This window comes from Bacillus sp. RSS_NA_20, from assembly GCF_020165915.1.
Taxonomy (GTDB): Bacteria; Bacillota; Bacilli; order Bacillales; family Bacillaceae; genus Bacillus; species Bacillus altitudinis.
Window position 1 is genome coordinate 1 of sequence record NZ_JAIUKW010000003.1, and the last position, 56805, is coordinate 56805.

Sequence of the window (56805 nt, forward strand, 5' to 3'; positions counted from 1 at the left end):
TGTATTCGTTTTGCCACGCATTAACATCGAGAAAATAAGTCGGACGCTGGTCGGGTTGTATGCCGCGCTTCAAGGCGCCGATGTAATGGACCGTTAGATATTCGTTTAAAAGAGCCGCTGCCGTCGTAGTTTTGCCTGTTCCTGATTTCGCGCTATATAAATACAGCGATTTAATGCGGTCGGCTTCGGTGTCAAATTGGCGTTCGAATGTCTTCGCATAAGTATCGACCGCCTTATAAGCTCCGGGTTGATCGGCACGCGCCGGCGAGTTGGTCAGCGTCACTAGCCGATAGTCTTCCGCCAATCCAGCCGCGCCCGACCGACCGCCTCCGCCGTCTAATCCGTGCAAGCCGAGGTATAGTTCGCAGTGTTTCGTACAGTTATCGCCGCCGGCTTGGGCACATTTGCTTGCGAGTAGGCATCGTGATTCATTCGTCATTCATAGTCGCCTCCTTTCGGTTTAGTTTTCTACGATGTTGAGAACGTGAGCCTTTCCGTTAATTTTCTCAACGAAAATATAAACGACACAATTAGTACCTTCGACTACCCGTAACGTCCCTTCCGTATAATCTAAATACGGTTCGATGGTTTTATGGTCGAAAATCATTCGCCCTCACCCGCTCTCGAATCGTCAATGATTACGTAGCCACCACCGGAGCCTTGTAGTGCGCTAATTCTTATAGTTGATACTGGTTTTGCGCCCGGTATATGACTGTCATCAACGACTTCAAGAACGTAGGCATTACGATAATTAACAACGTCACCCACACGAACATCTGTCGGCTGCGGCACGTTTAAGTACTCCGATGGCACTTCGAGTCCTAGCGCACGTCTTAGCGCAATAGCCTTACCGATGTGTGCGTTGAAGCAGTCGTTCGGGGCGCACTTGGAGATTCCTCTTTCTCGAATACATCCACGCACAATCAATTTCCGTAATGCGACAACGGTTCTTTTTTCTGCATTAACGATAAATTCGGTCGTTGTTCCATAATCGCCTACGAGTAGTCCTCTAACATCTTTCTTCGCCTTCTCTACGACATCATCCCGCTTCTGCTGATCGGACTTCGGCGCCTCAATTTCCGCATCAAAACGACCTTGATCGTAGCCTAGTTTATATGAACGTGTTCTTAGCGCCTTCATTGCGTCCTCTACTAGCGCAACTAATTCGTCATAGCTCAATTCGTCTAGGTTCGGTGCTGGCGTTTGTTCACCGATGATGACTTCGTACTCGTGGTGCCAAATTATCGGCTCTGTACCTACCATTACCCCACTAATACCGACGCTATTTACGGTAAATACATCACCGTTTTCATACGATGACCATGCGTATTCAGCACGTGTAATCAAGATCCGCTCTCCGACTTTGGCGTTTCGAATTTCCGTCTTATATTGCGTCATACTAAAACAACTCCCCGTAGTTTATTTGCGACTGCGCAGCCGCCTTCTGATCGTCTTCTTCCGACTGTTTAGCCGTCTTTTGCTTTACGAGTAACGGCGGTAGGTGCCGATCACGCATATACGAAAACATAAAGCCGAAGTTGCAGCCGGGCCATTGTGCCGTCGGTTTCTTATGAGCGAAACACGCGTCGATAAAGTCCCGTACAATAGCCGACCCATGCTCGGCGATCATCGTCTTTAGGTTCCGCGCTTCCATGCCGCGATTATTGGCAACGTACTTAATGCCGTAGACTTCGAGGTGGCGTTCGTGTAGATAGACGATGAAGTCGCGTGCCGTCCATTTTTCTATAGGCTTAGTATCCGAAGCCATTCGCCTCCGCCTCCTCACGTCTGACGTTTACAAAATCAATCTCGATGCCGAGCATATCAAGCGTGCGTCTAATCGCATCCATTTCCGTATAAAGTTTAATTTCGTCAATACAGCCGGGAACATATCGTCTTTTAGCGACCAGTTTTTCGTAATGATCCCGCACCTTTTGCTCCGGCGACTTTGCGATTTCGTATCCGTTGATTAACGCAGCCGCTAATGAAACGCGACTTAAATCGTTCAATACCGCGCAGTGTCCGACATACTCGCCGCGGTAACTCAAAATATATTCGTCGTCCCTACCGAGTCCTCTTAAATACGTTATAGCTTCCGCCTGCTCTTTCGTGATTTCCGGCTTCATTTTAGCGCCTCCTTCGCAGTTTTAATGAAAAATTCGTTCATGTGTCTCGTTGATAAAAACGTACTCATCTTACGTTCTTTTATTTCCGTAAGAGCATCCCTCAATCGCTCATTCTCCGCAATAAGCGCCGCCATTGCCTGTCGTAATTCTGCGATTTCTTGATCCTTCGTTTTAGTCACGATTTAACCGCCTCCCAGCCGTTTTATTTGTCGTGAGTATTAGCGCCCTCGATCGTCAGTGCCGCCGCTAATTCCGTACGAAATTCCCGTACCATTTGCGCAATCTCGGCTAAAGATGCCGCATCTGATGTTTTGATCCGTCGGTTCATTACGTCCAAGACGGCGCGATCAACCGTAGCGTGATACGAAACTTCTCGCCAGCGCTCGACCGGCGTCGGGTCGGCGTCAGGGTTTTCGGCTAGTTTCTTCGCCCAGCCAGGCGATTTGGTCGGGTCGGTGAAATAACGTTCATTTACGATGATGTTGTGGACGTCGGATGTAAGGCGGTAGTCGGGTGAGATCGGAATGTTAATCGTCATGATTATCGGACTCCTTTTCGTTTATTGATTTCCGTGACTGTTCCGTCTTTGTAGAAAATGCGCGCGTCAGGCGTTGTCCATCCGTATTCATCCGCCAAAAACTGTGCGTATTCTTCGATATTGCGGAATTTAATCTTTCCGCTGAATTTACGGAAGAAGTCTTTTTCCATCGAGGTTCCGTATGAATTTCGTAAGCTCCGTAGCCATCACGCCAAACTTTCTCCGCGTCTCCTAACCTGTCATAAACCGAAACCTCGTATCCGTTCTCATTGAATTCTGATAGCTTGATTTCATCTCCGGAATACCAACGATCTCCGCAACAGCCGCAGTCAACCCCGTCCGTTACTCCGTTAAAGTAAACGCCTAGACTTTCCGCAATAGAATCGGCTTCAGCTAAGTTCTCCGCTTCGATAAATAATCGGTGGCACACCTTATCGTTTACTTCGAAATGACCGCCGCTGTTATTCTGTGTGTATTCATAAAACGTCATATTACCGCCTTCTTTCCGTTTTATTTAAAACCGTAGCAATTCGTTCGCTTACGCTCACTCTTTGCAAATATCCTTTTATCGCGATAGATATATCTTTAAATAAGTGTCTGCGCGAAAGGTTTTAATTGAGCGCTATTATTTAATTGAGTATAGATAATGAATATAGTAAATGAGTATAGTTCGTCTGTCGTTTGAGCAAGGGACGGCTTCACCTCATGAACCCCTACCTTCATCGAATGAGGAGGGTATTGGCAGCAATACGTAGAGATTCGATAGCTGACCGCTCTCCTTACTTTTCCGTTCCCTAATATCGATCAAGCCGACGTCTTTCAGTTTTGTCAGCGCCTTCCGAACCGTATTTTCCGAGCATAAGCATTCCGCCGCCAAAGTTTTAACGGAAGGAAACGACTGCTTACTATGATTATCCGCGTGCATCGAAAGCATCGTGTATACGAGTTTCTGCGCGCTCTTATCGAGGATCTTACCGTCAGCCAGTACGCTACTTGCGACTTGAGTAAATTTATGTTCACGTAGATCTAAAACGCCTACCTGTTCGATCACATTCGATCACCTCCGTTGCACGTTAATGTCTCCGACTAATTTACGAATCATTTTCGCTTTCATAAGTACAGTCGCATGTGACTGATCAAAATCGGGACATTCGAAACAAAAAAAATAACCCGACCTAATGGCCGAGTCATCTTCTTTTAAGTTTCCGTTGTTTATTCAGTTTTTTTCTTACGGCATTGATTGCGGAATATTTATCGTGCTGTTCCGTTAATGATCTCCCCGAGAGATGTGTATATCTCATAACCATACGTAAATCGCTGTGTCCTAGTAACATCTGAAGGTGTCTTATATCTCCTCCGGCCTCTAAGTACATTGTTGCGGCTGTGTGGCGGAAAAGGTGCGGGTGTACACGTTTCTTTATACCGACTTCCTTTGCGTATTCTACTAACCTTTTTCTAAAATGATCACGTGTTAACGGCTCTCCGTAGTTTGCAAGGAATAAATAGTCAGAATCAAAATCGGCTTTATTCTCGGTAATTAATTCGTTTAAAAGTTTCGCTGTACCAAACTCGATCGGAACTGTGCGTGCTTTCCTATTTTTAGCTATAGGAGCCGGTATGTACAACGAACACCCCTTAAAGTCGAAGTTTTCTGTACGTAAACCTAACGCTTCAGAAATACGCATCATCCCGTCCAATAATACGTTCATCAGCACGTAATCCCTAAAATCAGCGTAATCACGTTGGTTTGGAGCCGCAAATAATATTCGGAGTTCTTCCTCATCTAATATAATGATCTCTTCTTCCGGCTCATTAACGTTCTTTATACCGTACATAGGATTCGTCTCAATTAACCCTTCATCATGGAGCGTTTTAAAGAACACTCGCAAGGTTTTAAGTCGGGTATTAATAGTAGACGGCGCCAACCCTTTTGTCATATGTCGTTCTTTCTTAAATGCGTGGTCCTCGAATTTCACCCACTCATCCTTCATGTAAACGATATATCTACGAATGACATCTCTGTTTATTTCATTGATTGACCGCGCTATTTTGTGACGATCGAGGTATTCGATGAAGAATCCGTAGTTATTTTCGTATTGCTCTATCGTACCCTCAGCTCGCCCCTCAGATTTCTTTATCGCGCGAAATTGAATAAATAATACATCGAGATTACTTGACGTTTTACGTAACGTCCGTTCTTTTTTAACGCGCTTGCCCGATCTATTTGCGGACATAGTATCGCCTCCAAATCGATTAAGTCATCGAAATGAAAACCGCTACCTCGTCGACTATACGACCGCTACCCTGCGCCCTAGAACGCCTAAGTCATCGTCTAAGTCAACGCAATAAAAAACGGCTAGAAACGTTGATATAACGCCTCTAACCGCCGTGGATGATTCCGACTGGGCTCGAACCAGCGACCTCTACCCTGTCAAGGTAGCGCTCTCCCAGCTGAGCTACGGAATCGGGTTATGTATCAGTTCTGGGCTTTCTGTTACTGACAGTCTCTATTATATAACCATCATCGTCAGTCGTCAATGGTTTTGTTCAAAAAAGGCACAAAGCCGGTATCCATACCGGCTTTTTACTGACTTTTATGATTGGTTCACAAGAACTGGCTTTAGTTGATCTAGTGCTTGTTTGAAGTCCCTTTTGAGGTCTTCTCCGTTTTCTACGCCCACACTTAATCGAAGTAAACCATCCGTGATGCCTCTTTTTTCTCTTTCTTCTTTTGGCATAGCGGCATGGGACATTTTGGCCGGATAGGAAAGAATGGATTCGACTGCTCCGAGGCTGACGGCGAATACAGGTAATGTGACGCCATCGACCAATTCTTTGACAGCCGCTTGGTTTTCTAGTTCAAATGAAAGAACAGCACCTGCACCGCTCGCCTGTTTCCGCTGAATGTCTGCCCCTGGGTGATCATCTAATCCCGGGTAATATACTTTTTTGACCGCAGGATGTTCTTTGAGGAATGAAGCCAGTTCTAATGCGGTTTGACTGGCTTTTTCTAATCTGACTTGAAGGGTCTTTAATCCTCTCAGCACAAGCCAGCAATCCTGTACGCCAAGTACCGCCCCGAAGGAGTTTTGCAGCGAATAAAGTTCGTCTCCTAGCTTCTCATCTTTCACCACGGCTAAGCCTGACAGTACATCACTGTGGCCGCTTAAAAATTTCGTTGCGCTGTGCAGCACAACGTCAACACCTAGGTCCAGCGGACGCTGAAGCGCAGGCGTTAAAAACGTATTATCTAAGAAAGTCAGACAGTCATGTTCTTTCGCAATCTGTACGACACCTTCAATATCTGTAATACCGAGTGTAGGATTTGACGGTGTTTCCATGTAAATGACTTTTGTATTTGATTGAATGCCTTGTTTCACTTCATTCAAATTGGTCATGTCCACAAAGGTATGCTCAATCCCAAATCTTGAAAGAACTTGGGTGATCATTCGGAAAGTCCCGCCGTACACATCTCTTGTGACAAGGACATGATCTCCTTTTGATAATAGAAGAAAAGCGGTTGAAATGGCTGCCATACCTGACGCAAAGGCAAGCCCTCTCGTTCCTCCTTCTAGCGCTGCAATGGTATCCTCTAATGCCTGACGTGTAGGGGTGCCTGATCGGGAGTAGTCATATTGACCAAAGTCATCGAAGCTGCTTTGGTGAAACGTCGATGCATGTTGAATCGGCACACTGACTGCACCTGTGGAACGGTCTGTTTTAAACGCATTATGAACGAGTTGTGTTTCTAGTGTCCAATCATGTGTGGTCATTTCGTGTGTACCTCCTCTTTCACATTTGATAGTGCCTGTTTTAAGTCTGCTTTTAGGTCCTCCACATGCTCAATCCCAACAGAGAAACGGAGAAGCTTATTACACACACCGTTTGCGATGCGAATCTCTTCTGGAATATCCATGTGCGTTTGCGTTGCAGGATACGTAATGAAGCTTTCGACTCCGCCAAGGCTTTCAGCAAAACAAATCGTTTTCAGCTGCTTCAAAAATGGATTGACCCAGTCCTCTTTGGCTACTCGGAATGACAGCATGCCTCCCTTTCCTGGGTAAAGCACATCTTGAATTTCAGGCTGCTGCTTTAGAAAGTCAGCTAATTCCTTCGCATTTGCTTCGTGCTGACGCATTCTCAGCGCCAATGTTTTCATTCCTCTCATTAAAAGCCATGAGTCAAATGGAGATAAAACCGCTCCGATGGCGTTTTGATGCTGGAACATGTCTTCCGATAGCTGCTCCCCTTTTGTGACGACAAGTCCGGCAAGAACATCGTTATGTCCGCCTAAATATTTGGTTGCACTATGAATGACAATGTCCGCTCCGAGTGTAATCGGTTTTTGCAAGACGGGCGTATAAAAGGTGTTATCCACAATGACCAATGCACCATACTCTTTAGCGATTTTCGCAACCTTTTGAATATCCGCTTCCTGCATGAGTGGGTTTGTTGGCGTTTCAATAAAGACGGCTTTTGTATTTGGCGTCATTTTAGAGCGTAAACAGTCTTCATCTGAAAAATCATCATAAACAAAGCGCAGTCCGTACTTTTTCCATTCGTTTTCAAATAGACGGTATGTACCACCATATAAATCTGATGAAACAATGAGTTCATCCCCGCTCTCAAACAGCGCCATGATCGTTTGGATAGCAGCCATTCCCGAACTGAAGGCAAAACCGGCCGTTCCTTCTTCGAGTGAAGCAATCGCATCTTCTACAAGCTGCCTTGTTGGGTTTTTCGTCCGAATATAATCAAATCCTGTTGATTCCCCAATGCCTCTATGTCTGTAAGCTGTTGAAAGATAAACGGGAGGACTGACAGTACCAGTCACCTCTTCGCTGCGGTTTCCAATTTGCGCCAACTTCGTTTCCACATGTTCTGTCATTTGACACCATCCTAAGTAAAAATCTAATTTCAAAACAGAAAAACCCCTTCTTCATAAGAAGAAGGGGTTTAATCGCTTCCTCTTATCTTCCAAGCAAAAAAGCTGCTTGCTGGATTTAGCACCTTGGTACATCACATGAAGTGATGCATACCGGTTGCTGAGGTTTCAAAGGGCCAGTCCCTCCACCTCTCACGATAAGAATGTGTTGTCTGTCTGTTCTAATTCTTAATACTGTAACGCATTAAACCTCATTTTTCAAGGGGAAATGTAACGATTAATTAAAATTTTCTGTATTTTGCACTAGATTGGATGTCAGCCAATTTGATTGCATGTTAGCATATAGGAACAACGCTGTTTTTCGTGTTACAATGAATGGAAACGTTTCACTTATGATGAATTTGGTTAGCTGGAGGAATGGATTATGGTGAAGAAAACAGGCATCATTCAAGAAGAAACCTTACAGTCAAAAGAACTTGGGGCAGATATGACCATTTTGATTTATTTGCCAGTCAATTACTCCCCCCTTTATACATATCATGTCATCATTGCACAAGATGGTCATGATTATTTCCGCTTAGGTAAAATAGGCAGACAAGCGGAAGAATTAATGCAAAACAAAGAAATGGAACGCTCGATTATCATTGGTGTCCCTTATGAAAATGTGACTGAAAGGCGAAATACGTATCATCCAGACGGACCAAAGTTCGAGGCGTATAAACGCTTTTTGGCAAATGAACTCGTTCCGTATATTGATGAACACTATCCAACGTATCAAGTTGGATCAGGTCGTACATTTATTGGTGATTCATTAGGTGCTACGATCTCACTTATGACAGCCATTGATTATCCTTCGTTATTTGGCGGACTGATTTTGCAGTCTCCTTACGTGGATGAGTCGGTTCTGCAAGCAGTCAAACAGTCATCATCCCTTGCTCATTATGCCATTATCCATCAAATCGGGTTAGAAGAAACAGCTGTGAAAACGACAGATGGGCAAGTGCTTGACTTTATTCAGCCGAACGAAGAATTAAAGGTCCTTTTGGAGAAGTCCGGTGCGGATTATTTATTTGAGACATTCGAAGGCGATCATAAATGGACGTTTTGGCAGCCGCTCATTTCACCTTCGTTAAAAAGAATGCTCCCATATTCGTTAATCAACTGAATTTTGTTATAATAAAAAATAATAAATACTTTCTTAATCAGGAGGGAACATGATGAAATACGGAGTTGTTTTATTTCCATCAAAAAAATTGCAAGACATTGCGAACTCTTATCGGAAACGTTATGATCCGAACTATGCACTCATACCACCTCATTTAACATTAAGAACACCTTTTGAATTAACGGATCTAGAAGCAGCTGAGGTCGTCTCCACCTTGCGAGAGTACGCAAAAAATGCTTCTCCTATTACGTTACGTATTAAAAAATTCAGTTCATTCGCTCCTGTAAACAACGTGATTTATATGAAAGTAGAACCGAACGAAGAATTAATGACTCTCAATGAGAAGTTGTACACTGATCCGCTTGCTGGTACACCTGAATATGCATTTGTCCCGCATGTGACAGTGGCTCAAAAGTTATCAGACGATGAGCATTCAGACGTTCTAGGCACATTGAAGCTGAGAAAAATTGACCACGAGGAAACGGTTGACCGCTTCCATCTTTTATATCAATTAGAGAACGGTTCTTGGACCGTTTATGAAACATTTATCTTAGGAGAAGAGGGTTAAAGACATTTGAATACAGTCATCGTAAAAGAACAAACACAACGAGAAGATGCTTATTATGTTCGAAAAGAAGTTTTCGTAAAAGAACAAGAAGTCCCGTTAGAGATTGAAATTGATGAACTTGAGGACGAAGCCATTCACTTTGTCATTTATAATGATGACAACAAACCACAAGCTGCTGCTAGACTGCGCATAATTGAAGGTCATAAGGCAAAGCTTGAACGAATTTGTGTATTAAAAGAGGCGCGCTCTTTCGGTCTTGGCCACCAGCTTTTAGAAGCACTTGAGTCTGAAGCGATGGCAAACGGAGCGAAAGAAGCTGTCATGCATGCACAAGTCCAAGCTCTTCCTTTCTACGAAAAGAAAGGCTACAAAGCCGTTTCAGAACCGTTTGAAGAAGCAGGAATTACACATGTCAAAATGACAAAAACACTATCCGTTTAACGACAATAAAAAGCCAGGGCATCATGGATGCCCTGGCTTTTTATTGATTCCATCTCGTTCGCTCAGGAAGAAAGCGCAGTCATTTAGACGTAAGTATTGATATGAACGCCCTTACCTTCTTCCATAAACATATCTCGTACAAAGCGTTCCCGCTTTTTTTGCTGTACTTTCGTTTCCGCTTCTGTCACTAAGTCCTCTTTTTTCTCCAGCTCTCTGTATACCTTGTCATGAAAGGTGCGGGTGACCTTCGTCACTTTCGCATAGTCTTCTTTATCCTGAGGAGCAGGACGATTGATATATTGAAAATACAGATCCGGCTGAATCGGGGCTATATATCCCATCAAGAACGCCTCCTTTGCTTCTCTTCTACTCTACTATTCCCTAATTATGACTGTTTGAAACACGCCTCATTTGATATGATTAGATGTGTTTCTTTTTAACATTGATTGACTATTGGAGGACTAGCTTTGAAATGCGCACGACGACATGATCGAACGATCTCATTACATACATATTCGAGAGAACACTATCAATTCCTCCATGATGAGGGGAAAAAAGGGCATTTATCTTGCCCATATTGCGGAGAATCCGTCTTTTTCAGATTAAATATACATGAAGAACCTGCCTTTATCCATAAGCAAATATCTCAGCAAGAGATTTGCGAAAAAAGAGAACAACAAGAGGAAAAGAAACCGGCTGAACGAGAGGAAGAGGCATCCTACAAAGAACTTGGCGGCTTTCGCTTTCCAACCGGCAAACAGATCATCTCACAAACAGAAGAATCGGATGACTGGCAGGAACCACGATCCATTCAATTTGGCGAAACCTTTCATTTAGAAAAGAATGAAGAAGTGCATACCATTGACCTCTTTCCACACATCACCTTTAGCGCACCGCAGCTTCAAGCTGTCACACACAAAGACGGTCCGATGCTTGTGCTAGCTGGCGCCGGCAGCGGGAAAACAAGGGTACTGACAGCAAGAGCTGCTTATCTGATGTCGCACCATCAAATCCCTGCTCACCATATCCTGCTCGTGACCTTCACCACAAAAGCAAGCAGTGAAATGAAAGAAAGATTGCGTATGCAGTATCAGCTTCATCCATCACAGGCGAGCCAAGTTGTGACAGGCACATTCCACAGTCTATTTTATAAAATGCTGCTTCACGATGATCGGGGCAAATGGAACGGACAGCATTTGATTAAATTCGACTGGCAAAAAGAGCAGTATATTCGAAAAGCGATCATGCATGAAGGACTTGATGAAAAAGACTATCCAACCGATCAAGTGCTGCAATCAATCGGCTATTGGAAAAATGCTTTTTTACCAAACGAACTTCCTGAGCTGAAAGATGAAAAGGAAAAGCAAATGTGGACAATCTATCAGTCATACGAACAGCAAAAGCGTGAAAATCAACAATTTGACTTTGATGACATGGCGATTGCCTGCTTACACATGCTGAATAAGCAGCCTGAATTGCTCAAACAATATCAAGAACGATTCAAGTATATTTTAGTAGATGAATTTCAAGATATTAATCCCGTACAATATCAATTAATCCAGCTTTTAGCTGGAGAATCCGAGCAGCTATTTTGTGTAGGCGATGATGATCAAGCCATCTATGCATTTAGAGGAAGCAATCCTGCTTTTATTCTTGACTTCAAACAGGACTATCCTTCGGCCGAGATCGTCCATTTACATGCAAATTACCGCTCTCATCATACGATTGTCGCAAGTGCTGACGCCATTATTAAGAAGAACCAGCATCGTTACGAGAAAACGTTAAAAGCCGTACGCGTGGAGAAAATTCCGCCGACTCTTTTTTATCCATATGACGAGGAAGAGGAAGCGACCATGATCGTAGCAGATATTCAGGAGAAAATTAAAAACGGTGCAAAACCGAATGACTTTTGCGTGCTGTTTAGAACGAATACAGGAGGCCGCGCGATTTATGAACGTCTTCATCAATCGGCGATTCCGTATCAAACCGATGCTGGCGTAAAAGCCTTTTATAGCAGAAGAATTGTTCGGGTGCTGCTCGCTTTTCTTTCGCTCAGTCAGGATGCAGATGATGTCGCCGCAATGAAGCTGCTGCTGCCCGTTTTCTTTTTAAAGCAGCAAACACTGAATACCATGAAGGCACTGACCATTACGGAAGATTGTTCTATGGTAGAGGCACTTGGAAAGCTAACAGACATTCAGCCGTTTCAGCGCAAAAAACTACAATCGATCGTTCCCCTGTTTCGAACGTTAAAATCGTTAAAGCCATCTGAAGCTGTAGCGTTTATTGAACAAAGGATGGGACTTGGTGATTATTTAAAAAAACGCGTGAATGATACGAATGTGCTTGAAAAAGGAACAGATGATGTACGAGATGTGAAAACAGCGGCGAAACGTTTTGAAACGATTGAAGCCTTCCTCGCTCATGCCGAACATATGAAATCTGCTGAAAAGGAAAAATCAGATGAACCAGGCGTTCAGCTCATGACGATCCACCGTGCGAAGGGACTAGAATTCCAAACAGTGTACATCACGAGCGTGGTTGATGGGGCGCTCCCTCATGACTTTGCACTTGATGAGCTGAGAAGCGGTGATGAAGAAGCCATCGAAGAGGAGCGGCGCTTATTATACGTTGCCATGACGAGAGCAGAACAATCCCTTTATCTATCCGTTCCATCATATAGAAGAGGAAAAACGGCTCACCGCTCCCGCTTTTTGTACCCTCTTTTAAAGAAAAATCGTGAATTATTCACACAAAAACAACAGGCCCCCCTTTAAATGGAGAGCCTGTTGTTTATTTTTTGTTGTTCATCATTTTAGCGATTGTATTAAAATCAAGCTTTTCTTTTCCACTTGTAATCGATTGAACGATTTTGTCTTCCATTTCTTTAGGTACACGTTTGTTTGCAAGCTGCGCCACTTTTTTAATGACACCTCGAACGGTATTCTCATCTTTAAAGTTCGCGTTTTGCAAAGAACCTGCAAGCTTAAAGACATCATTCATATTTACACCTGTTTTATTTTCCACACTTTTAAAGAACTTATTATCCATTCCTTTGCCTCCTCTTTGTGGAGTAATCACCTTACTATATGAAAATAGGCGAGATATGTGCCTATCCTGCTGCCTTGTTAGCAAAGAGAAAGGAAAGCAAAAGGCTTCCCTATTGCTTCCCTCACCTTCTTACTGTTTAGTTAAAGAAAGAAGCACCAACGATGATTAGAAGGATGAAAAGCACGACGACAAGAACAAAAGTTGAACCATAACCGCCGCCGTAGCCGCCACCATAACCTCCGCAATAACCGCCACCGTAACCGTAACAACTCATATTTAAGCACCTCCTCTTCTCCCTTACAAAATATGAAAAATACATGAAATGGTTTGGACGATCACATAAAAAAGTGCGGAATTTTTATTTCTGCTGTTTAAAGACGTAATCTGCCTCTCCATGACGGATCATGAATGCTTCTGTTTCTTTCGCAAAAGTATCCATTTTCTCGCCAAATACTTTTAAGTGCTCTTCAAGATCCTTCGCTTTATTCGCTAGATCCATTTCAGCTTTTTCGTGCGCTTGCTCTTTCCCATCATGGGGTTTAGTGAACAAGGAACCGATTAATTGTTCGAATGCATCCATTCTGGTCACCCCTTCTCTCTTACATATGCATCACCCAAAAAAAGGGCAACAAAAAAACCGGATAAATCCGGCTTTTGTTTTTCCCTATTGAGGTTTCTTTTTCTTCCCGCAGCCGCAGCCCGTCTTCTTGATTTTCTTCGTATATACAGATTGTTGATTTGACTGCGCTGGATACCCTTGAAGCATATGTGACGGTGTTTCAGTTGGTTTCATCGCAACCCTTCCTTTCCTATTCCATGTTAGTATATGCATTTTCTTTAAGCGTGTCTGATCAGAATGCCTGTTTATTTCACAAGCTTCGACACGACTGCTTCAATCAAGCCTGCTGCGGCGGCAATCGCTAATAGTAAATTAAGCCACATGCTGATGACAGGAAAAAATATGTATATCGCAAGTAAAGCAGCAGTGCACCACATACCCGTACACCAATAACAACTTAACAGCTCTCCTATCCAAGATCGCAGTCCCTTCCCCTTAATGACGATATAGGTCTCGACTTCACCTTGTTCGTTTACCTCTTCTTGCTCTTCATGAAATAGACGGCGAAAGGGGGCTGTAATCGTATCAAACACGATCAATCTCGTCAGCCTAAAGGATGCGAGGGCAAATATAGCAAATGACAAAGCGCCGCTCATGGAACCTCCACCTCCTTCATTCTTCTTTTTCCGTCCTTTCTTTATATATGCAAAAAGAAAGACCGCCATGATGAATCGAGTGGAAATAAAATTGGGTTGTACTTTTTCATGCTTTCCGATTCCACCTTGAGCCTCTGCTGCATTAAATAATGTATAGATAAGAAAGGAGTGAAAGTATTGTCTATTGAAGAAAGTGCTGATTTATTATACACACAACTGTTAAACGAATTAATCAGCAATTATGATGATTTCATCGAGATCAAGGATTCCGAAAATGTCACGATTCATAAAACAGATGTAACAGCCGCACTCTCCCTTCAAGCGACCGTAACGACAATCATTACTCTTTTAATTCAAATTCTTGTACCAGATGATGAATTGGCTGCAGACATCACAGAACAGCTTTTAGCTGCACAACAAGTGACAGTTCAAAAGAAAACAGTGATTCAAATCATCAATTGTTATAACGTCACGATTACATTATCTGATGCATCCATTATGAACTCCGTACAAATTCTCACTCAAACACTGAATGTACTTTTAGTTGAAGCCGGCATTCTTTGACCCTTTCTTTTTCTAACATCACGTATGAAAGAGGTGAAATAATCGTGGCTGAAGAGAACGAAAAAAAGGAGTTTCAAATCAACACTGATGTTGATCCATTAACAAGCCTTCTTGTGAGTGATATTTTAAACAAAAATAATGTCACAGATGATCAGAAAGCAAACCTTTCAGAAGATCAAAGAAGGATGATTTTGAAGCTGGTTCAGGATTTACAAAAGAAAGCAGATGATTTCGTACAGCAGCAGCAGGAGAAAAAGCGTCAGGCAGAGGCAGCAAAACATGCAGAAGAGGTCGAGCCTGAACCACAAGTGCGCCCTAAACGAAATTCACTTCGAGATCGTATCCAGCAGCGCCGTCAAGCGCAGCAAAATAACGATTAAATAAAAATGGGTTGCCTGCTAGGATAAATGCCCGAGACAAAACCAATCATTCCAGCATTTAATAAAGTAAACGGAAGGAGGAAAAGAAATGGATTCTAAACCATACTCTTGGGTCGCTCTAGATCGTAACTGTACACACCACGGCGATTACCATCATAACTACGAAAGAAAAGCAGTCTGTGACGGCAACTATTATGATGATGAAGATGTTTTACAAGACTTTGATCAAGTGAGTGTGACAAAGCAGACATCTGAGGAAGTCATTATCGTTAGAGATTCTTGTGACATTAACGTCTCTTCTGTTGATGCACAGGTTGCAGCATCTATCCAAGCAGCTGTTCAAACAGCGATCATCACCATTACAAACATCTCAATCGCTGATGGTGACCTAGCTGACCGCGTCACGCAAGATCTCTTACAAGCAGCTAGCCATAAACAAACAAATCGCCAGAAACTTGTTATCGAAAACTCTAGAAACGTTACAGTCTCTACAATCGATGCGGACATCTCTATTGCCATCCAAACGCTTACACAGACACTTGTTGCGACGATCGTTGCAATTGGTATCCTCTAATGTACAAAAGCAGAGCGAAAAGCTCTGCTTTTCCTTTTTCTAAAAATACAACAAAGATAAATAGTCATTTACCCACACCAACTAGAGGGCGCATACATATGTTGTTAAGGACTAAAGTCAAATACCTTATTAAAGGAGCTGAAATCCATGAGCTGCGGAAAACACCATGGCCGACATGATGAAAACTGTGTATGCGATGCGGTTGATAAGATTTTAGCAGAGCAGGAAGCTGTAGAAGATAAATGTCCTACGAGCTGCTACAGTAATTTATTAAGCCCGACAGTTTCTGGAAAAGATACGATTCCGTTTTTACTTTTTGATAAAAAGGGCGGATTGTTCTCTACTTTCGGAAACATTGGAGGATTTGTTGACGATTGCCAATGCTTCGAATCCATTTTCTTCCGGGTTGAAAAATTGCATGACTGCTGTGCCACATTATCTGTATTAAGACCTGTTGATGTACACGGACATACGCTAAGCGTTTGTCACCCTTGCGATCCTGACTTCTTTGGTTTAGAAAAAGCGGACTTTTGTATCGAAGTTGATTTGAACTGTTTCTGCGCGATCCAATGTTTAAATCCAGAACTTGTCGACAGAGTCATGCCAACAAAAGATAAAAAGCATCATCACCACGGCTAAACCAATCGCCCGCTCATCTATCTTGTCATAAGTCAAAGCATCCCCTTCCTCACGAATGACAACCAATCATGCGGAGCAGTCAGCAAAAGGCGGCCGCTTCCGCATTGATTGACATTAGATGCATCAACCGGCGAGACACATAATAAAGCTTATAGATGATGATGACAGTGCTCAAACACTCAAACAAATTTCCTTGTATAGGAGGGTTGAATATGAGCCGCAAACATTCATGGAACTGTGTAGCAGAGGCTGTTGAAAACATAAACGACTTACAAAATGCCGTTGAAGAGGATTGCCCGACCAGCTGTTACAGCAATCTCCTTTCTCCATCACATTCATTAGGTGACACTGTCCCATTTGTTCTATTTACCTCAAAATCAAAACCATTCGTCGCATTCGGAAACGTCGGAGAAGTAGATGCTGGCCCTTGCTTCAGCACTGCATTTTTCAGAGTCGAACACATCTCTGATCACTGCGCAACACTCAGCCTGCTTATTGCATTTGACAAAGATCGTCATATTTTAGATTTTACAGATAAAGATTCCGTATGTGATGTGTTCCGTTTAGAAAAATCAAAATATTGCATTGAAGTAGACCTTGACTGCTTCTGCGCAATCGAGTGCTTAAATCCAAGACTCATCAACCGTAGCTGCTAACAAAAAAAGTCCCGTTATGGGACTTTTTTTATGTTCATTAAAAACCAAGTGGATGAATAGAAGAAATATCACCAATTGCTAATTCCACTGGATTACCGCCGCCTGCCGTGCGGATGACCACCATATTGTCTTTTCTCTCCATGATGATTCCTCTGTATGTTTTTCCATCGGCTTCAATGAGGCACAGCGCTCTCGGCATATTATGCGGCAGACTTGTAAGAAAATCGACTTTCTCCTCGATATTCATTTGGCTTAACGGCTTCTTCACTCGTTTTCTTCTTGGTTCTTCTTTTGTTTCATGAAATACGCCTTCTGGCTGTTTTTCTTGTTCTTGTACTGGCTCTCGATTTTGTGAATCATCTTTTTCTTGATTGATCTCCTGCTCTTGCTGTAGTGCAGGCGGCTCTTCTTTTTTCTGCTTTACTTCCTGTGATACAGGTTCTTGCACGCTCTCGTCGATTGCATCCTCTTTGGCGCTTTTATTGGTTTCTGAAGGTTTTTCTGACTTCTTTCGCTTTCTCACAATATTTTGCATGGCCGGCGCTGATTCATCATAGCTCGGCTGAACAATATACATAAGCGGCTTTTGATTCTCATCACCTTTATTTGACATACTGATCCCTCCCGAATGATTCATTCCTTATATATATGAGAGGACACCCCAAATCAGAAGAAAAATAAAAAACAGCATACCAGTGATTGGTATGCTGCAAATCAATTATTCGTTTAGCGGGCAATGATATGGAAGCCAGAATCAACATGAAGATTCTCACCTGTCATGCCGCGCGATAAATCACTGAATAAGAATAGTGCTGTATCGCCAACTTCTTCAGGAGTCGTTGTACGGCGAAGCGGTGCACGCTCTTCAATATCCTTCAGGATCGTATTAAAGCCGCTGATTCCTTTTGCAGATAACGTACGAATTGGTCCAGCAGAAATGCTGTTCACACGGATGCCTTCCGCTCCAAGATCAGCTGCTAAGTATTTCACACTTGCTTCAAGGGCTGCTTTTGCTACACCCATGACATTGTAGTTAGAGACAACGCGCTCTCCGCCTAGGTAAGTAAGTGTGACAATGCTTCCGCCTTCTGTCATGAGCGGACGTGCTGCTTTTGCTACAGCTGTTAGTGAATAGGCACTAATGTTGTGCGCTAAAAGGAAACCTTCACGGTTCGTGTTCAAATATTCACCGACAAGCTCTTCTTTGTTCGCAAATGCAATCGCATGTGCAACACCATGGATGACTTGTACTTTTTCTTTAATCGCTGCAAAACATTTTTCGATTTCTTCATCACTTGTCACATCACAAGGAAGAATAATGGAATCATCACGCTCTAGCGTGCTTGCTAGCTCTTTCACTGATTCTGCCAGACGATCTCCAACATAAGTAAAAATCAAACGAGCTCCTGCTTCGTGAAGTGAACGAGCGATTCCCCAAGCGATGCTTCGTTTATTGGCAACACCCATCACCACAATATTACGGCCTTCTAAAGAAAAGTTCATATGTATTAAAGCCTCCTATTTTTTCAAGACATAGTATTAGTACCTGATCATAATCTTATCACAAATCATGAGATATTGACAATTTCCGTTGAAAGAAAGTTTTTATTTCAGAAAAAAGACTGCCCTCACAAGTGAAGACAGTCTTCTTTTTATGCTTTGACTCTGTTTTGCTGATAAGCAAAGTGGTTAGTCGGTCCGTGCCCAGCACCAATATTCAGAGGAAATTTGATCGCCTCATGGACAAAGGTTTCTGCCGTTTCAAAGGCTTCCTTCATGGAACGACCTTTTGCTATTTCTGCCGTTAATGCCGCTGCAAATGTACAGCCTGTTCCGTGTGTATGTGGTGTATCAATATGTTCGTTCGTGAGTTCAAAAAAGCTTTTTCCATCGTACAAAAGGTCTGTAATGAGGCCGTCTGAAGGACTATGACCTCCTTTGATCACAACATAGGACGTGCCAAGCTCATAAAGTCGTTCTGCTGCTCTATGGCGATCGTCTTTTGTCTGAATGCGCATGCCTATCAGCACTTCTGCCTCAGGGAGATTCGGTGTGACTGCATAACTGACAGGCAGTAACTGTGTTTTCATAGCAGAGACCGCATCTTCATTTAATAAAGAAGCGCCGCCTTTGGCAATCATGACTGGATCGACAATTAGTTTCAAGTCATATTGCTTCGTCTTTTCAGCAACGACACTGATCATGTCGGCACTCCACAGCATCCCTGTTTTAGCGGCATCTGGCAACAAGTCTTCTGCTACTGCATCAATTTGACTTTCGAGCGCCTCGATAGACAGAGGATAAATACCGTGAACGCCAAGTGTGTTTTGCGCTGTAATGGCCGTAATGGCGGACATTCCGTACACACCAAGCTCCTGAAAGGTTTTCAAGTCTGCTTGAATACCTGCTCCACCACCAGAATCAGTACCTGCGATGGTTAATGCTTTTTTAATCGTCATGTCATCTCACCCTCTCATTAGCCAATCCATTGATGATAAATCGTTCTCGCTTTCGCAATATCATTTGTCCCATGTACAAGCGCTCTGCCATCTTTGAATAAAACAAGCTTGTACTCATCCTTCTGACACGAAAGCAAATAAGGATTTTCCAACACATCCATTCCTGCTTTCTTTAGCTGACGGGCTACTTCATGCAGCGCAGGGGGTGCCCCTAGTGCACTGCGAATTTGTACGGTATTTCGTCCACATAATACATCTGCTTTTGCTCTTTGATCATATGAGAGAAATGGATATGTCTTAAGACCGCAGCTTGGACATTGTTTCTTTTTTAAAGACGTAATGGATCGAATATCAGATCGCTCGTTTGTCCATAGATCAAACGATCTTAATACCGGTGTGATGTGGTGTCCTGTTAAAAGCTTCAGTGCATCCGCCACTTGATAGGCCGCAACCTGCTGCACTACTGGACTAATAATTCCTGCTGTATCACATGTCATGCCTTGTGCAGGCAAATGCTCAAGCAGGCAGTGTAAACATGGTGTTTCACCAGGAATCACTGTGAATTGAATACCATAGCTTGCTACACAGGCCCCGTAAAGGAACGGAATTTGATGTTTGACGGCCGCATCGTTCGCAATCATTCTCACCTCAAAATTATCCGCTGCATCCACGATGATGGATGCCCCGCTGACGTACTCATCAATATTTTGAGCGGTCACGTCAATGACGATGCCTCTCACATGAACGTCACTGTTCACCTGCTTGAGTCTTTTCTCAGCAGCCACAGCCTTTGGCAGCCGATCAAGAACATCTTGTTCTGTGTAAAGCTGCTGACGCTGCAGGTTGCTCCATTCAATATAATCTCTATCCAAAATGGTGACAGATCCTACGCCGGCACGGACGAGCATTTCAGCACTCGCTGTTCCAAGTGCCCCAGCCCCAATAATGACGGCATTTGAGGCATTTAGCCGTTTTTGTCCTTCTGTACCGATCGGCCTAAAAAGCTCTTGGCGTGAATAACGTGTGCTCAAAATGCTGGCATTCCTTCTTGCGGACTGCTGGCTGTTCCATAGTTTTTGAGTGGAATACGGCCTGCCTCGAAACCGAGTCTTCCAGATTCAATCGCCAGCTTCATCGCTTTAGCCATTTTCACAGGGTCCTTTGCGCCAGACACGGCTGTATTCAGTAATACAGCATCAGCGCCCAATTCCATCGCATAAGCAGCATCCTTCGGAGAACCAACACCCGCATCAATAATAACTGGCACCTTTGCCTGTTCGATAATAAACGATAGATTCAGAGGGTTTAAAAGCCCTTGACCTGAACCGATTGGAGAAGCACCTGGCATTATGGCATGGACACCAAGTTCTTCTAATTTCCTTGCCAGCACCACATCATCTGACGTATATGGCAGCACGATAAAGCCTTCTTCTAATAGCATTTCAGATGCTTTTAACGTTTCGACTGGATCTGGCAGAAGAGACCTTGAGCAGCCAATGACTTCTACTTTGATCATGTCACACAGTCCAGAAGCTTTCGCTAAACGGGCAATCCGCACCGCTTCTTCCGCTGTACTTGCCCCGGCAGTATTTGGCAGCAATGTATAGGCTGATAAATCGAGCTGCTCTAAAAAATTGGGCTGTGATGGTTCAAATATGTTCATTCTTCGCACAGCAAAGGTCAAAATTTCAGCTTCTGATACGTTGACCGCCTCTTTTTGAACTTCAAATGATGGATACTTTCCTGTCCCTAGTAATAGTCTTGATGTAAATGTTTTTCCGCCAATGCGCAGCATGGTGTCATCCTCCTCCTACAAAGTGAACGATTTCAATCGTGTCATTTGGTTGAATTTTTACCTGTTGAAAGGCTTCTTTATCTATAATTTCTTGGTTCTTTTCAACGATCACCACTCGGTTTTCAAGTTGATAGGCTGATAGCAGATCAAAAACCGTGCCATTTTCCTTATCGAAATCAACCATTCTTCCATTCAATTGAATTTTCATACGAATAATGCCTCCTTTCGCCCAATCCGAAACGCATGAAGCCATTCCTTGTGAACAGACTCGCCCGCTATTAAGCCGCGAATGATTTCCCCCGTAATTGGCGCAAGTAAAATGCCATTTCGGTAATGTCCCGTTGCAAAAAGAATACGCTCGTCTTCTGGATGTTTTCCGATATAGGGGTGCCGGTCGCTTGTCGCTGGCCGAAGACCTGCCCAGCATTGATCAATCGGCATCTTTCGGATAGAAGGCATGAGCTGAGATGCTTTGTGAATAACTGCTTCAATACCGCCAAGTGTCGGAATGGCCTGCCAGTCATTCGGCTTCATCGTTGCACCAATCACTAGCTTACCGCTATCCCTTTGAACGATATAACAATGATCATGATAGATGGTGTGTGCAAGCGCTGGACCGTTATTCCAAACAGACACGCATTCTCCTTTTACGGGATAGAGAGAATGTGATAAACCCAGTTCTTCTAAAAAACGGCCTGACCATACACCACTTGCTACAGTCAGATGATCACATGTGAAGATGCCTTTAGCTGTACTGACTGTCAATGTTTCTTTTCCCCTCTTCACATCGATAACAGGGGTAAACTCCTTCACATCCGCTCCGTGCCGAACAGCCGCCTGCCAAAAAGCCCTGCATACCGCATATGGCTCGACATGTACATCATCTGCTATCAAGCCTGCTCCTACGATGTCATCTGCTATTTGAGGCATACGTTCTTTTACGCTGCTTGCTTCAAGCCATTCAAATGTGGGCAAATGCTGCATCCGGCAAAGCGCACGCTTTTCTTGTTCTGTAAAAGCCACCTTCATAATTCCGCCCACTGATGTCCGAATATCAATGCCCGATTCATGCTGAAGGTCGACTGTTAATTTTTCATATAAAGCCTGACTTTGTCTGCCTACTTGAAAGAAAATATCCTCATCACCTTCTCCTTCAGCATGTGCACCCAGCATGCCAGCAGCCGCACTCGTCGTTTGCTTCCCGATCTCATTTGCCTCAAATAAGACAATCTGCTTTCCTGCTTTTGCAAGGTGATAAGCGATCGACATCCCTATGATTCCACCACCAATGATTGCAACATCATAATGCTTGTTCATAAGGATTCTCCTTTCGCTTTTTAGAAAATATTTGCGCCATTTTGCGCGGCTGAGGATGAGCAAAAATCCCCGACATGACGGCTATTCCCTTTAAATCAACATGCATCAATTCTGGCAGTCGTTCTGGTGTGATTCCACCAATGACAACGACTGGAATGGACAGCGAAGAAGTCATGTCTTCCACAATCTTTATGCCTCTCGCCTGAAGTCCGGGTTTGCATGCGGTATCATACACATGCCCAAACATGACATACTCTGCCCCGTTCTTCTCTGCTGCTTTGGCTTCTTCTATCGAATGAACCGATACCCCCGCATGGAGGTGAGGAAATTTTTGTCTTAATTCCTTTGGCGAAAAGCTGTGTCCTGGAAGATGAACCCGGTGAATATTGGTCAGCAGCGCAACGTCAACTCGGTCATTTATAATCAGCTTTTCTTTCGGAACACCTTCTGCTAGTAGTTGTTTCACGAGGTGAACCAGCTCACCTGCTGCCTTCGATCGTTCACGAATATGAATAAAGTCTACTTCAGACGCAATGTCTTTTATTTGCTTGATGAGCTCCCTGACAGGAAGCGTATCATTTGTCACTGCGTGGAGTTCCATTTGCACCAACCCCATCTAAGCATGCTGTCTGCCACATTTCTTTTTCATACGCCATCTCCCAGAAATGGTATTCGTAATAGCTTGAAATCACGAAATTTTCTTTCATATTAGCCCGCACATGTTCTGGCGCTTTTTCTGCAAGTTCATCAAAACGGTTCACCTGTTCAAAAACAAGCTCTTTAAACCAATCCCCACCATATGTCAAAATCCATTCTTGATAAATCGGATGGTCAGGTGTTGTTTGTTTCAGTTTTTCTCCTACCTCATAATAAAGCCAGTAGCACGGCAATAATGCGGCTAAAATTTCTTCAAAACGACCGCTTTTCACAGATCGGTACATATGCGAGGTATATGCATAAGCAGTTGGAGAAGGTTTAAAGTTTGCCAGCGCTTCATCAGAGATCTGGAGCAGTTCTGTGAACTTTCTATGCAGTGATAGCTCTGCTTCATACGTACCCTGCGCATGATATGCCATTCTGCCTGTCGTATGTAAGTCCTCACTAATGGCGGCTCCATATGACTGTACTTTTGCAAAATGAGTTAAATAGTACGAATCCTGCATCACATAATAAGTGAAACGATCGAGTGAAAGTGTGCCATCACCAATCCCTTTTACAAAAGGGTGTGTAAAGCTCCCATTCCACCATCTAGCTGCTGCTTCTTTACATTCGTTCGAAAATGTCATGTTCCTCTCCTCCTGTTTTTCCATATAAAAAAACCACTTTCCGCGTGGAAAGTGGTTTGGAATTTGTAAAAAGCATAGTCAAACACCGCACCACTTCCCTACGCAGGTATGAACCTGTTCAGGTAATGAGGGTCTAAAAGTCTACACTTTTATCTCAGCCCTTTTAAAGGACTCCCCTAGTGGATCAAACATATATTGTTGTACCTCTATCTTAATCAGGATTTGTTCATCGGTCAAGGGTTCATTGCAACTCTAATTGGGCTCTAAGTCCTGCCACATACTCCCGGGAGCCAGACACAAGCACGCGGTCACCGCTTCTAAGCGTCGTATCCCCATGCGGTACTAAGCTGTCAATTCCTCTAAAAATACGGACAAACACCAAATCGCCGGTAAAAGGAAATTCCCTCAGCATGACATTATGATACCGATGATTGTTCATTTGAATTTGATACAAAGAAGAATCCTCATTTGTTAACAAGCGAATCGCATCAGGTGCTTCAATCAATGCCCTCAGCACCGTTTTAGATGATAAGAAATTAGAAAAGGTATCGATCCCTGCTTCCTTTAAAGTCAGCTCGGCTTCCGCTTTGTTAACACTTGCAATGACTTGTTTAGACCCTTCTTCTTTTGCAAATAAAGCAATTTCCTTATTTTTCGTTTCACTGCCTGTAGCCACAACGAGCACATCCTCTTGCCCGATGCCAGCCTGCCTGAGCGTATCATCGTCATATTGTTCAATCGCTTCAACTTCAAAGATGGAGTCAGCAAGCAAGGCTTCTTTATTTTCCTGAAAGACGTGTAAAATACGGATGTCATATTCATCCTGATGTAAATCAAGCGTCACAGGTAACGTCAGCTGATTCGCTCCAATAAACGTCACACGCTTTTTATGATTGGTTTCACGTTCTTGTTTAAATAACGCCTTAAACCAAACAGGCGTTAAAACACTCGTGAGCACAGCGACTAGAATAAGGGCTCCTGACATTTTATGATCAATGACACCAAGCCGCTCACCAATCGTTGCAGCAGCAATGACAAGGGATAACGTCGAGGTTAATAAAAAACCAGAACCAATGACCTTTTTCATGTCATACCATTTTTTTAAATAAAGAATCGGAACGAGTTTACTAAGCAATAATGCAATAAACAGTAGCGGAATCATGATCATGATGGTTGGATCTTTAAAGAGTGACCATATATTCAGGTCCACACCGACCATCACAAAAAAGATCGGAATTAAAAATCCATAGCCAAATGAGTCCAGCTGCTGTACGAGTTCTTTATTAGGCGAAAGAAGAGACACAAGCACACCTGCTAAAAAAGCCCCCAGAATATTTTCAGCACCGAGTGATTCAGATAAGGCAACTAAGACTATAATGAGAGTAAAGATGGCTCTTGTCCCAATTTGCACCGTTCCTTTTGACATGGACTGAAAAATGGACTTTGTCTTAAATACCCGGCCAAATAAATAAAGAAGAATACCTGCCGCAAATAATAATAAGAGCAACCACATGTTCCCTGTTCCATCGCCATAAATGGAGGAAAACACAGCAAGTAAAATCATTGTCACCAAATCAGCAATGACGGCTACAAGCAAAATGATTTGACCAATATTCGTTTGCATCAACTTTTCCTCTTTTAAGGTAGGAACTACCACACCCAATGAGATGGTGGAAATAATAAGCGTCATTAAAAAGGCATTTTGAATAAATCCTGCAAGGACAAACGCATAAGACAGGATAAAGGACATACAAAATACGCCAACAAAAATAATGGTCGCTGTTTTAAATGTATTCGGTTCTTTTAATCCATTTGGTAGTTCTCGCGCTTTCTTCTTTGATTCAAAAGAAGAAAAATCTATTTCAAGTCCACTTAAAAACATAAGAAAAATAAAACCTAGCATGGATAACGTATCTAGCCATGCGTCGTGTTCAACAACTAGTTGAAGACCGCTTTTTCCAATGATGAGCCCCATGATGATTTCAGCGACAACGACCGGGATGGTCAGCTTAAATCGGTGCAATAAAATGGGGGTGAAAAAGGCTACAATAATAACGACAACGAGTGATGAAACAGATGTATGCTCCATTGGCTAAAGCCTCCTAACATTCATGTTTAATTTTTAAGTTTTACGTTAAAGCATTGATTCTAACAATTGCCCAAATGAAATGAAAGCCATTCGTTATATTTTCTAAAATTCAAACTTCTTTATATCCGATCAATGGATGAAAAAATCAGGAGGAACCTTTATGAAATTCGATATCATCGGCGATATCCACGGCTGCTACGAAGAGCTGCTTACCCTCATACACAAACTAGGATACGAACTCAAACACGGACTACCTGTCCACCCTGATAAGAGAACACTGGCCCTTGTTGGTGATTTAACAGACCGCGGCCCTCGATCAGTTGCCGTGATGCAATTTGTCATACACGCCTATTCTAAGGGCGCCATCCGCTATGTGCCTGGCAACCATTGTTTTAAGCTGTATCGCTATTTGAAAGGAAATCCCGTAAAATTACTGCATGGCATTGAAACAACGGTAAACGAAATCAAAAACCTGCCGCATGATGAACAAACCATTTTATCACGTGAATTTAAACATTTATTTGAAAAGGCACCGCTTTATGATGTACTGATTCCTAATGAACTGATCATTGCACACGCAGCGATGAAGGAAAAGGATATTGGCAAAAAACCGAACAAACAGATGAGGTCTTATCTATTATTTGGAGCAGTCACCGGAGAAACATGGCCAGACGGTCGACCTGTCAGGAAGGACTGGGCAAAGGAATATCACGGAAAACCATGGATTGTGTACGGGCATACACCCGTAAAAGAACCAAGATTTATCGGTAGAACGGTTAACATTGATACAGGCTGCGTCTTTGGCCACAAGCTCTCTGCCCTTAGATATCCAGAGCTTGAGACAGTATCTGTTCCTTCATCTATGCCATATGATGATTCAAGATTTCAGCATTTCACGCAATAAAAAACCCGGTCCACCATGACAGGTGACCGGGTTTACTTGTTTACTGAAGCAATAATGTCATATCATCCGGCAAAGGAGCCGAAAAGGTCATGGACTCCCCTGTTATCGGATGCGGAAAAACAAGGGTTTCACTATGAAGTGCCTGCCTGCCTATTCTCTCGCTTGTTCCACCATATAGCGTATCTCCAACAAGCGGATGACCAAGGAATTGCATGTGAACACGAATTTGATGAGTTCTTCCCGTTTCAAGGGTAAGGGACACATCAGACATATCTAAATGAGTATGTACCGCCCGCACCGTATAATGTGTTACGGCTTCCTGACCAGACTCATCTACCATTCGTTCAATAATGCTGTCCCCTTTTCGAGCAATTTTTGCTCTAATCGTTCCTTCCTTTTGCGTGATCATGCCATGTGTCATGGCTCTATACGTTCGCTTGACTTCCCCTTTTTTCTGCGCCTTTGATAAAAGGCTGTGTGCAAAGCGATGTTTAGCGACTAACATGACACCAGAAGTATCACGATCAAGACGGTTCACCAAGTGGACAGTCAGCCGAACGGACTGCTCAGCATAATGGTGAAGCAGTCCATTTGCAATACTATGCTCAGGGTGCTCTCGAGAAGGAATCGATGGGATATACGGCTTTTTATTCAGCACAAGCACGTGCTCGTCCTCAAATAAAATATCAAGTGGAATGGCCGAAGGTTTTAGCCCTTCACTCACTTTTTCCTCGGGAAATACAATGGTGAGCCTGTCTCCCTCGCGCAGCTCATATCTCACGGTCACATGCTCTCCATTAATCAGAAGGTCACCGCCATCAAATTTAATATCTGTCAGCATTCTTTTTGAAATGCCAAGATCGATTAAGTAGTCCTTCAGCAGCCTGCCTTCTTCTTTGGCTGATATGGTTTTGTTAATCTTAAAGTATTCCAGCGAGAACAACCTCTTTCTTATTCTCCTTTGCCGATAAAGGAATCTTGCACCCTTTTCCAAAACGGAAATGGTCTAAATCGGGCAAACCGGACATTCTCGTCTGCCACTCGGCATTGAATGGATTTCACATCTTTATGCAGCAGCGACAAATGATCTATCGTCACCTGAAAATCCACATCATTAATCGGTTTGATCACACACGTATGGTGGTCCGGCAAAATGAGCGGCGAACCGACCGTTCTAAACACTCTGTTGTTGATTGAAGCCATTTCTGCCAGCTGGATCGCCCTAATGGATGGGTGAATAATAGCCCCGCCAAGTGCCTTATTATAGGCTGTACTGCCAGATGGTGTAGACAAACAAAGACCGTCTCCTCTGAATGTTTCAAAAAGCTGACCTCTAATCTCAACATCTGCCACAAGTGTACCTTCCATACTTTTAATCGTACATTCATTCATTGCTAAATATTTTTCTTCCCTGCCCCCATCGTTGTACCTGACGATGACTTCAAGGATCGGATATTCCACAATATGATAAGGCGTTTTGGCAATGGCTAACACAAGCTTTTCAATTTCACTCGGGACCCAGTCTGCATAAAAACCAAGATGGCCTGTATGTACGCCGACAAAAGCGGTTTCGTTCAGACGGTTGCTATACCGGTGAAAAGCGTATAAAAGGGTTCCGTCTCCGCCAACTGTAATGACGAGATCGGGTTCCTCTTCATTTAATTCCATTCCAAAATCCAATAAGTAGGTCTGTATTTTATTTTTGAGTGTGTCAGATACAGAATTCCCTTTCGAAGAAACTGCAAATTTCATGAATTCTTCTCCTTTTCCACCTTGCTGCGACGAGAGAGCAGCATCATATTTGATCAAGCTTAGGCTCAGCTATCGTTTTTCTTTTTCCGGGAAAATGCCACTTGTGCTTCTTGAATTTCCCCTCTGATTTCAGACATCTCATCATCAAGAAGAGATGCTGCCTCAGAAGCTCTTTGAAGGCGCTGCTTGACCTTCTCCGGGATATTCCCGCTATATTTATAATTCAGAGAATGCTCGATGGTCGCCCAAAAATTCATGGCTAATGTACGGATTTGGATTTCGACGAGGAGCTGCTTCTCTCCATTGATCGTTTGCAGCGGATATAACACAACAAGGTGGTACGAGCGGTATCCGCTTTCTTTATGTTCTGCAATATAGTCGCGTTTATCTACAACCACGAAATCTTTTCGTGACTGAAGCATTTTCTTGACGACTTGTATATCTTCTACAAATTGGCACATAATGCGAAGCCCTGCAATATCCTGCATCGTTTCAATCTCATGCATCGGGATGTTTTTACGCTTTGCCTTTTCCAATATGCTGGCAACGGGTTTCACTCGGCCAGTGACAAATTCTACTGGTGAATGGTCATCCTCAAATTCATACAGTTTTCGGATGCCTTTTAGTTTCACTTTTAATTCTTCGACTGCTTGCTTATATGGTGCGAGGAATTGATCCCATTGTTTTTTGTCCATGAAACTTCCCCCAATTCCAAATACCTAATTATTTCAGAGGAATGTGCTCTTCACTTTCTCTTCCATATCTCCGTAATTGGCATTGTCTTTAATATTGTCGATTAAATAGTTTAATTCCTGATGAAGTTGAATGAGTTCTAGCGTTTGCTCTTCCGCCGCCAAATAGACAGGGATTTCACGATTCATTGCTTCTTTTAATGGAGCCCATGTATGTTCTCCTAAAATAAGATACGTAAAAGACTCCTCAGTCTCAAGTATGTAAACGAACGCAAAGTGATCAGAATCAACAAGCATTTGTCCTGATGCTTTTGCTTTTTGAATTTGCTCATCTGACTGGACCGTCAAGATCAGCCTGTCTTCTTTTAAAGTTGCTTCTGTGATTTCAATTCTGTTTTGCATCATGATCTCCTTTACAACAAAGTACAGCTTTATTTTATCATATCAAGTTCAATATTGATAAACCGAACTTTTTGAGAAAATTTGATTTCTCCATTTCGTTGTTCATTTAGCATCTATATACGTCTCTTTTTAAGGAATCAATAAGAAAAAAAGAAGCTTTTCATGTACAATAATCATATTTCCTCTAAATGAAAGGTTGATGTCAAAATGGCACAGGAAATTGAGATAGAACTAAAACAATTATTAATGAAAGAAGAATTTGAACAGCTAAAAGAATATTTTCAATTAAAGGACGAGGACTTCCTCACTCAAACCAACTATTATTTTGATACACCTCAATTTGATATAAAATCCAAATTCGCTGCATTACGAATGAGAGAAAAAGGTGGGCAGTGGGTCCTCACATTAAAGGAACCGCATGAGATCGGCCTTCTGGAAACCCACCAAACGATCGATCCTCCCGCTAGTCTTGAACATTTCCAACTGCCAGAAGGTGAAGTGGCAGACAGGTTAGTACACCTTCACATTCAAAAGGATCAAATCGTGTATTTTGGTTCACTGGAAACGTCAAGAGCAGAAAAAATGATCAAAGAAGGCTTAATTGTTTTGGATCACAGCCGATATTTAACAGTAGAGGACTATGAACTTGAATTTGAAGTGAGTGATTTAGACATTGGACAAGCTGCTTTCACAGCATTGCTTCAGCAATTTCAGATCCCACCAAGACACACGAAAAACAAAGTCGTACGTTTTTATGAAGAAAAAATGAAAACAAAAGAATAGATGAATTCCTTGAAGGAGGAACATGATGAACGTCAATCAACTTCAATCCTTTATACAGCTTCAAGCACTCAAAACGTTACAATCTGATAATGGACAAACACAACTCACAGCTGGACAAGAATCAAGCGCTGAGACTTTATTCCAGTCGCTGTTGCAAGATTTTTTAGGCGGATCAGAATTATCTCGTCTCCCGCTTTCCATTTCTGCTTTCATGGGATCGGACCCATCAACGTCTCCGAACACGCAATATGCACGCATGAATCCATATTTATCTGCGATAGCGGGCAGTGAACAGCTTCAATCTCAGTCTCTTTATGCAAATGACAGCCAATTGAATACCGCAAATGGTATTGGAAACGTCTTAAATAACAGCTACACACCGCCCCTTCAAAAAGCTGTTTCAGGCTCTTCATCAAAAGAGATTAATCAAATCGTCTCACAAATGGCTCAAAAACACGGAGTTCCAGAAAAACTGATCCATGCAGTGATCAAGCAAGAATCCGGTTATCGCACGAATGCTGTCAGCCATGCAGGTGCACTTGGACTGATGCAGCTAATGCCGTCTACTGCTAAATCACTTGGCGTGAACAATGCCTTTGATGCAGCCCAAAACATTGAAGGCGGAACGAAGTATTTAAAACAAATGCTTCAAAAATATAATGGAAATGTCTCACTCGCCTTAGCCGCTTATAACGCAGGCTCAGGGAATGTAGATAAGTACGGAGGCATTCCTCCATTTAAAGAAACACAAAATTATGTAAAGAAAATCACAGCTCAATATTTCGCCTAAACCGAAGAGAATAACCTCTTCGGTTTTTTGTATGTCGCTTTTCACCCTTTTTTGACTGAATGTGTTATGATATGGTCAATTGAACACGGAACCTGTCTCCCTCACTATTCCCAAAGGACCAAAGCGGTTTGTTTGTGGAATTGAGTAGAGGTTGTTAAAATAAGTATACAAGAATAGAAACAACAAAATAGAACAAACTGAATATCACTTTTGAAATACATGAAATTCGCAATAGGGTGAGCCATCCTATTAGCTACGAGTTAAAGGAGTAGTCAACATGGTACAATCGTTTAACGCACCTTACGAAGCGGTTGGAGAGGAACTTCTATCGCAACTTGTTGATACTTTTTATGAAAATGTAAAGTGTCATCCTTTGCTTCATCCTATTTTCCCGGATGACTTAAAAGAAACAGCAAGAAAACAAAAACAGTTCTTAACTCAATATTTAGGCGGACCGCCGCTTTATACTGAGGAGCATGGTCACCCAATGCTACGGGCGAGACATCTCCCTTTTCCGATTACTGAGGAGCGAGCGGACGCATGGCTTGAATGCATGGAGGATGCAATGGATCAAGTAGGACTAACCGGCGATATTCGTGACTTTTTATTTGAGCGACTGTCTTTGACGGCTCGTCACATGGTCAACCAAATATCTGAAAAGGACGGACGATCTTGAGCTGCAATCCGCATGAGCAATATTTCTCACATTGTCACGGACATCCTCAAAAGCCGATTGAAATCTATGTATTCATTGATCCTCTCAGCCCGGACTGCTGGTTATTAGAGCCATCAATTAAAAAGTTGAAAATGAAATATGGCCGTTTCTTCACTTTACGAACGGTTACAAGTTCTAGTATTAATGCTTTGAACCGGAAACGAAAAAAACATTTGCTAACCGAAGCGTGGGGGAAATTTGCCACGAAAACTCAGACCAAAAAAGAACAAATGCTGTCTGAACAAATTGTGACATCACCTTATCTCGCCTCTCTTGCATTAAAAGCAGCTGAACTTCAGGGCAGAAAATGCGGGATGAAATTTTTACGACTCATTCAAGAATCGCTTTTTTGCCATCAGCAGGACGTCACCAGTGAACAAGTCTTGCTAGAAAATGCAAAAACGGCTGGACTGGACATTGAAGAGTTCCAGCGAGATATCCATTCTCAAAGTGCTGTCAAAGCGCTCCAATGTGATATGAAAATCGCAGCTGAAATGGATGTGTCTGAGCTTCCCACTTTCGCCTTTTTTAATACGATCAATGGTGAAGAAGGATTAAAGATTTCAGGTGCATATTCTTATGATATTTACGAGGAAATTCTCTTTGAAATGATTGGCGAAAAACCAACACCTTCAGAACGACCGCCAATTGAATGGTTTATCGCTTACTTTCAATTTGCATCAGCAAAAGAAATTGCCGTTGTATATGATTTGACACTTGAAGAAGTTGAACGCGAGATGAAAAAGCTCGCATTCGCTAAAAAGGTAGAACGTGTACAAGTACATCAAGAAATGTTTTGGCGTTATACAGAAGGAGACAATCATTCAGATCTTGACGTTTACCGCTGTGAGAATGAACATGGGTGCTGACCCATGTTTTTTCTTTATTCCTAAAAAGAACACTTGTTCTATTTATAAGTACGAAGAAACCGCGCCGGGATAAGCGCGGTTTCACTATGTCTTAACGACAACAAAGGGGATGGGAGAAATTTTTCACGGTCAAACAAAGGGGTAATGTTTGTATGTGATTAATTTCACATCTGTAGTATATCAAATTTTGTCGACTTATGACAACCGATATACTATATGTTCATATTTTTGTCACAAAACATAAGAGGACTGTCACTTTCATATAGTGAAAGTAACAAAAAAATGGGGGGATCTGCATGCGCAGCACAACCATTGGACTTGTTGCCATTGGCTTATGTTTCTGTTTAAATATATTAGGCTTAATGAAGATGCTGCCTGTTTACCTGACATCTCCACTCCTATTCGCTTCCATTCTCTTTACACTCTATCGAATGAATCACCGGAAAACCTTCAAAGGTTTTAAAGCGTAATCATTGAATGTACAAACCTCGTTCATATAGACGAGGTCTAGCGTGTAGGCAACCCTCGCATTCGGTGTCAGTCCTGCGTGCAAAGGTTTTCTATCACGCTAAAAAGAAGTCAAAGGGCTAAAATCAACTTCATTTTAGCCCTTTGTCAACAATCTGGTCTTTTTTATTTCAAGAAAAAACTCCTGCCAAAAGGTGAGTTTGCACTCACACATCTGACAGAAGTCTTCTCGTTACTCACTAGTCTTTGAGATGAGCTCTTCCATTTCCTTTAATTTTTCTTCAAACAATTGACATGCTGCCTCAATTGGTTCTTTTGATGCCATATCTACACCAGCTTTTTTCAGCACGTTGATTGGATAGTCAGAGCTTCCTGCTTTAAGGAAGTCTGTATAGCGCTCCACTGCAGGTTTCCCTTCTTCTAAAATTTGTTTACTTAATGCCTGAGCCGCACTATAGCCTGTCGCATATTGATACACATAATAGTTGTAATAGAAATGCGGAATTCGCGTCCATTCTAATCCGATTTCCTTATCCACAACCATACCGTCGCCAAAATACTTCTTATTCAGGTCGTAATACAGGTTCGTCATGAACTCTGGCGTTAATGCCTCCCCTTCTTGCGCTTTCACATGAATCAGGTGCTCGAACTCTGCAAACATCGTTTGTCTGAATACCGTCCCTCTAAATCCTTCTAACAAGTGATTGAGCACATACAAGCGCTGCTTTTTGTCCTCTAAATGATTGAGTAAGTATTCGCCTAGTAATGCTTCATTTGTTGTAGAAGCTACTTCCGCTACAAAAATGCTGTAGTTTCCGTACGGATATGGCTGATGCTTTCTTGTATAGTAGCTATGAACAGAGTGACCAAATTCATGAGCCAGCGTAAATAAATTATCAATATTATTTTGCCAGTTCATTAAGATATAAGGATTCGTACCATAGCTTCCAGAAGAATACGCGCCGCTTCGTTTCCCTTTATTCTCATAAACGTCTACCCAGCGATTTTCGAGTCCCTCTTTTAATACCGAAACATATTCTTCTCCTAATGGCGCTAACCCTTTCAGCATATAATCCTTTGCTTCGTCATAGGTCAGCTTCATGCCAGCATCTTTTACTAATGGTGTATACAAGTCATAATTGTGCACTTCATCAAGCTTTAATACCTTTTTACGCAATTCAATGTAGCGGTGTAATAAGGGTAAATATTGATGAACTGTATCAATTAGATTGTCATACACTTCTTCAGGAATACTGTTGCGTGATAGCGCTGCTTCTCTTGCCGATTTGTATTGACGTACTTTCGCATAAAAATTATCCTTTTTAATCGAGCCGCTGAGTGTAGACGCCAAAGTATTCTTATATTGATCATACGTTTTATAAACGGCTTTAAAAGCATTCTTTCTCACTTCACGATCATCACTGTTTAAAAAAGTAATGAAGTTGCCATGAGTAATTTTCTTTTCTTCTCCATTTTCATCCTTAACAGAAGGGAACGAAATATCTGCATTATTAAACATACTAAACGTAGTGGATGATGTTGATAAAGGTTCAGAGGCTTCAGCTAATAAAGCTTCTTGCTCCTCACTTAAAATATGCGGACGCTCTTTGTTAATTTCTTCGAGAGCGTGAGAATAAAGTTTTAATTCTTCTTTTTCCAAAATAAATTGCTGCAGCTTATCTTCTTGAATAGATAAAATCTCCGGAACAATATAGGCAGATGTACTAGACAGCTGTGTAAATAAATTGGATGCTTTATCATTTAAAGCCTGAAATGATGAATTTGTTGTATCTTCATCATATTTCATATGCGCATATGTATAAAGCTTGCCAAGCTTTTCAGAAAGTTGATCCTGAAATGTTAGGGCTTCATACAAGACATCAGCAGAATGGGCCAGCTTGCCTTTAAATTGGGCGAGCTTCGGAATTTCTTTTTTTACAGCTTCGAATTCCTTATTCCAAGAATCGACACTTTCAAAAATATCTTCAAGGCGCCATTTGTTTTCTTCTTTTACTTCGCTTCTGTCTGGTAAATGATTGTTGTTATTTTGTGAAGTCATATGAATCCCCCTTGCATGAGTTGTGTTGAACCAACCTTTCGGAAAGTGAAAGAAATTGGTGTTGTATTTATCTTCTTTGTTTTGAACTATGTTTGTCAAATCATATGCAGAAATAAATACCAAACAAACTAAAAAAATGAGAAAAAAGCGTTTCTTTCTATTCAATAGCAGCACCACCTTTTTCTTATCATGATCAAAGTGGGCATGAAACATGCTAATGAAATAAGAAAGCATCTCGTTTTATCGCTTCATCTGCTGTTCGTATAGGCTTTTGATTCGACGTTACTTGATAATTACCCTCTTTCGTCATGTATAAAAACCCTAGTTTCACAAGCGCCCGTACATATGAAATGATCACCTCTTTGATTTCTTCTATTGTGACATTGGCATATCGGAGCTTCACTTCTTTATGCTGGACACATCGCTCAATTTCTTTTAAAAGAAGATGAATGGTCACTTGTTCTTTTCCCTTTCTAACCATCCAATCATAAAGATATCCTTGCCACACATAAACAGGGCTTGAAAAGATATATGCTTCTGTCAGGGGGATAAATAATTCTGTCGGTAGAAATGGCCATGCTGTTTGATGATGCTCATAAAATATGGTTCTTAAACGCTTGCTTTCATTTGCTAAAATGCGGGATGGCCGCTCCCTAAATTGCCGAATACACTTGAGCCACTCTTTATACAATTGATGATTGCTCGAGGAAACAGATAAGAGTGCTGGTAGTTGGCGATAAGCTGAAGGCGGTCTAACGGTCATTGAGGCACATATTTTCGTTGGCTGAAACACGAGAAGTTGATCCAGGTGGATGAATCTATTTTGGATCGGACAATAAAAAATGAGTCTCCTATTCTTTGACTGCCTTAAAATTCCCCAATGAATGGAGGAGAATGAAAAGAGCTGGCCACCCATTCGTTTTAAACGATTCGCCCCTATGACCCATATAGGATAGAGCCCCGCAGCACGGAGACCTTCCGTTCGTTTATGTAGCTCTTTCCACGAAATATTTGCACATTGAAATTCGATAGCATAGCTTTTATTTTCTATAGCAACGGTCACATCAGGGCGCTGCTGAATGTTTGAAACATATTTCTCTAGTAACGGCTCATATCCAAGCTGCGTGAGCCAATCCTTAAGAGCCATTTTCCCTGCCTGATGATAAGCTGTTTCACCGGTGGACGCTAATGGACATGCCGAGAGCTGTTTATGTGCAAAATGATGGACACGATGCTCACCTAGCTTTAATAGAACCTCCTGCCTACATTCAGGACAGTAAAATTTGCACGTAGCTCTTACATGCTCTAGCCGCCTTTTAGCCAGATGTTGTGTGATGCGAATCAGCTTGCCATTCTCCATGATCGCTGCATTCATATATTTCGCCCCTTGCTCTTTGATGACCGTATTATAGCTTTTTCTCTCATCAGGAAGCGAATATCGAAAATGAATTTTTATCGTATCAAAACACGATTTCAACCTACTTTCCCTTAGTAAAATAAAAAATCCCCCTTTTAGAAAAGGGGGAAAATACAATTTTTATAAAAGAGGTGATAATAATCTTGCTGTTGATTCAAACAGCCTCACCCTTAAAGGCCTCTTCGCAAATTCTTCTGGAACAATTTCATGTGACTGCTCTAAGTCACCTAAGAAGTCGTTGACCAGCTTCTCTGTGCTTTTTGTTTTGTAGAGGAAAGCATTCACTTCAAAGTTCAGATGAAAACTTCTCATATCCATATTTGCTGTACCAATTGATGCTAGCTCACTATCCACAATGATAAACTTACTATGCATAAAGCCTTGATCATATTCATATACCTTCGCACCTGCTTCTAAAAGTTCGGGGAAGTATGAACGGGACGCATGAAATACGATGCGTTTATCTGGATTTTTCGGTGCAATGATTCGTACATCGACTCCGCTCAAAGCAGCAATTTTCAGTGCGGACAAAATATCATCATCAGGTACAAAATAAGGTGAAGCAATCCAAATTGATTTTTTGGCGGAGATAATCATGGAGAAAAAGAGATTTTTAATGACTTCCCACTGTTTATCAGGACCACCAGCAATCATTTGTACGCCTTCTGCTCTACTCTCCATATGACTGAAATCTTTAAAATAATCCACACCCGAGCACCTTTCGTTGGTCATGTAATACCAATCCTGCATAAAAATCTGCTGCAAATCACGAACGGCCTCACCTTTAATCATCAGGTGCGTATCACGCCAAAATCCATATTGTCTGCTTCTCCCCATATATTCGTCCCCAATGTTTAGCCCGCCGACAAATCCTACTTCTCCATCAATCACCACGATTTTTCGGTGATTTCGGAAGTTGATTTTATTATTTAATAAGGGCAGTCTCACTGGTAAAAACGGAACGATCTGCACGCCAGCCTTTTCTAAGTCAGCAATATATTGACGGGAGAGTTTTAGGCTGCCTACATCATCATATAAAAAGCGGACAATCACACCACTTTTTGCTTTCTCGATTAAAATGTCCTTTAATTCTTGTCCCAGATCATCATGACGGAGAATATAATATTCTAGATGAATGTGATGTGTTGCTTTTTTGATCTCTTCAAAAATATGAGAGAACGTTTCTTCTCCATTGGTCAGAACTTTAGAGGATGTGCGATACGTAATAGGGGTATGTCCAAGTCTGTGGGCCAGTTTAAATAAGAGCTGCTGATGGTCACCCATATGAGTCATTTTTTCAATCGCTTCTCTGTGGATACGTTCATCTTCCTGGACAAGCTGTTCGTCTAGTACCGCTTTCTTTTCAAAAAGTCTGCGCTTTTTAATATTGCGTCCAAAGAAAATATAAAACAAAAACCCGAAAAGCGGAAAGCTCCCAAGCAGCACAAGCCACGTAATCGTTTGAGAGGGGTTTCTGTTTTCTAAGAAAATGACAAACCCGATGAAGATAATCGATAAAGTGAATAGAACACTGACGGAACTTAATACACTTACCGCTAGATCACCGGCAAAAATTTGGATAATCAAATAAGCACCTATCGTAATGATAAGAAAAAATAGAACTTTGACTACATTTCTCATTTCATTTTCTCCTTGCCGATCACTTTATTTACTTTTTCATTCAGATAAAAAAGTCGATTCCTCTATAGAAATCGACTTTTTGTTGTTACGAGAAGTGCTGTTGAATCGTTTCAAGCGCATTCTCTTTGACAATCAGCTGACCGTATTCTTGCAGTCTGTAGATGCTGACCACTGATTCATGAGCATATTCAAGCAGAATACTAAGCTTATTCTCCACCTGCTCATCTGACAAATCCTCGTGGAAGTCAACATATAGATAATAACGGTTTTCAAACGAATATAAACTTGTCGTAAAATCCTGCATATTTAATTGAGAAAGTGCAATCAAATCTTCAAAGTCATCCATTTTCAATACGAACTGAAGTTGAAGTTTTTTGTCCTTCTCATTATGATCTTCTTGATCTTGCTCTTCTTTATGAAAATCATCAAGCAGAGCATCTAAACTTTCTTCATCTGTTTGATCTTTTTTATCTTCTGGAATCGGCAATTCGAGCTTTTGTCCATCTTTAGAAAGTTGGGCTTTTGTCACGACAATTTCAAGACCTTTATCAAGTGCCTGTACTTGAATCCAAAGTGGTCCCTCTACTGCAAATTCTTCTTCTTCGTGCACTTCGTCCATCACTTCCCAGAACAGCTCTTCACTGCGCTCACGATTATACCAAATCTCTTCACGGTCAAAACCGCGATCTTCAATATCACCGTAGGAAATATAAAATTTGACTGTATGTTCATTTATTCTTTCGATTTCCATTTTGCCAACCTTCCCTTCTATATAAGATGTTGAAGGGACATACAAGCTCCCAATTAATAGTACTTTACTACACTTTACCCGTTCCGTCTACATGTTAACCATTTAAAGAAATGAGGTATTGCTGTGTACTGTCTATTTTATGATAAAAGATGAATAAAAGAAATAAAAACGCATTTTTTGCAGAGAAAACTTGCAGAAACATATATTTGAATCGTCTTCATATATTGGTTGTACGAGCTATTTTAGTGAAATGAGGTGAACTGGATGGAAACAGAGTGGATCGTATCCTTACTGATGATTATTGGCATAGACCTCATATTAGGCGGAGATAATGCATTAATCATTGCGATGGCCAGTCGAAGCTTATCAAATGAAAAACGAAACAAAGCCATATGGATCGGCACACTTTTGGCAGTGCTGATGAGAATTACCATGACTGGTGCTGCCGTTTATTTATTGACCATCCCCTATTTGCAATTTATCGGCGGTCTCTTTCTCCTTTATATCGGATACAATTTGTTAATTGAACAAAAGAAAGAATCCATTCGGATTAAAAGCAGCGGCTCCCTTTGGCGTGCTGTTCAGACCATCGTGATTGCAGATCTTTTTATGTCACTTGATAATGTGATCGCTGTTGCAGGGGCAGCTAAAGGGAACATGGTGCTCACTGCCTTTGGCTTAATGATTTCAGTCCCGATTATTATCTGGGGGAGTAAGCTGATTCATGCAGCACTAACCAAGTTTCCGATTCTTTTATACGGAGGGAGTGCCCTTTTAGCTTTTACTGGCGGAGAAATGATTGTCCGTGATGTAAAACTGAATGAATTTATGGCGCAGCATACAACACTTGAATTGTTGCTTCCTTTTTTAACCGTCGCAACCGTTATTTTAGCCAGTCTCTTTTACGAACAAACGGCTGAAAATAAATAAAAAAAGCTGCCAAATGATCGGCAGCTTTTCGTGTTGTCTATTAGTTAGCAAGTCGCTGAGCTTCTCGAAGTTGGAATGTACGAACCGTTCTAGGAAGGAAACGTCTAATTTCATCTTCGTTGTACCCAACTTGCAGTCTTTTTTCATCCAAAATAATTGGACGTCTTAGAAGACCAGGGTGCTCATTGATTAGTTTATACAATTGTTGAAGCGGCATTGTCTCAACATTTACATTTAGTTTTTGGAATACTTTAGAACGTGTTGAGATAATTTCATCTGTACCATCTTCCGTCATACGAAGAATCTCTTTGATTTCATCGATTGAAAGAGGCTCAGAAAAGATATTTCTCTCTTGGTATGGAATATTGTGCTCTTCTAACCACGCTCTTGCTTTTCTACATGATGTACAGCTTGGTGATGTGTATAATGTTACCATAAATCTTCACTCCTCAATTTGTAGAATGAATATTGATCTGTATTCTTAAATTAAAATTGTTCTAAATAAGTAATCTTTATAGTGATTATACTATAAAAAAGTAAGTGTGAACAGATTTTCTTGCAATTTTTGTGACAAAAACTAGACAATTTCATTCTTTTTGTGCAGATGTTTGAAGTCTGAACATTCTCATTTAGTCGAGATGATCGAAAATATTTTTTTGTTTTCTATTTTCAACGAGCTTCAGCACATCATCAACATCCTCATACGATTGTCCATACCATTCTTCGTCTTTATACGTATGGATTCCTTCGTACGTCTTTCTCATGGCCTCCATCATTTCTTCCTCATGATCTGTACGAGGCGACCAATAAAGAATTTCCATGCGGTTCACTTCATTCGTTGCAAGTGACCTGCGTTTATAACCAATTGATTCAGCATGCTTGAAGTGCTCTCTCTGATAAAACTTTAGGCGTTTTGCAGTATCTGCATCATCTTCATCTACAGGCTCGACCTCAAGCAAGATCGGTTTTCTTTTTTCCTTCAGCTTATGAATGAGCTTTGAGCCGAGGCCTTCACCTCTTGCATCCTTGGAAACAAATAAATAATCAATAAAGATGAAAGAATCAAATTCAGCGTACATCATTACATGATGAGGCCCTTCTTCTTTATGATAAATATCACTTCTTTCCTTTAATAAAGCTTCCATATGCTCTTTTGACTTCATTTCTTCTATCGGGAAGTATTCACTGAGCTTTTCATACCAATTCATGGATCCGCTCCTTATGATGTAGTTAAGAACCACTTCCTTATCTATTCCCGATTTCCTGCTATTTAAACGCCTGTACTAGTAAGACGCAACAATGCCTTTGGTGGTTTCACTTTTTTTCAAGAGAAAACAAAAAAGTTTTATATCGAACGATTCATGAGCATTTGAAAGCAAGCAAACAAAAGAAGTGTCATGGCGATCTGAAACATGATGAAATAAAGGTACTTCATACGCCGGACTTCTTCCTTCTGTTTATTCGTGCGCCGATACACAGCAAATTCAACCGAAAACGAAATGATGCAAATGAGCACTAAAAATGCGATCATCCACTTTCCTCCATTTGGTTCCGTTAAAAAAGATATTGAAAAAAGCATCGTGACGATAAAAAAGTGAAGACATGAATAGCGAAACGTCTTCCATAACAACATTTGATTTCCTCCTGGTTTACTCATTTTACATAAAAATTACCATCAACTTGTTTTTTTGTAAAATAAAAAAAGAAGCACTGATATCACAGTGCTTCTTCTCTATTCTTATTGTTTTGCTTTGATCTCTTTGAACTCTTCCTCAGTACAGCTGACAAAGTGGCCTGGCTTCACTTCACGAAATTCCGTATTTGTTCCTTTATGAACAGATGGATCGTATTTAATCCGTTTGCGGTTACGTTCATAATCAGGATCTGGAAGCGGAATCGCAGATAGTAATGATTTTGTATATGGATGAAGCGGGTTTTCATATAATTCATTCGCTGGTGCCAGCTCAACCAATTTCCCAAAATACATCACACCGATACGATCGCTGATATATTTGACCATGGAAAGGTCATGGGCAATGAATAAATACGTTAAGCCCTTTTCTTCTTGCAGTTCTTTCATTAAGTTGACGACCTGCGCTTGGATCGACACATCTAGTGCAGAGATTGGCTCATCGGCAATAATGAAATCCGGCTCAACAGCTAACGCACGAGCAATCCCAATACGCTGCCTTTGACCGCCTGAGAATTCATGCGGGTATCTATTCGCATGCTCTTTATTCAAGCCAACCGTTTCAAGTAATTGATATACTCGCTCTTTACGTGCTTGTTTTGTTTTCGCAAGGCCATGAATGTCAATACCTTCTGCAATGATATCAAGCACTGTCATTCTAGGGTTAAGTGAAGCATACGGATCTTGGAAAATCATCTGCATTTGGCGGTTAAATTCAAGCATTTTTTGTCTTGATTTCTTTCCGTGTACGCTTTCTCCCTTATAGAGAACTTCGCCATCTGTCGCATCATAAAGTCTTATGATCGAACGGCCAGTTGTCGACTTTCCACATCCAGATTCACCTACAAGTCCAAGTGTTTCACCTTTATAAATATCAAATGAGACACCATCAACTGCTTTTACAGTTCCTCTTGCTGTATGGAAATGCTGCTTTAAATTTTTAATTTCTAACAGTTTTTCTGCCATGCTATTCACCCTCTTTTACTAATACAGGTTTTTCGTAGCTACCTTCTAGTTCACGCATTCTCGCCTTTACGGAAGCAGGCGGTTCAACTTTAGGGGCATTCGGATGAAGTAGCCATGATTTCACATAATGCGTATCTGATACTTTGAACATTGGTGGTTCTTGTTCAAAGTCAATTTTCATTGCATAATCGCTCCGGAGTGCAAATGCATCTCCTTTCGGCGGGTTTGTTAAATCTGGTGGTGTTCCTGGAATCGCCGTTAGTTTCCCTTCAGCTCCTCCATCTGTGTCTAGGCTTGGCATAGATGCTAAAAGTCCCCATGTATATGGATGTTTCGGATTGTAGAAAATTTCATCAACAGTCCCTGTCTCCACGATCTGTCCAGCATACATAACGGCTACACGATCAGCAACATTGGCCACAACACCTAGATCATGGGTAATAAAGATAATAGATGTTTCGACTTTTTGCTGAATTTCTTTCATTAATTCTAAGATTTGCGCCTGAATGGTTACATCAAGTGCAGTCGTTGGCTCATCAGCAATCAATAGCTTTGGATCGGCTGCAAGTGCCATCGCGATGACAACCCTTTGTCTCATCCCGCCACTAAATTCATGTGGATATTGTTTGATTCTTTTTTCAGGCATTGGAATCCCAACAAGCTCTAAAAGTTCAATGGCTCTTTTTTCAGCCGCTTCTTTTGAGATTTGTTCATGCTTGAAAAGTACTTCTGTAATTTGTTTCCCGACCTTCATGGTTGGGTTCAAAGAAGTCATCGGATCTTGGAAGATCATTGAAATGTCTTTTCCTCGAATGGTTTGCATTTGCTTTTCCGTTTTCTTGACAATATCCTGCCCATCAAATAAAATCTCTCCGCGCTTGAAATAACCTGGCGGCATCGGGATTAATCTCATGATGGCCTGTGATGTTACACTTTTACCAGAACCAGATTCACCTACAATAGCAAGTGTCTCGCCTTTATTTAAGTGGAAGTTCACACCACGAATGGCTTGAACCTCTCCACCATATGTTTTAAATGAGATTGCAAGGTCTTTCACCTCTAGAATACGTTCACGTTCCATCCTAATCACTCCTTATTTACGCAACTTCGGATCTAAAGCGTCTCTTAGTCCGTCTCCAACCACGTTAAAACCAAACATTGTAATACAGATAAATGCGGCTGGGAACCATAATCTCCATGGATAATACGTCATGGCCGGAATTCCGTCAGAAGCCATTGTTCCCCAGCTAGCTAATGGAGCCGGTACACCAAGCCCTAGATAGCTTAAGAATGCTTCTGTGAAAATAGCAGAAGGAATCGTTAATGTCATTGTGACAAGAATTGGTCCCATTGAGTTTGGAATCAAGTGTTTAAATAAAAGTCTAGATGTTTTTGCACCTAATGTTTGTGCTGCAAGAACGTATTCTTGGCTCTTCAATTGTAAAACTTGCCCTCGAACGATACGTGCCATGTTAATCCAGCCTACGACTGTCATAGCAAGGATAATCGTTAATAATCCTTTTGGCAGAACCACCATCATTAAAATAACCATTAATAGTGTTGGAATTGCCCATAAAACGTCTGCGATACGCATCATCACTTCATCTGTACGGCCGCCTTTGAACGCAGCAATACTTCCCCAGATGATCCCGATGATTACGTCAAGAAGCGCTGCAGCAAGACCGATGAAGATTGAAATTCTTGCCCCTACCCATGTACGAACAAACATATCTCGACCTAAATCATCTGTACCAAACCAATGCTCTTTTGATGGTGGCTGATCTGCGTTTAGCAAATCTGTCGTCGAATAATCATATTTCGAAAATACTGGAACGAAAATGGCCAGAATCACAATAATGAAAATGATTGCGAGTCCAACCATTGCAAGTTTATTTGCACGGAAGCGAAGCATGGCATCCTTCCATAAAGATAGACTAGGTTTAGAAATTTTTTCAGATTCTGCTGCGTCAGCTGTCGCAGGCACAAATAAATCTTTTCTCATCTCTTCCATGTGTTAGACCCCTTTCTTCGCCTTCGTCAGTTTAATTCTAGGATCAATAATTCCGTAGAGGACGTCAACAACTAGAATACTGACTAATAGAATAATACTGTAGAAGACTGTGACACCCATGATGACGGTGTAATCACGGTTTGTAATGCTTGTAACAAAGTGAGAGCCTAGACCAGGAATACCAAAAATCTTCTCCACGACAAAACTACCTGTCAACACTGAAGCTGCCATTGGTCCCATGTATGTGATAACAGGTAACAATGCGTTTCGAATGGCGTGTTTGATCGTCACAGCTGATTTTGTTAATCCTTTTGCTCTAGCCGTTCTAATGTAGTCACTATTTAATACTTCAAGCATACTTGACCGTGCAAGTCTAGCGATAAATGCCATTGGCATGAAGGAAAGTGCAATAGAAGGTAGTACGGTGCTTGCCCAAGACTCCCATCCTGCAACTGGGAAGATCGCTAAAAAGCTTGCCTCAGATGCAAATACATATTGTAATAGCGCCGCTAAGATGAAACTTGGAACTGAGATTCCAAAGATCGTTAAAATGGCAATCGTATAGTCTTGCCACTTGTTATGATAGAGCGCTGCAAGGACCCCAAACAATACACCAAATGCTAATGCGAGGAGAATTGCCTCAATTCCGAGGGTAAAGGAAACGGGGAATCCAGAACTGATTAAATCATTAACAGTTTGTCCTTTATATTTAAATGAGGGACCAAAATCTAATTTTGCAACTGAACCTAGGTAGCTCACGTATTGAACAAATAAGGGTTTGTCCAACCCGTAGTGCTCGTTTAGGTTTGCTTCAATTTCAGCAGGAAGTTTCTTCTCTCCAGAGAATGGACCACCAGGTGCTGCCTGCATGAGAAAGAAAGTTGCAGTTACAATAACAAACAGTGTGATTAAAATATATATTAATCGCTTACCGATATATTTAAGCAACGGAATTGCACCTCCATGATTTTACAACAATTTCTCTAATCAGCAAGAAAGGTATATGGAGAGACATCCTCCATATACCTTAAGATCCTTGCCGTAGATCTCTTACACTATAACTCTTACTTTTCGAAATGTGCCCATTTGTATTGAACATCACCAAGTCCAGATACAACCACACCTTTAAGTTTTGGATCTTGTACCCAAAGTTGAGTGTAGAAGTAAATAGGCGCTACAGGCATATCGTCGATGATGATTTTTTCTGCTTTTTTCAGCATTTCTTCACGCTTTGTTTTGTCTGTTTCTTTTGCAGAATCATTCAATAATTGTTTGTACTCTTTGCTTTCCCATCCAGTGTCATTGTTTCCACCGTCTTTATCTTTGTAAAGCTCAAGGAAGTTCACTGGATCGTTGAAGTCACCTAACCAGCCCATACGTCCGATTTGGTAGTCTCCACTGTGGATTTTATCGATGTATACGTTCCACTCAGAGTTATCAAGTTCAACGTTAACACCTAAATCTTTTTTCCACATTTCTTGAATTGCTTGTGCAATCTTTTGGTGGCCTTCATCTGTGTTGTAAGACAATTTCAGTGTTGGAAGATCAGAAACTGACTTATAACCTAATTCTTTCGCACCTTTTTCAAGAAGTTCTTTAGCAGTCGCTACATCATGATCTTTGAAGTAACCAGTTTTGTTATCCGTGAATCCTTCCATTGTTGGAGGAACGATTGCCATCGCTGGAACTTGTTCACCTTGCGTAATTTTGTCAACGATCGCTTGACGGTTGATTGAGTATGCAAGGGCTTTACGGATGTTCGCATTGTTTAAAGGTTTTACTTTTGTATTGAATTTGTAGTTATAGATACCAGCGATCGTTTGAATTTCAAGACCGCCTTCTTTTTTCAACGTTTTTAAAGACTCAGTTGGAAGGCTTCCAGTTGGAGAACCAGCCCAGTCAAGTTCGCCTTTTTTGAACATGCTAAGTTCAGTGTTTGTATCTTTGATCATAGACATGTTAATCTTTTTCAATTTCACAGTGTCTTTATCCCAGTATTCATTGTTCTTTTCAAGTGTGATAGAACCGCCATGCTTCCATTTAGAAAGAACAAATGGTCCGTTAGATACGTAGTTTTCACCAGCATTTGTGTACCAGTTTTTATTCTTTTCAGCCACTTTTTTGTTGACTGGCATATACGTATAGAATGCAGTTAGTTCAGTAAAGAACGGTGTTGGGTTCTCTAGCTCAACTACAAGCGTTTTGTCGTCTTTTGCTTTAATGCCAACATCAGAAACTTTTGCTTCCCCTTTGTTAGCAGCTTCAGCACCTTTAATATAATAAAGCTGGTAAGCATATTGAGATTCATTTTTAGGATCTAATGCCCATTTCCAAGCATATTCGAAGTCTTGTGCTGTGACAGGGTCACCATTAGACCATTTTGCATCACGAAGTGTGAATGTATAAGTTTTACCATCATCACTTGTTTTGATATCAGAAGCCATTGCGTTTTCTGGCTTACCTTCAGCGTTAATTCTTGTTAATCCCTCAAAAGTCTGACGGATGACACTTCCTGAAGTTGAATCATTTGCCAATCCCGGATGTAGAGAAAAAGGCTCAGTGGAGATATTCACATTTAATGTTGTTTTAGCCTCTCCAGAACTGCTCGTGCTGTCGCCTGATTTGTTTCCGCTGAAACCACAAGCGCTTAATACAAGTGTGAAAATAAGCATTAAAGTAACAACAGACCAACGCTTTTTCAACTGTATTCCCCCTTATAATATGTTTTTAGTTCAAAGGTCTCGATAGAAGATGAGATTCAGATTTAAGAAATAGCGTAAAAAAGTCCCTGAATAGCTTACTTTCTATTTCTTTTGTTTTTTCTGAATTTTCACTATGTAAAGAGCCTAGCACAAACGTGTGAACAAATTCATTATAATGAATAGAATAATTTATTGCAATATCAATTTCACATATTTTTAAAAAACGTAAATGGGGATAAAGATTGATTTTTATAAACTAAAGTCTCAATCACTTCAACAAATTAAAGCGTAAATTGATTAAAATAATTTAACAAATTCAGCAGGAATAATGTTTTATACATATAATTAATCATCCTTTTTTAAAAAATTCTGACAGATAGTTACTATTTTATCTAAAATTTTAAGTGTCAAACGACATGATGAGAAGGTCACAAATAGGCTTCGTGACATTTTCATGGTCATCCTTTATAATAGATAGACATACTGTTGCAATGAAAAAGAAGAGTACATATATTCACCATTTACAGAGAGTCTGCGGTTGGTGCAAGCAGATAATGGCATGTATGGAATGGGCTTTGGAGCAGCTAACCGAACACTTGACAGAGTTAGTAGGCTTAGACGGAGCAGTCTCCGATATCAACGTCTTGAGTGATTTCGTATTGAAATAACAAGGGTGGTACCACGGTTCATTCGTCCCTTTTCTGTTGAAAAGTGACGGGTGGGCCTTTTTATATTGAAGAAAAGAGGTTTTAGTATGACAAAAAAGACGATTTTCTCAGGCATTCAGCCTAGCGGTTCTGTGACATTGGGGAACTACATTGGAGCGATGAAGCAATTTGTCGATCTTCAGCATGATTACAACGGCTACTTTTGTGTGGTCGATCAGCATGCCATTACGGTGAGTCAGGATCGTTTAGCCCTTCGACAAAATATTAGAAGCTTAGCCGCTCTTTATTTGGCAGTGGGACTTGATCCAGAGAAGGCAACATTGTTTATCCAATCAGAGGTACCTGCCCACGCCCAGGCAGGATGGATGCTACAATGTGTCGCTTATATTGGGGAATTAGAAAGAATGACTCAATTTAAGGACAAATCTGCTGGTAAGGAAGCGGTCGTTTCAGGACTATTAACGTATCCGCCATTAATGGCTGGCGATATTTTGTTATACGGTACGGACTTAGTTCCTGTAGGAGAAGATCAAAAGCAACATCTTGAATTAACGAGAACGCTTGCTGAACGCTTTAACCGAAAGTACAATGACATCTTCACTGTACCTGAAGTCAAAATTCCAAAAGAAGGCGCTCGGATTATGTCTTTAACTGACCCAACGAAAAAGATGAGCAAATCTGATCCGAACCAAAAATCCTTCATTACCTTATTAGATGAGCCAAAACAGCTTGAAAAGAAAATCAAAAGTGCTGTGACTGATTCAGAAGGCATCGTCAAATATGACAAAGAAAGCAAACCTGGAATTGCCAACTTGCTGACGATTTATTCTGTATTAGGGAACGTATCGATTGCAGAGCTTGAACAAAAATACGAAGGCAAAGGTTATGGTGAATTTAAGGGAGATCTTGCGAACGTTGTCGTGGATGCTTTAAAACCGATTCAAGATCGCTATTATGAACTCATTGAGTCAGATGAGCTTGACCGCATTTTAGATGAAGGTGCTGAAAAGGCTAACCGTGCGGCAAACAAAATGCTGAAAAAAATGGAGAATGCGATGGGTCTTGGCCGGAAACGCAAATAAAACAAGCTTGCAGCATATTCAGCTGCAAGCTTTTTCTAATTCACTTTTGATTCGTTTTCCATTTCCCAAAGTTTTTCAAAAAATGGCTGTCCTTTAATCATTTTTTCACAAAAGGCTAAATGGTTTTCTGACCATCCATCAATGGTTTCGTTATAAAGCATGTTCCAAATTTCCTCGAAAGACATTCGTTTGATCTGGTTGTACATGCGCGGATTCCATTCTGTATACCAATAGGCAATTTCTGCCCGATTTTGAAGCCCCTTTAGTTGATCTAGCGCCATAAACATCAGCTGCTTCAGCTGTCTTTCTTTTCTCGTTAATCCGCTGATATGCTGCGGTGGTAATGATAGGATGTGATATTCTTTCGTCGATTCAAGGCTATCTGTTGTGAATTCATACTCCTCTGCCTTCACATCTTTCACCATTTCATACACCAATTGCTCCTGTCTTGGAATCAATCGGCTCTTTCTCACAGGGATGGAATAACCAATCGTATCCACAGCGATGATTCTAATCCCGTCCGTGACCACAAAGCAATACTCTAATTTACGGCGTTCATGATTTTTTCGAATATATGATTTCTCAAATACAGACTCTAGCAGCGTCTTCGGCAGCTCTGATAGATCATTCTCTATGTAATCAAACAAAGGACTCTGCACCTTGAGTAAAGGTACTTGATCTAACAGCTCCACGCTGTCCTCCTTGCGCCACTCATGAAAATGGCACACATTATAGCCATTCTCTTCCCCTTCAAACCAATTCACCCATACGTCATGAAGAAATAACATAACCAATCCCTCACTTTTTAAAAACTGTTGTCCACAGTATGGGCAAGGGATAGAGAAATTATTCCAACTTTATTAAAACTTCTCCCTGATGGAAGGACGGCTTTATTTCCTAGGAAAAGGAGAACGTCTCGCAGAGTCCTTTCACGATTTTCTATAAGCAGAACCTTATTTTAGCTTTTTAGGATCAAGGGCATCTCTCAGTCCATCACCTAAGAAGTTAAAGCATAAAACGGTAAGTAGAATCAGTAAACCTGGGAACAGTGGATACCACCATGCTTGCACCATAATGGAGAAATTTTGTGCATCTTGAAGCATGTTTCCCCAGCTCGCCGTTGGAGGCTGGATGCCGAACCCTAGATAGCTAAGTGTCGACTCAGCTAAAATAACAGAACCGACTTTTAATGTAGCAGACACAATAATAGGGCCGATACAGTTCGGTAAAATATGCGAAAAGATGATGACATGGTTTTTCGTTCCGATCGTTCTTGCTGCGAGTACGAATTCTCTTGTGCGAAGTGACAAGAATTCACTGCGGATCAGCCTGGCGGTTGTTGTCCAGCCAGTCAGCGCAAAGATTAAAATCAATTTATCAATACCCGGTTTAAAAATTGTCACTAGCGTGATCAAGAGAAAAATATCTGGAATAGACAATACCACATCCACCATTCTCATGAGCACAGAATCGACAAAGCCTTTAAAGTATCCCGCTACCGCCCCAATGACGGTACCAATGGTGATGGCTCCGACTACTGAGACAAAGCCAACTAATAGAGACACCCTCGCTCCGTATAGCACCCTTGAAAAAATATCTCGGCCAAACTTGTCGGTTCCCATAAAATGCTCTGCACTTGGAGGCTGTAGCCGTTTCAATAAGTCTTGCTGTTCCGGTGCGTAAGGTGCGATCACCGGGGCGAAAATAGCGGAAAAGATAATGACCAATAAAATAGCGGAGCCGGCAACCGCCAATTTATTTTTGAAAAATTTCTCGCAAAATAAACGAAGCATCGTCTCTGGTTTTGGCGGAAGGCCTTCTTTTAATTTGAGATCAACAGGAGGTGTTCCCATATTAGGTTGTGCCAATTGTGCTTCAGCTCCCTTCTAATATTCAATACGCGGATCAACGATCGCATAGAGAATATCCGCTATTAAGTTTCCAACGACCACGAGCACAGCAGAAATAACAGTCATCGCCATAATGACGGGATAATCTCTTGAAAAAGCAGAATCGATAAACAGCTTCCCAAGCCCTGGCCATGTGAAGATTTGTTCCACCACGACTGCGCCGCCAATAAAGGATGGAATCATGAGTCCAAAGATCGTAATAACAGGCATCAGACCGTTTCTCAATCCATGTTTGAAGATGACTTTGTTCTCTCTAAAACCTTTCGCTCGCGCCGTACGAATGTAATCCTGCCACATCACATCGAGCATACTTGACCTTGTATAACGTGTAAGGCCGGCCATATCAGCCGTTGCTAAAACAAAGGCAGGTAAAATAATATGATGAAGCCGGTCAAATAGATTAAAATCTGCATTTAAGGTAGAGACACCCCCGGTCGGAAACCATCCTAAATTCACTGATAACACCATTATAAGGATCAAACCAAACCAGAAATTCGGAATAGCCAGTCCGATAAATGATGTAACCGTAATACCATAGTCAAGTTTTGTATACGGACGTTTTGCTGAAAGAACACCAAATGGGATGGCAATGATCAGGGCAACTAATGTAGAAAAGATCATGAGGATGAGGGTATTTGGCAGCCGGGCAAAAATCAAATCAGCCACGGGCGTTCCTTTTTTTACGATGGATGTGCCAAAGTCACCTTGAAGCATATTACCGAGCCATTTCATATATTGCACATATTCAGGATCGTTCAAGCCGTACTTATCAATAAAGGCTTCCCGGTCTGCGGCACTAATGGTTGGGTCCATCATGAGTGACATCGGATCGCCTGGTGCTGCTTTCATAATCGCAAAGGACAAAATCGTAATACCAAACAAAATCGGGATAGAAAGAAGTGTCCTTCTAATGATATATGTAACCATGTGCACAACTCCTTTTTCATCGGATGGCCATACTATGATGAAAAAAGGGGAGACACCTCCCCTTCTTCACTTGCAGACTACTGTTCAATCCACCATTTTTCGATTTTGTAATATTCATCTTTCGGGTGGTAAGAGTAGCCTTGTAGATTAGATGGCATCGCGCGATGTGAGTTGGCATAATAAAGGAAAGTATACGGCTGGTCTTCTGCAATCAGCTCATAAATTTTTTCATACGCCTTTGAATACTCTTTTCGATCACTCAAGTTTTTGGCATCAACTAGCAGTTTATCGACTTCTTCATTTTTATACCAAATGTTATTTAAGCCTTTTTCAGACTGACTTGAATGGAAAATGCTGTATTGGTCAGGGAATGTCGCTAAGCTCCAGCCGAGTAATAACGCATCATAATCCCATTTTGGCGGAGTTGTTTGTTCGATTAATGCACTGAACTCCACAATTTGCGGTTTTGCTTCGATGCCAATTTCTTTGAGCTGCTGCTGGACAACGACAGCAATATCTTCACGGACTTTGTTTCCTTGGTTCGTCTTCAAAACGAAGGAGAACTTCTTACCGTCTTTATCAAGATAACCGTCTCCATCTGTATCCTCCCAGCCCTCTTCCTTCAGCATCTTTTTCGCTTTTTCTTGATCAAATTCAAATACTGGGACATTTTCATTTTTAGGGTAGTTCCATGACAGCGGGCTTTCTGGGATGTTGGCTACTTTCCCGTCTCCATCTAACACTTGATCGACAATTGTTTGACGGTCAATGGCATGGGTAAGCGCTTGGCGGACTTTTTTGCTTTTGAACAGTTCGTTTTTCTGATTCCAGCCAATATATGAATAATTAAGCCCTAGATCAGATTCGATTTTGATGTTACTTACTTTTTCAGCTGTTTGCAGTTCTGCTCCAGGCACTGCAAAGAAATCAATATCACCTGCGGATAGCTGCGCCATGGCTGCATTTTGATCAGGAATCGTTTTAATGGTGACTGTATCAAGGTATGGGCGTCCATCCCAATAATCATCAAAAGCTTCTAGTTTGACATAGTCCCCTTCTTTCCACTCGGCAAATTTAAATGGGCCGGAGCCGATTGGATTTTTTCGGTTAAATTCATTTTCGCCAAGATCCTTTATAGGGACATCACCTAAAATATGCTTTGGTAAAATGCCATAGCTTCCTAGCGTGACATTATAAAAATATGGATCTTTTTTATTCAGCTTAAATTCGACCGAATAGTCCCCTGTTTTTTTGACAGACTCTAATACTTCAAAGCCTGATCCACGCTCACCATTGTAATCCTTATTGATCGGAATGCTGTATGTAAACACAACATCATCAGCCGTCAGTTCTTCTCCATCATGAAACTTCACGCCTTTTCTAATGGTCACATCAAACTGTTTGCCGTCATCGGATTCTTTAATATCTTCTGCCAACGCCAGCTGTGGGTTTAGCTTTCCATCTGTTTGCAGCAAAAAGCTATAGATTCTTTCTTCAATATCAGAACTTGCCACGTCTGTTGAGTAAAGTGAGTTAAATAATGTAGGCTCTGCAATCGAACCAATGACAAGATCGCCGCCTTGTACAGGTTTACCTGTGGATTTCTTTTCACTCTCTCCAGACGTTTTATTTCCACCAGAACAAGCAGCAAGGATCAATGTAAAGATCAGCAGCAAACTGACCAAAATGGACTTTGTCTTTCTATCTTTCATAGACAATTCCCCCTATCTTTTTTAAAAAATGATGACAGAAGCCCGTTTCATCCCCCCTCTCAAAGATGAGATCATACAAGCGTGATCAAGCGTCGTAGAGGTGGCAGGCCACAAAGTGGTTCGTTTTTAACTCTTGAAATTGTGGTACTTTTTCTTTACAAACTTCTTTCGCATGTGGACATCTTGTATGAAATACACAACCTTTTGGCGGATTTGCAGGGCTTGGTAAATCCCCTTGCAGCATAATCCGTTCCCTTTTCACCTGACCTTTTTTACGGGTGACTGGAACGGAAGATAAAAGCGCCTGCGTATACGGATGAAGCGGATCATCGTACAGGCTATGCTTATCCGCCAGTTCCATCATTTTGCCAAGATACATGACGCCCACTCGATCACTAATGTGGCGGACCACACTGAGATCGTGAGAGATAAAGAGATAGGTGAGGTCAAACTCTTCTTGTAGCTCTTCCATCAAATTGATGACCTGCGCCTGAATGGAGACGTCAAGCGCTGAAACAGGCTCATCTGCTATGATCATTTCAGGATTCATGGCAAGTGCACGAGCGATACCGATCCGCTGCCTTTGTCCACCGGAAAATTCGTGCGGGTATCGATTCGCAAAACTTGGGTGAAGACCGACTTTGGATAAAAGCTGTTCTACTTTTTCATTTCTTTCTTTTAAGGAATATAAGTGATGTGTTTTGTAGGGTTCTTTGATGATACTTCGAAGTGTTTTTCTAGGGTTGAGTGATGCAAAGGGATCTTGAAAAACCATTTGGATGTTTTTCCTTGTTGATTGTCTTAGTTTTGATTCAGATACATGAGAGATATCTTGCCCTTTAAATAGAATTTGTCCTTCTGTTGGTTCATATAAACGAATCATCGTCCGTCCTAATGTGGATTTACCGCATCCAGACTCTCCAACGATGCCTAACGTTTCGCCTTTATAAATGTTTAAGTCGATGCCGTCAACCGCTTTGACTGCTCCTACTTTCTTTTGCAGCACGCCAGCTTTAATCGGAAAGTGTTTTCGTATATTTTTTAATTCCAGGATGGTTTCTTTCTCAGATCGATCTGTCATGTATGGTTGATTTTCAGCAAGTGTCATGTTTGGCTTGCCTCCTCATATAAGAAACACCTGACGCTTCTACCATTTTCATAGGTTGTCAGTTTGGGCAATTCACCTATGCATCGTTCCATGGCTTTCGGGCATCTAGGCGCAAAACGGCATCCTGCGGGAAGCTGATCTGGCGCAGGGACATTTCCTTTTATCGCTGTTAATGGCTGAATGTCTCCGTCAATGACCGGAATGGATTCAAGCAGTCCTTCTGTGTATGGGTGAAGCGGCTGATCAAACAACTCTTCAACGGTTCCATTTTCAACAACCTGTCCGCAGTACATGACAATGACGCGGTCTGCTACTTCCGACACAACACCTAAATCGTGCGTAATGAGAAGTATAGATGTACCAAAGGTCGAACATAAATCTTTCATTAAGGTCAGCACCTGGGCTTGTATGGTCACATCAAGAGCAGTAGTCGGCTCATCCGCAATGAGGAGCTTCGGATCACAGCTTAGCGCAATGGCGATCATGACTCGTTGACGCATACCGCCGGATAAACGGTGCGGGTAATCTTTGATGATTTGTTCTGGCCTGGAAAAGCCTACAAGCTTTAGCAAGTCAATCGCTTTTTTGGTCGCTTCTTTTTTTGAAAGTTTTTTGTGGTAAATGAGGATTTCTGTTATTTGTTCCCCGATGGTTAAGACGGGATTAAGTGAGGTCATGGGTTCCTGAAAGATCATGGATACATCATTACCGCGAATACTGCACAATTCCTTTTCACTATATGTAACAAGGTCTTTTCCATCAAGCTTAATGGAACCATCCATAATCTTCCCACCAGTCCCATTAATCAGACCCATGATGGATAAAGACGTAATACTTTTACCAGACCCAGACTCACCGACTAATGCGACTGTTTCCCCTTTTTTGATACTAAAATCAACGCCATCAACAGCAGGTATTGGTTCCTTTTTTCGAAAAAAATAGGTTTTTAAGTTTTGCACTTCAAGCAGTGTGCTCATGCATTCGCCCCTTTCTCCATAGATCAAATGAACCGAATCGAAAAATTCCGTCTTTTTAGAATAAAAAGAATTATCAAAATTTATATTTGTATATTATTACATCAGCATGACGAAATCAAGAAGTATTTAGTAAAATTGTAATATGTCACTTTTTTTGTGAATGATTGTCTTTATCATTCTATCGCCTTTAAAAACGTTTCCGCTGGCTCCGCAATCATAGACTCCTCGCTGATTCGGTGCTCATCGAAATACTTTTTCACGATATAAAATCCAGTGGCATAGCCAAGCATTTTGGGGTAGTTCCCTTTTCCATAAAGGAGATTCTGTATCAGCCTTTCGTCGTCCTGCACTTTCTGATAAAGGTGACTGGATACCCATTTCTTGTACATGCGCTGCAGCTGCGATTCGTCATATAAAGTCGTCCACTTTGCTGTATAGCTTTCTCCATATCTATGATACACAGCATATTCAGCGAGCCCCTCCATCATGATTGTATCAAGGAATGTAAAATCTTTTTCTTCTTTCGTGAGAAAATGCAACCTGCATACATGGTGATATTCATGCGTCAGCAACGTACCGATTCGCTCCTTCGGTGTATGCGGGGATAAAAAAAGAAAGATTTTGTCATCAAATGCCATGCCGGATTGAAAGTAAAATTGTTCTCTGATCTCTTTGCTGCTCTCATTAACAGGCAAAATAAAGACAGGGACATCAGGACCTCCCCACTTTTTTTGCAGCGCTTTGTATTCTTTCATCACAAGCTTGAAATACCCTTTTTCTTTGAGCTTGTCGATCATTTCCTGGCAGGCGTTCCATGATCGAACCATTCCGTGATGTTGTAAATGGGCGAGAATAGATGATCCTTCTTTTTTCTCCGCTCCTTTAAAATAAGGGACAAAACGTGCCGCCAGCTCCTGAAATGATGATGATTGTTGGATGAGATATTGTGTATTGATCAGACCCATACCGCTGAACACCTCCATTTTCATCATATGCAAAAAGGCGGCGATCTGTTTATAGATCGCCACCTTCTTAAGACATATTACGCTTCGTATTTTTTGAAGATAATTGTCGCATTGTGCCCGCCAAAACCAAGTGAGTTGCTCAAAGCCACTTGTACTTCTTTTGAAC

At 41.5% G+C, this 56805-nt stretch carries 67 protein-coding genes, 1 tRNA gene, 1 pseudogene, 2 riboswitches and 1 other annotated feature (1 of these 72 only partly in view); of the genes and pseudogenes, 17 read left to right on the forward strand and 52 right to left on the reverse strand.

From position 1 onward, the window contains the following. From LCD32_RS00150 to LCD32_RS00205, 12 genes and pseudogenes are all read right to left on the reverse strand, one after another. Positions 1-439: pseudogene (locus LCD32_RS00150) on the reverse strand (DNA replication protein); the annotation flags it as partial. A gap of 164 nt (positions 440-603) precedes the next feature. Next, the gene (locus LCD32_RS00155) at positions 604-1398 is read right to left on the reverse strand and encodes a hypothetical protein (RefSeq protein WP_224562514.1); all 795 of its coding nucleotides are present in this window, start codon (positions 1396-1398) and stop codon (positions 604-606) included. A 1-nt stretch (position 1399) separates the two neighbouring features. Beyond that, positions 1400-1768: a hypothetical protein gene (locus LCD32_RS00160; RefSeq protein WP_224562516.1), complete on the reverse strand. Its 369-nt coding sequence runs from the start codon at positions 1766-1768 to the stop codon at positions 1400-1402. Then, the gene (locus LCD32_RS00165) at positions 1752-2126 is read right to left on the reverse strand and encodes a hypothetical protein (RefSeq protein ID WP_224562518.1); all 375 of its coding nucleotides are present in this window, start codon (positions 2124-2126) and stop codon (positions 1752-1754) included. Before LCD32_RS00165 ends, LCD32_RS00160 begins: the two co-directional genes overlap by 17 nt. Next, complete coding sequence (locus LCD32_RS00170; RefSeq protein WP_224562520.1) at positions 2123-2305, reverse strand: hypothetical protein; 183 nt, start codon at positions 2303-2305, stop codon at positions 2123-2125. Before LCD32_RS00170 ends, LCD32_RS00165 begins: the two co-directional genes overlap by 4 nt. A gap of 23 nt (positions 2306-2328) precedes the next feature. After that, on the reverse strand, positions 2329-2664 hold the full coding sequence (locus LCD32_RS00175; RefSeq protein WP_224562522.1) for a hypothetical protein: 336 nt from the start codon (positions 2662-2664) through the stop codon (positions 2329-2331). Beyond that, a complete protein-coding gene (locus tag LCD32_RS00180; protein ID WP_224562524.1) occupies positions 2654-3154 on the reverse strand; it encodes a hypothetical protein in 501 nt (166 codons plus the stop codon). Before LCD32_RS00180 ends, LCD32_RS00175 begins: the two co-directional genes overlap by 11 nt. A 213-nt stretch (positions 3155-3367) precedes the next feature. After that, positions 3368-3715: a helix-turn-helix domain-containing protein gene (locus LCD32_RS19325; protein WP_224562526.1), complete on the reverse strand. Its 348-nt coding sequence runs from the start codon at positions 3713-3715 to the stop codon at positions 3368-3370. 136 nt (positions 3716-3851) lie between these two features. Then, complete coding sequence (locus LCD32_RS00190; protein ID WP_224562528.1) at positions 3852-4898, reverse strand: tyrosine-type recombinase/integrase; 1047 nt, start codon at positions 4896-4898, stop codon at positions 3852-3854. 159 nt (positions 4899-5057) lie between these two features. Next, positions 5058-5130, reverse strand: a tRNA-Val gene (locus LCD32_RS00195). A 128-nt stretch (positions 5131-5258) separates the two neighbouring features. Beyond that, on the reverse strand, positions 5259-6437 hold the full coding sequence (gene metC / locus LCD32_RS00200; protein ID WP_017367031.1) for a cystathionine beta-lyase: 1179 nt from the start codon (positions 6435-6437) through the stop codon (positions 5259-5261). Then, positions 6434-7552: a methionine biosynthesis PLP-dependent protein gene (locus LCD32_RS00205; RefSeq protein WP_008348404.1), complete on the reverse strand. Its 1119-nt coding sequence runs from the start codon at positions 7550-7552 to the stop codon at positions 6434-6436. The genes metC and LCD32_RS00205 overlap by 4 nt, the downstream gene beginning before the upstream one ends. Positions 7553-7631: 79 nt before the next feature. After that, positions 7632-7753, reverse strand: a riboswitch (SAM riboswitch). Between the two features lie 220 nt (positions 7754-7973). Between LCD32_RS00205 and LCD32_RS00210 the strand changes: the two genes are divergently transcribed. From LCD32_RS00210 to LCD32_RS00220, 3 genes are read left to right on the forward strand one after another with little or no spacing between them, the layout of a single operon-like run. Continuing rightward, positions 7974-8714, forward strand: a complete 741-nt coding sequence (locus tag LCD32_RS00210) for an esterase family protein (RefSeq protein WP_019743058.1) — start codon at positions 7974-7976, stop codon at positions 8712-8714. A gap of 52 nt (positions 8715-8766) precedes the next feature. Further along, positions 8767-9282, forward strand: coding sequence for a YjcG family protein (locus tag LCD32_RS00215; protein ID WP_024720139.1), 516 nt, complete (start codon positions 8767-8769; stop codon positions 9280-9282). Between the two features lie 6 nt (positions 9283-9288). After that, positions 9289-9723, forward strand: coding sequence for a GNAT family N-acetyltransferase (locus LCD32_RS00220; RefSeq protein ID WP_008348412.1), 435 nt, complete (start codon positions 9289-9291; stop codon positions 9721-9723). Positions 9724-9806: 83 nt separating this feature from the next. Here LCD32_RS00220 and LCD32_RS00225 read toward each other — a convergent pair whose 3' ends face one another. Continuing rightward, the gene (locus LCD32_RS00225; protein WP_008348414.1) at positions 9807-10064 is read right to left on the reverse strand and encodes a hypothetical protein; all 258 of its coding nucleotides are present in this window, start codon (positions 10062-10064) and stop codon (positions 9807-9809) included. A gap of 126 nt (positions 10065-10190) precedes the next feature. Between LCD32_RS00225 and LCD32_RS00230 the strand changes: the two genes are divergently transcribed. Further along, a complete protein-coding gene (locus LCD32_RS00230) occupies positions 10191-12500 on the forward strand; it encodes an ATP-dependent helicase (RefSeq protein ID WP_060780973.1) in 2310 nt (769 codons plus the stop codon). Positions 12501-12516: 16 nt separating this feature from the next. On the opposite strand, the gene LCD32_RS00235 is transcribed toward LCD32_RS00230, so the two are convergent. From LCD32_RS00235 to LCD32_RS00250, 5 genes are all read right to left on the reverse strand, one after another. Next, a complete protein-coding gene (locus tag LCD32_RS00235; RefSeq protein ID WP_008348417.1) occupies positions 12517-12774 on the reverse strand; it encodes a stage VI sporulation protein F in 258 nt (85 codons plus the stop codon). A 136-nt stretch (positions 12775-12910) separates the two neighbouring features. Further along, complete coding sequence (locus LCD32_RS00240) at positions 12911-13048, reverse strand: YjcZ family sporulation protein (RefSeq protein ID WP_008348419.1); 138 nt, start codon at positions 13046-13048, stop codon at positions 12911-12913. An 84-nt stretch (positions 13049-13132) separates the two neighbouring features. Next, positions 13133-13354, reverse strand: a complete 222-nt coding sequence (locus LCD32_RS00245) for a hypothetical protein (protein WP_041507451.1) — start codon at positions 13352-13354, stop codon at positions 13133-13135. 84 nt (positions 13355-13438) lie between these two features. Further along, positions 13439-13567: a hypothetical protein gene (locus LCD32_RS19225; RefSeq protein WP_008348422.1), complete on the reverse strand. Its 129-nt coding sequence runs from the start codon at positions 13565-13567 to the stop codon at positions 13439-13441. 71 nt (positions 13568-13638) lie between these two features. After that, complete coding sequence (locus LCD32_RS00250; protein ID WP_019743061.1) at positions 13639-13989, reverse strand: DUF1360 domain-containing protein; 351 nt, start codon at positions 13987-13989, stop codon at positions 13639-13641. Between the two features lie 177 nt (positions 13990-14166). Between LCD32_RS00250 and LCD32_RS00255 the strand changes: the two genes are divergently transcribed. The 5 genes from LCD32_RS00255 to LCD32_RS00275 all read left to right on the forward strand — a co-directional run bounded on the left by LCD32_RS00255 (position 14167) and on the right by LCD32_RS00275 (position 16802). Further along, positions 14167-14553 (forward strand): spore coat protein, encoded by a 387-nt coding sequence (locus LCD32_RS00255; protein ID WP_007498962.1) that lies wholly within the window; start codon positions 14167-14169, stop codon positions 14551-14553. A 44-nt stretch (positions 14554-14597) separates the two neighbouring features. Next, entirely contained in the window at positions 14598-14933 is a 336-nt protein-coding gene (locus LCD32_RS00260; RefSeq protein WP_008355377.1) for a hypothetical protein, read from the forward strand. Between the two features lie 88 nt (positions 14934-15021). Further along, positions 15022-15507, forward strand: coding sequence for a spore coat protein (locus LCD32_RS00265; RefSeq protein ID WP_008355374.1), 486 nt, complete (start codon positions 15022-15024; stop codon positions 15505-15507). Positions 15508-15654: 147 nt separating this feature from the next. Next, positions 15655-16146, forward strand: a complete 492-nt coding sequence (locus LCD32_RS00270) for a CotY/CotZ family spore coat protein (RefSeq protein WP_008348432.1) — start codon at positions 15655-15657, stop codon at positions 16144-16146. Positions 16147-16358: 212 nt separating this feature from the next. Then, positions 16359-16802: a CotY/CotZ family spore coat protein gene (locus LCD32_RS00275; protein WP_008348434.1), complete on the forward strand. Its 444-nt coding sequence runs from the start codon at positions 16359-16361 to the stop codon at positions 16800-16802. Positions 16803-16839: 37 nt separating this feature from the next. Here LCD32_RS00275 and LCD32_RS00280 read toward each other — a convergent pair whose 3' ends face one another. From LCD32_RS00280 to LCD32_RS00325, 10 genes are all read right to left on the reverse strand, one after another. After that, positions 16840-17415 carry a CotO family spore coat protein gene (locus LCD32_RS00280; RefSeq protein WP_060780972.1) on the reverse strand — a complete coding sequence of 192 codons (576 nt, stop codon included), beginning with the start codon at positions 17413-17415 and terminating at the stop codon, positions 16840-16842. Positions 17416-17528: 113 nt separating this feature from the next. Continuing rightward, entirely contained in the window at positions 17529-18305 is a 777-nt protein-coding gene (gene fabI, locus LCD32_RS00285) for an enoyl-ACP reductase FabI (RefSeq protein WP_017359660.1), read from the reverse strand. A 149-nt stretch (positions 18306-18454) separates the two neighbouring features. After that, entirely contained in the window at positions 18455-19261 is an 807-nt protein-coding gene (gene thiD, locus LCD32_RS00290; protein ID WP_017359661.1) for a bifunctional hydroxymethylpyrimidine kinase/phosphomethylpyrimidine kinase, read from the reverse strand. 17 nt (positions 19262-19278) lie between these two features. Further along, a complete protein-coding gene (locus tag LCD32_RS00295) occupies positions 19279-20292 on the reverse strand; it encodes a thiazole biosynthesis adenylyltransferase ThiF (protein ID WP_224562530.1) in 1014 nt (337 codons plus the stop codon). Continuing rightward, the gene (locus LCD32_RS00300; protein WP_007498979.1) at positions 20289-21056 is read right to left on the reverse strand and encodes a thiazole synthase; all 768 of its coding nucleotides are present in this window, start codon (positions 21054-21056) and stop codon (positions 20289-20291) included. Before LCD32_RS00300 ends, LCD32_RS00295 begins: the two co-directional genes overlap by 4 nt. 4 nt (positions 21057-21060) lie before the next feature. Continuing rightward, a complete protein-coding gene (thiS, locus tag LCD32_RS00305) occupies positions 21061-21264 on the reverse strand; it encodes a sulfur carrier protein ThiS (protein WP_024720130.1) in 204 nt (67 codons plus the stop codon). Next, a complete protein-coding gene (gene thiO, locus LCD32_RS00310) occupies positions 21261-22373 on the reverse strand; it encodes a glycine oxidase ThiO (protein WP_224562532.1) in 1113 nt (370 codons plus the stop codon). Before thiO ends, thiS begins: the two co-directional genes overlap by 4 nt. Beyond that, entirely contained in the window at positions 22357-22974 is a 618-nt protein-coding gene (gene tenI, locus LCD32_RS00315; protein WP_035392414.1) for a thiazole tautomerase TenI, read from the reverse strand. The genes thiO and tenI overlap by 17 nt, the downstream gene beginning before the upstream one ends. After that, positions 22949-23659: a thiaminase II gene (tenA, locus tag LCD32_RS00320; RefSeq protein ID WP_035392416.1), complete on the reverse strand. Its 711-nt coding sequence runs from the start codon at positions 23657-23659 to the stop codon at positions 22949-22951. Before tenA ends, tenI begins: the two co-directional genes overlap by 26 nt. A 78-nt stretch (positions 23660-23737) precedes the next feature. Next, a riboswitch (TPP riboswitch) is annotated at positions 23738-23847 on the reverse strand. 53 nt (positions 23848-23900) lie between these two features. Next, the gene (locus tag LCD32_RS00325; RefSeq protein WP_007498989.1) at positions 23901-25748 is read right to left on the reverse strand and encodes a monovalent cation:proton antiporter family protein; all 1848 of its coding nucleotides are present in this window, start codon (positions 25746-25748) and stop codon (positions 23901-23903) included. A gap of 160 nt (positions 25749-25908) precedes the next feature. On the opposite strand from LCD32_RS00325, the gene prpE reads away from it, so the two are divergent. Further along, positions 25909-26652, forward strand: coding sequence for a bis(5'-nucleosyl)-tetraphosphatase PrpE (prpE, locus tag LCD32_RS00330; protein ID WP_017359667.1), 744 nt, complete (start codon positions 25909-25911; stop codon positions 26650-26652). Between the two features lie 40 nt (positions 26653-26692). Here prpE and LCD32_RS00335 read toward each other — a convergent pair whose 3' ends face one another. The 4 genes from LCD32_RS00335 to LCD32_RS00350 all read right to left on the reverse strand — a co-directional run bounded on the left by LCD32_RS00335 (position 26693) and on the right by LCD32_RS00350 (position 29498). Further along, a complete protein-coding gene (locus LCD32_RS00335; RefSeq protein WP_224562984.1) occupies positions 26693-27586 on the reverse strand; it encodes an RluA family pseudouridine synthase in 894 nt (297 codons plus the stop codon). A gap of 17 nt (positions 27587-27603) precedes the next feature. Beyond that, positions 27604-28404: an NAD kinase gene (locus LCD32_RS00340; protein WP_008355343.1), complete on the reverse strand. Its 801-nt coding sequence runs from the start codon at positions 28402-28404 to the stop codon at positions 27604-27606. 65 nt (positions 28405-28469) lie between these two features. Beyond that, positions 28470-29099 carry a GTP pyrophosphokinase family protein gene (locus LCD32_RS00345; RefSeq protein ID WP_008348457.1) on the reverse strand — a complete coding sequence of 210 codons (630 nt, stop codon included), beginning with the start codon at positions 29097-29099 and terminating at the stop codon, positions 28470-28472. A gap of 33 nt (positions 29100-29132) precedes the next feature. Beyond that, positions 29133-29498 carry a hypothetical protein gene (locus LCD32_RS00350; RefSeq protein ID WP_008348459.1) on the reverse strand — a complete coding sequence of 122 codons (366 nt, stop codon included), beginning with the start codon at positions 29496-29498 and terminating at the stop codon, positions 29133-29135. A gap of 207 nt (positions 29499-29705) precedes the next feature. Between LCD32_RS00350 and LCD32_RS00355 the strand changes: the two genes are divergently transcribed. From LCD32_RS00355 to LCD32_RS00375, 5 genes are all read left to right on the forward strand, one after another. Next, positions 29706-30281: a CYTH domain-containing protein gene (locus tag LCD32_RS00355; protein ID WP_050827158.1), complete on the forward strand. Its 576-nt coding sequence runs from the start codon at positions 29706-29708 to the stop codon at positions 30279-30281. A 25-nt stretch (positions 30282-30306) separates the two neighbouring features. Beyond that, positions 30307-31071 carry a lytic transglycosylase domain-containing protein gene (locus tag LCD32_RS00360; protein ID WP_224562534.1) on the forward strand — a complete coding sequence of 255 codons (765 nt, stop codon included), beginning with the start codon at positions 30307-30309 and terminating at the stop codon, positions 31069-31071. Positions 31072-31348: 277 nt separating this feature from the next. Then, positions 31349-31747, forward strand: coding sequence for a thiol management oxidoreductase (locus LCD32_RS00365; RefSeq protein WP_224562535.1), 399 nt, complete (start codon positions 31349-31351; stop codon positions 31745-31747). After that, on the forward strand, positions 31744-32655 hold the full coding sequence (locus tag LCD32_RS00370) for a ClpXP adapter SpxH family protein (RefSeq protein ID WP_007499002.1): 912 nt from the start codon (positions 31744-31746) through the stop codon (positions 32653-32655). Before LCD32_RS00365 ends, LCD32_RS00370 begins: the two co-directional genes overlap by 4 nt. Positions 32656-32951: 296 nt before the next feature. Then, positions 32952-33125, forward strand: coding sequence for a hypothetical protein (locus LCD32_RS00375; RefSeq protein ID WP_017359669.1), 174 nt, complete (start codon positions 32952-32954; stop codon positions 33123-33125). 230 nt (positions 33126-33355) lie between these two features. Here the strand turns inward: LCD32_RS00375 and pepF are convergent, their stop codons facing one another. From pepF to mecA, 4 genes are all read right to left on the reverse strand, one after another. Beyond that, positions 33356-35182 (reverse strand): oligoendopeptidase F, encoded by a 1827-nt coding sequence (gene pepF / locus LCD32_RS00380; RefSeq protein WP_282900478.1) that lies wholly within the window; start codon positions 35180-35182, stop codon positions 33356-33358. A gap of 214 nt (positions 35183-35396) precedes the next feature. Continuing rightward, the gene (locus LCD32_RS00385; protein WP_224562537.1) at positions 35397-36659 is read right to left on the reverse strand and encodes a competence protein CoiA; all 1263 of its coding nucleotides are present in this window, start codon (positions 36657-36659) and stop codon (positions 35397-35399) included. Positions 36660-36719: 60 nt separating this feature from the next. Next, complete coding sequence (gene cls / locus LCD32_RS00390) at positions 36720-38240, reverse strand: cardiolipin synthase (RefSeq protein WP_008348473.1); 1521 nt, start codon at positions 38238-38240, stop codon at positions 36720-36722. Between the two features lie 85 nt (positions 38241-38325). Beyond that, positions 38326-38991 (reverse strand): adaptor protein MecA, encoded by a 666-nt coding sequence (gene mecA, locus LCD32_RS00395; protein WP_008348474.1) that lies wholly within the window; start codon positions 38989-38991, stop codon positions 38326-38328. 264 nt (positions 38992-39255) lie between these two features. Here mecA and LCD32_RS00400 point away from each other — a divergent pair, with 264 nt between their 5' ends. Continuing rightward, positions 39256-39921 (forward strand): TerC family protein, encoded by a 666-nt coding sequence (locus tag LCD32_RS00400; RefSeq protein WP_007499010.1) that lies wholly within the window; start codon positions 39256-39258, stop codon positions 39919-39921. Between the two features lie 40 nt (positions 39922-39961). On the opposite strand, the gene spxA is transcribed toward LCD32_RS00400, so the two are convergent. The 8 genes from spxA to LCD32_RS00440 all read right to left on the reverse strand — a co-directional run bounded on the left by spxA (position 39962) and on the right by LCD32_RS00440 (position 47290). Continuing rightward, positions 39962-40357, reverse strand: a complete 396-nt coding sequence (gene spxA, locus LCD32_RS00405; RefSeq protein WP_003211421.1) for a transcriptional regulator SpxA — start codon at positions 40355-40357, stop codon at positions 39962-39964. Positions 40358-40550: 193 nt separating this feature from the next. Then, a complete protein-coding gene (locus LCD32_RS00410; RefSeq protein WP_060780967.1) occupies positions 40551-41129 on the reverse strand; it encodes a GNAT family N-acetyltransferase in 579 nt (192 codons plus the stop codon). A gap of 137 nt (positions 41130-41266) precedes the next feature. Beyond that, a complete protein-coding gene (locus LCD32_RS00415) occupies positions 41267-41554 on the reverse strand; it encodes a hypothetical protein (protein WP_025207152.1) in 288 nt (95 codons plus the stop codon). Positions 41555-41659: 105 nt separating this feature from the next. Then, complete coding sequence (locus LCD32_RS00420) at positions 41660-42577, reverse strand: ABC transporter ATP-binding protein (RefSeq protein WP_007499016.1); 918 nt, start codon at positions 42575-42577, stop codon at positions 41660-41662. 1 nt (position 42578) lies between these two features. After that, complete coding sequence (locus tag LCD32_RS00425) at positions 42579-43658, reverse strand: ABC transporter ATP-binding protein (RefSeq protein WP_007499018.1); 1080 nt, start codon at positions 43656-43658, stop codon at positions 42579-42581. A gap of 12 nt (positions 43659-43670) precedes the next feature. Then, on the reverse strand, positions 43671-44588 hold the full coding sequence (locus LCD32_RS00430; protein ID WP_007499020.1) for an ABC transporter permease: 918 nt from the start codon (positions 44586-44588) through the stop codon (positions 43671-43673). Positions 44589-44591: 3 nt separating this feature from the next. After that, positions 44592-45536 (reverse strand): ABC transporter permease, encoded by a 945-nt coding sequence (locus tag LCD32_RS00435; protein WP_007499022.1) that lies wholly within the window; start codon positions 45534-45536, stop codon positions 44592-44594. Between the two features lie 116 nt (positions 45537-45652). After that, positions 45653-47290: a peptide ABC transporter substrate-binding protein gene (locus tag LCD32_RS00440; RefSeq protein ID WP_007499024.1), complete on the reverse strand. Its 1638-nt coding sequence runs from the start codon at positions 47288-47290 to the stop codon at positions 45653-45655. Positions 47291-47772: 482 nt separating this feature from the next. After that, positions 47773-47991: a binding site (T-box leader), on the forward strand. Positions 47992-48044: 53 nt separating this feature from the next. Here LCD32_RS00440 and trpS point away from each other — a divergent pair. Beyond that, positions 48045-49040 (forward strand): tryptophan--tRNA ligase, encoded by a 996-nt coding sequence (gene trpS / locus LCD32_RS00445; RefSeq protein WP_206114275.1) that lies wholly within the window; start codon positions 48045-48047, stop codon positions 49038-49040. A 35-nt stretch (positions 49041-49075) separates the two neighbouring features. On the opposite strand, the gene LCD32_RS00450 is transcribed toward trpS, so the two are convergent. The 8 genes from LCD32_RS00450 to fabF form a co-directional block, all read right to left on the reverse strand. Then, entirely contained in the window at positions 49076-49828 is a 753-nt protein-coding gene (locus LCD32_RS00450) for a YjbA family protein (protein WP_008348490.1), read from the reverse strand. A gap of 165 nt (positions 49829-49993) precedes the next feature. Next, positions 49994-50893, reverse strand: coding sequence for an oligopeptide ABC transporter permease (gene opp4C, locus LCD32_RS00455; RefSeq protein WP_008348491.1), 900 nt, complete (start codon positions 50891-50893; stop codon positions 49994-49996). Between the two features lie 33 nt (positions 50894-50926). Continuing rightward, the gene (locus tag LCD32_RS00460; RefSeq protein WP_224562539.1) at positions 50927-51877 is read right to left on the reverse strand and encodes an ABC transporter permease; all 951 of its coding nucleotides are present in this window, start codon (positions 51875-51877) and stop codon (positions 50927-50929) included. A 77-nt stretch (positions 51878-51954) separates the two neighbouring features. After that, the gene (locus LCD32_RS00465; protein ID WP_224562542.1) at positions 51955-53589 is read right to left on the reverse strand and encodes a peptide-binding protein; all 1635 of its coding nucleotides are present in this window, start codon (positions 53587-53589) and stop codon (positions 51955-51957) included. A gap of 85 nt (positions 53590-53674) precedes the next feature. After that, positions 53675-54670: an ABC transporter ATP-binding protein gene (locus LCD32_RS00470; RefSeq protein ID WP_029575386.1), complete on the reverse strand. Its 996-nt coding sequence runs from the start codon at positions 54668-54670 to the stop codon at positions 53675-53677. Between the two features lie 23 nt (positions 54671-54693). Beyond that, positions 54694-55674, reverse strand: coding sequence for an ABC transporter ATP-binding protein (locus LCD32_RS00475; RefSeq protein ID WP_017367010.1), 981 nt, complete (start codon positions 55672-55674; stop codon positions 54694-54696). Positions 55675-55847: 173 nt separating this feature from the next. Next, positions 55848-56639: a DUF2268 domain-containing protein gene (locus LCD32_RS00480; RefSeq protein ID WP_060780965.1), complete on the reverse strand. Its 792-nt coding sequence runs from the start codon at positions 56637-56639 to the stop codon at positions 55848-55850. 77 nt (positions 56640-56716) lie between these two features. After that, positions 56717-56805, reverse strand: the 3' portion of a protein-coding gene (fabF, locus tag LCD32_RS00485; protein ID WP_008348501.1) for a beta-ketoacyl-ACP synthase II. The gene runs 1153 nt beyond the window's last position; the window shows 89 of its 1242 coding nt (coding positions 1154-1242); its start codon lies off the right edge, out of view; it ends in the stop codon at positions 56717-56719.

What these genes read in the sequence shown, in the direction of transcription:
- LCD32_RS00155 (WP_224562514.1), bottom strand. Translation starts at nt 1,398, where the DNA reads ATGACGCAATATAAGACGGAAATTCGAAACGCCAAAGTCGGAGAGCGG.
- LCD32_RS00160 (WP_224562516.1), bottom strand. Translation starts at nt 1,768, where the DNA reads ATGGCTTCGGATACTAAGCCTATAGAAAAATGGACGGCACGCGACTTC.
- LCD32_RS00165 (WP_224562518.1), bottom strand. Translation starts at nt 2,126, where the DNA reads ATGAAGCCGGAAATCACGAAAGAGCAGGCGGAAGCTATAACGTATTTA.
- LCD32_RS00175 (WP_224562522.1), bottom strand. Translation starts at nt 2,664, where the DNA reads ATGACGATTAACATTCCGATCTCACCCGACTACCGCCTTACATCCGAC.
- LCD32_RS00180 (WP_224562524.1), bottom strand. Translation starts at nt 3,154, where the DNA reads ATGACGTTTTATGAATACACACAGAATAACAGCGGCGGTCATTTCGAA.
- LCD32_RS00190 (WP_224562528.1), bottom strand. Translation starts at nt 4,898, where the DNA reads ATGTCCGCAAATAGATCGGGCAAGCGCGTTAAAAAAGAACGGACGTTA.
- metC (WP_017367031.1), bottom strand. Translation starts at nt 6,437, where the DNA reads ATGACCACACATGATTGGACACTAGAAACACAACTCGTTCATAATGCG.
- LCD32_RS00205 (WP_008348404.1), bottom strand. Translation starts at nt 7,552, where the DNA reads ATGACAGAACATGTGGAAACGAAGTTGGCGCAAATTGGAAACCGCAGC.
- LCD32_RS00210 (WP_019743058.1), top strand. Translation starts at nt 7,974, where the DNA reads ATGGTGAAGAAAACAGGCATCATTCAAGAAGAAACCTTACAGTCAAAA.
- LCD32_RS00215 (WP_024720139.1), top strand. Translation starts at nt 8,767, where the DNA reads ATGAAATACGGAGTTGTTTTATTTCCATCAAAAAAATTGCAAGACATT.
- LCD32_RS00225 (WP_008348414.1), bottom strand. Translation starts at nt 10,064, where the DNA reads ATGGGATATATAGCCCCGATTCAGCCGGATCTGTATTTTCAATATATC.
- LCD32_RS00235 (WP_008348417.1), bottom strand. Translation starts at nt 12,774, where the DNA reads ATGGATAATAAGTTCTTTAAAAGTGTGGAAAATAAAACAGGTGTAAAT.
- LCD32_RS00240 (WP_008348419.1), bottom strand. Translation starts at nt 13,048, where the DNA reads ATGAGTTGTTACGGTTACGGTGGCGGTTATTGCGGAGGTTATGGTGGC.
- LCD32_RS00245 (WP_041507451.1), bottom strand. Translation starts at nt 13,354, where the DNA reads ATGGATGCATTCGAACAATTAATCGGTTCCTTGTTCACTAAACCCCAT.
- LCD32_RS19225 (WP_008348422.1), bottom strand. Translation starts at nt 13,567, where the DNA reads ATGAAACCAACTGAAACACCGTCACATATGCTTCAAGGGTATCCAGCG.
- LCD32_RS00250 (WP_019743061.1), bottom strand. Translation starts at nt 13,989, where the DNA reads ATGAGCGGCGCTTTGTCATTTGCTATATTTGCCCTCGCATCCTTTAGG.
- LCD32_RS00265 (WP_008355374.1), top strand. Translation starts at nt 15,022, where the DNA reads ATGGATTCTAAACCATACTCTTGGGTCGCTCTAGATCGTAACTGTACA.
- LCD32_RS00270 (WP_008348432.1), top strand. Translation starts at nt 15,655, where the DNA reads ATGAGCTGCGGAAAACACCATGGCCGACATGATGAAAACTGTGTATGC.
- LCD32_RS00275 (WP_008348434.1), top strand. Translation starts at nt 16,359, where the DNA reads ATGAGCCGCAAACATTCATGGAACTGTGTAGCAGAGGCTGTTGAAAAC.
- LCD32_RS00280 (WP_060780972.1), bottom strand. Translation starts at nt 17,415, where the DNA reads ATGTCAAATAAAGGTGATGAGAATCAAAAGCCGCTTATGTATATTGTT.
- fabI (WP_017359660.1), bottom strand. Translation starts at nt 18,305, where the DNA reads ATGAACTTTTCTTTAGAAGGCCGTAATATTGTGGTGATGGGTGTTGCC.
- thiD (WP_017359661.1), bottom strand. Translation starts at nt 19,261, where the DNA reads ATGACGATTAAAAAAGCATTAACCATCGCAGGTACTGATTCTGGTGGT.
- LCD32_RS00300 (WP_007498979.1), bottom strand. Translation starts at nt 21,056, where the DNA reads ATGCTGCGCATTGGCGGAAAAACATTTACATCAAGACTATTACTAGGG.
- thiS (WP_024720130.1), bottom strand. Translation starts at nt 21,264, where the DNA reads ATGAAAATTCAATTGAATGGAAGAATGGTTGATTTCGATAAGGAAAAT.
- thiO (WP_224562532.1), bottom strand. Translation starts at nt 22,373, where the DNA reads ATGAACAAGCATTATGATGTTGCAATCATTGGTGGTGGAATCATAGGG.
- tenI (WP_035392414.1), bottom strand. Translation starts at nt 22,974, where the DNA reads ATGGAACTCCACGCAGTGACAAATGATACGCTTCCTGTCAGGGAGCTC.
- tenA (WP_035392416.1), bottom strand. Translation starts at nt 23,659, where the DNA reads ATGACATTTTCGAACGAATGTAAAGAAGCAGCAGCTAGATGGTGGAAT.
- LCD32_RS00325 (WP_007498989.1), bottom strand. Translation starts at nt 25,748, where the DNA reads ATGGAGCATACATCTGTTTCATCACTCGTTGTCGTTATTATTGTAGCC.
- prpE (WP_017359667.1), top strand. Translation starts at nt 25,909, where the DNA reads ATGAAATTCGATATCATCGGCGATATCCACGGCTGCTACGAAGAGCTG.
- LCD32_RS00340 (WP_008355343.1), bottom strand. Translation starts at nt 28,404, where the DNA reads ATGAAATTTGCAGTTTCTTCGAAAGGGAATTCTGTATCTGACACACTC.
- LCD32_RS00345 (WP_008348457.1), bottom strand. Translation starts at nt 29,099, where the DNA reads ATGGACAAAAAACAATGGGATCAATTCCTCGCACCATATAAGCAAGCA.
- LCD32_RS00350 (WP_008348459.1), bottom strand. Translation starts at nt 29,498, where the DNA reads ATGCAAAACAGAATTGAAATCACAGAAGCAACTTTAAAAGAAGACAGG.
- LCD32_RS00355 (WP_050827158.1), top strand. Translation starts at nt 29,706, where the DNA reads ATGGCACAGGAAATTGAGATAGAACTAAAACAATTATTAATGAAAGAA.
- LCD32_RS00360 (WP_224562534.1), top strand. Translation starts at nt 30,307, where the DNA reads ATGAACGTCAATCAACTTCAATCCTTTATACAGCTTCAAGCACTCAAA.
- LCD32_RS00365 (WP_224562535.1), top strand. Translation starts at nt 31,349, where the DNA reads ATGGTACAATCGTTTAACGCACCTTACGAAGCGGTTGGAGAGGAACTT.
- LCD32_RS00375 (WP_017359669.1), top strand. Translation starts at nt 32,952, where the DNA reads ATGCGCAGCACAACCATTGGACTTGTTGCCATTGGCTTATGTTTCTGT.
- pepF (WP_282900478.1), bottom strand. Translation starts at nt 35,182, where the DNA reads ATGACTTCACAAAATAACAACAATCATTTACCAGACAGAAGCGAAGTA.
- cls (WP_008348473.1), bottom strand. Translation starts at nt 38,240, where the DNA reads ATGAGAAATGTAGTCAAAGTTCTATTTTTTCTTATCATTACGATAGGT.
- mecA (WP_008348474.1), bottom strand. Translation starts at nt 38,991, where the DNA reads ATGGAAATCGAAAGAATAAATGAACATACAGTCAAATTTTATATTTCC.
- LCD32_RS00400 (WP_007499010.1), top strand. Translation starts at nt 39,256, where the DNA reads ATGGAAACAGAGTGGATCGTATCCTTACTGATGATTATTGGCATAGAC.
- spxA (WP_003211421.1), bottom strand. Translation starts at nt 40,357, where the DNA reads ATGGTAACATTATACACATCACCAAGCTGTACATCATGTAGAAAAGCA.
- LCD32_RS00410 (WP_060780967.1), bottom strand. Translation starts at nt 41,129, where the DNA reads ATGAATTGGTATGAAAAGCTCAGTGAATACTTCCCGATAGAAGAAATG.
- LCD32_RS00415 (WP_025207152.1), bottom strand. Translation starts at nt 41,554, where the DNA reads ATGTTGTTATGGAAGACGTTTCGCTATTCATGTCTTCACTTTTTTATC.
- LCD32_RS00420 (WP_007499016.1), bottom strand. Translation starts at nt 42,577, where the DNA reads ATGGCAGAAAAACTGTTAGAAATTAAAAATTTAAAGCAGCATTTCCAT.
- LCD32_RS00425 (WP_007499018.1), bottom strand. Translation starts at nt 43,658, where the DNA reads ATGGAACGTGAACGTATTCTAGAGGTGAAAGACCTTGCAATCTCATTT.
- LCD32_RS00430 (WP_007499020.1), bottom strand. Translation starts at nt 44,588, where the DNA reads ATGGAAGAGATGAGAAAAGATTTATTTGTGCCTGCGACAGCTGACGCA.
- trpS (WP_206114275.1), top strand. Translation starts at nt 48,045, where the DNA reads ATGACAAAAAAGACGATTTTCTCAGGCATTCAGCCTAGCGGTTCTGTG.
- LCD32_RS00450 (WP_008348490.1), bottom strand. Translation starts at nt 49,828, where the DNA reads ATGTTATTTCTTCATGACGTATGGGTGAATTGGTTTGAAGGGGAAGAG.
- opp4C (WP_008348491.1), bottom strand. Translation starts at nt 50,893, where the DNA reads ATGGGAACACCTCCTGTTGATCTCAAATTAAAAGAAGGCCTTCCGCCA.
- LCD32_RS00460 (WP_224562539.1), bottom strand. Translation starts at nt 51,877, where the DNA reads ATGGTTACATATATCATTAGAAGGACACTTCTTTCTATCCCGATTTTG.
- LCD32_RS00465 (WP_224562542.1), bottom strand. Translation starts at nt 53,589, where the DNA reads ATGAAAGATAGAAAGACAAAGTCCATTTTGGTCAGTTTGCTGCTGATC.
- LCD32_RS00470 (WP_029575386.1), bottom strand. Translation starts at nt 54,670, where the DNA reads ATGACAGATCGATCTGAGAAAGAAACCATCCTGGAATTAAAAAATATA.
- LCD32_RS00475 (WP_017367010.1), bottom strand. Translation starts at nt 55,674, where the DNA reads ATGAGCACACTGCTTGAAGTGCAAAACTTAAAAACCTATTTTTTTCGA.
- LCD32_RS00480 (WP_060780965.1), bottom strand. Translation starts at nt 56,639, where the DNA reads ATGGGTCTGATCAATACACAATATCTCATCCAACAATCATCATCATTT.